44 protein-coding genes and 3 pseudogenes are annotated in these 51,280 nt (G+C 70.3%); 24 read left to right on the forward strand and 23 right to left on the reverse strand.

Going from position 1 to position 51,280, the window contains the following annotated elements; genetic code table 11:
• Nucleotides 1-158 precede the first annotated feature (158 nt).
• Complete coding sequence (locus ABT186_RS35365) at nucleotides 159-650, reverse strand: YcxB family protein (RefSeq protein ID WP_351928537.1); 492 nt, start codon at nucleotides 648-650, stop codon at nucleotides 159-161.
• Between the two features lie 219 nt (nucleotides 651-869).
• Nucleotides 870-3,833 carry a lectin gene (locus tag ABT186_RS35370; protein WP_351928539.1) on the reverse strand — a complete coding sequence of 988 codons (2,964 nt, stop codon included), beginning with the start codon at nucleotides 3,831-3,833 and terminating at the stop codon, nucleotides 870-872.
• Between the two features lie 488 nt (nucleotides 3,834-4,321).
• Here ABT186_RS35370 and ABT186_RS35375 point away from each other — a divergent pair.
• From ABT186_RS35375 to ABT186_RS35385, 3 genes and pseudogenes are all read left to right on the forward strand, one after another.
• Nucleotides 4,322-4,867: pseudogene (locus ABT186_RS35375) on the forward strand (RNA polymerase sigma factor); the annotation flags it as partial.
• Between the two features lie 200 nt (nucleotides 4,868-5,067).
• Entirely contained in the window at nucleotides 5,068-5,445 is a 378-nt protein-coding gene (locus ABT186_RS35380) for a hypothetical protein (protein WP_351928541.1), read from the forward strand.
• A gap of 17 nt (nucleotides 5,446-5,462) precedes the next feature.
• Nucleotides 5,463-6,200 carry a hypothetical protein gene (locus ABT186_RS35385; protein WP_351928543.1) on the forward strand — a complete coding sequence of 246 codons (738 nt, stop codon included), beginning with the start codon at nucleotides 5,463-5,465 and terminating at the stop codon, nucleotides 6,198-6,200.
• Between the two features lie 153 nt (nucleotides 6,201-6,353).
• Here ABT186_RS35385 and ABT186_RS35390 read toward each other — a convergent pair.
• Together ABT186_RS35390 and ABT186_RS35395 are read right to left on the reverse strand one after the other, a co-directional pair.
• A pseudogene (locus ABT186_RS35390) lies at nucleotides 6,354-6,419 on the reverse strand (hypothetical protein); the annotation flags it as partial.
• Nucleotides 6,420-6,448: 29 nt separating this feature from the next.
• Complete coding sequence (locus tag ABT186_RS35395) at nucleotides 6,449-7,222, reverse strand: hypothetical protein (protein WP_351928545.1); 774 nt, start codon at nucleotides 7,220-7,222, stop codon at nucleotides 6,449-6,451.
• A gap of 210 nt (nucleotides 7,223-7,432) precedes the next feature.
• On the opposite strand from ABT186_RS35395, the gene ABT186_RS35400 reads away from it, so the two are divergent.
• On the forward strand, nucleotides 7,433-7,684 hold the full coding sequence (locus ABT186_RS35400; protein ID WP_351235948.1) for an NfeD C-terminal domain-containing protein: 252 nt from the start codon (nucleotides 7,433-7,435) through the stop codon (nucleotides 7,682-7,684).
• A gap of 10 nt (nucleotides 7,685-7,694) precedes the next feature.
• Nucleotides 7,695-8,882: a flotillin family protein gene (locus ABT186_RS35405; protein ID WP_351235950.1), complete on the forward strand. Its 1,188-nt coding sequence runs from the start codon at nucleotides 7,695-7,697 to the stop codon at nucleotides 8,880-8,882.
• Between the two features lie 127 nt (nucleotides 8,883-9,009).
• Here ABT186_RS35405 and ABT186_RS35410 read toward each other — a convergent pair whose 3' ends face one another.
• The 3 genes from ABT186_RS35410 to ABT186_RS35420 are packed head-to-tail and all read right to left on the reverse strand — an operon-like array spanning nucleotide 9,010 to nucleotide 10,468.
• The gene (locus ABT186_RS35410; protein WP_351235952.1) at nucleotides 9,010-9,366 is read right to left on the reverse strand and encodes a hypothetical protein; all 357 of its coding nucleotides are present in this window, start codon (nucleotides 9,364-9,366) and stop codon (nucleotides 9,010-9,012) included.
• A 57-nt stretch (nucleotides 9,367-9,423) separates the two neighbouring features.
• Nucleotides 9,424-9,810, reverse strand: coding sequence for a peptidoglycan-binding domain-containing protein (locus tag ABT186_RS35415; RefSeq protein WP_351235954.1), 387 nt, complete (start codon nucleotides 9,808-9,810; stop codon nucleotides 9,424-9,426).
• 22 nt (nucleotides 9,811-9,832) lie between these two features.
• Entirely contained in the window at nucleotides 9,833-10,468 is a 636-nt protein-coding gene (locus ABT186_RS35420; RefSeq protein WP_351235956.1) for a hypothetical protein, read from the reverse strand.
• 286 nt (nucleotides 10,469-10,754) lie between these two features.
• Here ABT186_RS35420 and ABT186_RS35425 point away from each other — a divergent pair, with 286 nt between their 5' ends.
• Both ABT186_RS35425 and ABT186_RS35430 read left to right on the forward strand, forming a co-directional pair.
• Nucleotides 10,755-11,507 (forward strand): helix-turn-helix domain-containing protein, encoded by a 753-nt coding sequence (locus tag ABT186_RS35425; RefSeq protein WP_351928547.1) that lies wholly within the window; start codon nucleotides 10,755-10,757, stop codon nucleotides 11,505-11,507.
• Nucleotides 11,504-12,394 (forward strand): helix-turn-helix domain-containing protein, encoded by an 891-nt coding sequence (locus ABT186_RS35430; protein WP_351928549.1) that lies wholly within the window; start codon nucleotides 11,504-11,506, stop codon nucleotides 12,392-12,394. Before ABT186_RS35425 ends, ABT186_RS35430 begins: the two co-directional genes overlap by 4 nt.
• Nucleotides 12,395-12,441: 47 nt before the next feature.
• On the opposite strand, the gene ABT186_RS35435 is transcribed toward ABT186_RS35430, so the two are convergent.
• Nucleotides 12,442-13,677, reverse strand: a complete 1,236-nt coding sequence (locus ABT186_RS35435) for an MptA/MptB family glycosyltransferase (RefSeq protein WP_502973427.1) — start codon at nucleotides 13,675-13,677, stop codon at nucleotides 12,442-12,444.
• Here ABT186_RS35435 and ABT186_RS35440 point away from each other — a divergent pair.
• The 7 genes from ABT186_RS35440 (at nucleotide 13,565) to ABT186_RS35470 (ending at nucleotide 22,859) form a co-directional block, all read left to right on the forward strand.
• Nucleotides 13,565-13,987 carry a hypothetical protein gene (locus ABT186_RS35440; protein WP_351228835.1) on the forward strand — a complete coding sequence of 141 codons (423 nt, stop codon included), beginning with the start codon at nucleotides 13,565-13,567 and terminating at the stop codon, nucleotides 13,985-13,987. The genes ABT186_RS35435 and ABT186_RS35440 overlap by 113 nt on opposite strands.
• 141 nt (nucleotides 13,988-14,128) lie before the next feature.
• Nucleotides 14,129-15,130 (forward strand): 3-oxoacyl-ACP synthase III family protein, encoded by a 1,002-nt coding sequence (locus ABT186_RS35445; protein ID WP_351928551.1) that lies wholly within the window; start codon nucleotides 14,129-14,131, stop codon nucleotides 15,128-15,130.
• 3 nt (nucleotides 15,131-15,133) lie between these two features.
• Entirely contained in the window at nucleotides 15,134-16,051 is a 918-nt protein-coding gene (locus ABT186_RS35450) for a hypothetical protein (protein WP_351928553.1), read from the forward strand.
• Nucleotides 16,052-16,061: 10 nt separating this feature from the next.
• Entirely contained in the window at nucleotides 16,062-18,017 is a 1,956-nt protein-coding gene (locus ABT186_RS35455) for a fatty acid CoA ligase family protein (protein ID WP_351928555.1), read from the forward strand.
• Entirely contained in the window at nucleotides 18,014-19,069 is a 1,056-nt protein-coding gene (locus ABT186_RS35460) for an NAD-dependent epimerase/dehydratase family protein (RefSeq protein WP_351928557.1), read from the forward strand. Before ABT186_RS35455 ends, ABT186_RS35460 begins: the two co-directional genes overlap by 4 nt.
• A gap of 71 nt (nucleotides 19,070-19,140) precedes the next feature.
• The gene (locus ABT186_RS35465) at nucleotides 19,141-22,173 is read left to right on the forward strand and encodes a non-ribosomal peptide synthetase (protein ID WP_351928559.1); all 3,033 of its coding nucleotides are present in this window, start codon (nucleotides 19,141-19,143) and stop codon (nucleotides 22,171-22,173) included.
• Nucleotides 22,170-22,859: a formyltransferase family protein gene (locus tag ABT186_RS35470; RefSeq protein WP_351928561.1), complete on the forward strand. Its 690-nt coding sequence runs from the start codon at nucleotides 22,170-22,172 to the stop codon at nucleotides 22,857-22,859. Before ABT186_RS35465 ends, ABT186_RS35470 begins: the two co-directional genes overlap by 4 nt.
• Nucleotides 22,860-22,872: 13 nt before the next feature.
• On the opposite strand, the gene ABT186_RS35475 is transcribed toward ABT186_RS35470, so the two are convergent.
• From ABT186_RS35475 to ABT186_RS35485, 3 genes are all read right to left on the reverse strand, one after another.
• A complete protein-coding gene (locus ABT186_RS35475; RefSeq protein WP_351928563.1) occupies nucleotides 22,873-23,565 on the reverse strand; it encodes a Pr6Pr family membrane protein in 693 nt (230 codons plus the stop codon).
• A 5-nt stretch (nucleotides 23,566-23,570) separates the two neighbouring features.
• Nucleotides 23,571-23,936: a hypothetical protein gene (locus ABT186_RS35480; RefSeq protein WP_351228851.1), complete on the reverse strand. Its 366-nt coding sequence runs from the start codon at nucleotides 23,934-23,936 to the stop codon at nucleotides 23,571-23,573.
• Between the two features lie 158 nt (nucleotides 23,937-24,094).
• Nucleotides 24,095-25,072 carry a hypothetical protein gene (locus ABT186_RS35485; protein WP_351228853.1) on the reverse strand — a complete coding sequence of 326 codons (978 nt, stop codon included), beginning with the start codon at nucleotides 25,070-25,072 and terminating at the stop codon, nucleotides 24,095-24,097.
• 179 nt (nucleotides 25,073-25,251) lie between these two features.
• Here ABT186_RS35485 and ABT186_RS35490 point away from each other — a divergent pair, with 179 nt between their 5' ends.
• Complete coding sequence (locus ABT186_RS35490) at nucleotides 25,252-27,432, forward strand: DEAD/DEAH box helicase (RefSeq protein ID WP_351228855.1); 2,181 nt, start codon at nucleotides 25,252-25,254, stop codon at nucleotides 27,430-27,432.
• 107 nt (nucleotides 27,433-27,539) lie between these two features.
• Here the strand turns inward: ABT186_RS35490 and ABT186_RS35495 are convergent, their stop codons facing one another.
• The 4 genes from ABT186_RS35495 to ABT186_RS35510 form a co-directional block, all read right to left on the reverse strand.
• On the reverse strand, nucleotides 27,540-27,692 hold the full coding sequence (locus ABT186_RS35495) for a hypothetical protein (RefSeq protein ID WP_351928585.1): 153 nt from the start codon (nucleotides 27,690-27,692) through the stop codon (nucleotides 27,540-27,542).
• Nucleotides 27,638-28,006: a helix-turn-helix domain-containing protein gene (locus tag ABT186_RS35500; protein ID WP_351928565.1), complete on the reverse strand. Its 369-nt coding sequence runs from the start codon at nucleotides 28,004-28,006 to the stop codon at nucleotides 27,638-27,640. The genes ABT186_RS35495 and ABT186_RS35500 overlap by 55 nt, the downstream gene beginning before the upstream one ends.
• A 571-nt stretch (nucleotides 28,007-28,577) precedes the next feature.
• Nucleotides 28,578-31,211, reverse strand: coding sequence for a SpoIIE family protein phosphatase (locus tag ABT186_RS35505; protein WP_502973426.1), 2,634 nt, complete (start codon nucleotides 31,209-31,211; stop codon nucleotides 28,578-28,580).
• Nucleotides 31,212-31,507: 296 nt separating this feature from the next.
• Nucleotides 31,508-32,995, reverse strand: a complete 1,488-nt coding sequence (locus ABT186_RS35510) for an RICIN domain-containing protein (protein ID WP_351928567.1) — start codon at nucleotides 32,993-32,995, stop codon at nucleotides 31,508-31,510.
• A gap of 215 nt (nucleotides 32,996-33,210) precedes the next feature.
• Here ABT186_RS35510 and ABT186_RS35515 point away from each other — a divergent pair, with 215 nt between their 5' ends.
• Nucleotides 33,211-35,124, forward strand: a complete 1,914-nt coding sequence (locus ABT186_RS35515) for a glycoside hydrolase family 97 protein (protein WP_351228861.1) — start codon at nucleotides 33,211-33,213, stop codon at nucleotides 35,122-35,124.
• Between the two features lie 23 nt (nucleotides 35,125-35,147).
• Here ABT186_RS35515 and ABT186_RS35520 read toward each other — a convergent pair whose 3' ends face one another.
• The gene (locus ABT186_RS35520) at nucleotides 35,148-36,254 is read right to left on the reverse strand and encodes a pyridoxal-phosphate dependent enzyme (RefSeq protein ID WP_351928569.1); all 1,107 of its coding nucleotides are present in this window, start codon (nucleotides 36,252-36,254) and stop codon (nucleotides 35,148-35,150) included.
• A gap of 161 nt (nucleotides 36,255-36,415) precedes the next feature.
• Here ABT186_RS35520 and ABT186_RS35525 point away from each other — a divergent pair, with 161 nt between their 5' ends.
• Nucleotides 36,416-37,978: a S8 family peptidase gene (locus tag ABT186_RS35525; RefSeq protein WP_351228865.1), complete on the forward strand. Its 1,563-nt coding sequence runs from the start codon at nucleotides 36,416-36,418 to the stop codon at nucleotides 37,976-37,978.
• Here the strand turns inward: ABT186_RS35525 and ABT186_RS35530 are convergent, their stop codons facing one another.
• The gene (locus ABT186_RS35530) at nucleotides 37,979-39,235 is read right to left on the reverse strand and encodes a serpin family protein (protein ID WP_351928571.1); all 1,257 of its coding nucleotides are present in this window, start codon (nucleotides 39,233-39,235) and stop codon (nucleotides 37,979-37,981) included. It abuts the gene before it with no gap.
• Between the two features lie 78 nt (nucleotides 39,236-39,313).
• On the opposite strand from ABT186_RS35530, the gene ABT186_RS35535 reads away from it, so the two are divergent.
• From ABT186_RS35535 to ABT186_RS35560, 6 genes are all read left to right on the forward strand, one after another.
• The gene (locus ABT186_RS35535) at nucleotides 39,314-40,609 is read left to right on the forward strand and encodes a DUF4190 domain-containing protein (RefSeq protein WP_351928573.1); all 1,296 of its coding nucleotides are present in this window, start codon (nucleotides 39,314-39,316) and stop codon (nucleotides 40,607-40,609) included.
• A 147-nt stretch (nucleotides 40,610-40,756) separates the two neighbouring features.
• Nucleotides 40,757-41,509: a GntR family transcriptional regulator gene (locus ABT186_RS35540; RefSeq protein ID WP_351928575.1), complete on the forward strand. Its 753-nt coding sequence runs from the start codon at nucleotides 40,757-40,759 to the stop codon at nucleotides 41,507-41,509.
• Nucleotides 41,510-41,859: 350 nt separating this feature from the next.
• Nucleotides 41,860-42,042: an SPOR domain-containing protein gene (locus tag ABT186_RS35545; RefSeq protein WP_351228873.1), complete on the forward strand. Its 183-nt coding sequence runs from the start codon at nucleotides 41,860-41,862 to the stop codon at nucleotides 42,040-42,042.
• A gap of 73 nt (nucleotides 42,043-42,115) precedes the next feature.
• The gene (locus tag ABT186_RS35550; protein ID WP_351228875.1) at nucleotides 42,116-42,514 is read left to right on the forward strand and encodes a (deoxy)nucleoside triphosphate pyrophosphohydrolase; all 399 of its coding nucleotides are present in this window, start codon (nucleotides 42,116-42,118) and stop codon (nucleotides 42,512-42,514) included.
• Nucleotides 42,515-42,807: 293 nt separating this feature from the next.
• Complete coding sequence (locus ABT186_RS35555) at nucleotides 42,808-43,236, forward strand: ATP-binding protein (RefSeq protein ID WP_351228877.1); 429 nt, start codon at nucleotides 42,808-42,810, stop codon at nucleotides 43,234-43,236.
• A 284-nt stretch (nucleotides 43,237-43,520) separates the two neighbouring features.
• Nucleotides 43,521-46,130: a SpoIIE family protein phosphatase gene (locus ABT186_RS35560; RefSeq protein ID WP_351228879.1), complete on the forward strand. Its 2,610-nt coding sequence runs from the start codon at nucleotides 43,521-43,523 to the stop codon at nucleotides 46,128-46,130.
• On the opposite strand, the gene ABT186_RS35565 is transcribed toward ABT186_RS35560, so the two are convergent.
• Complete coding sequence (locus tag ABT186_RS35565) at nucleotides 46,117-46,323, reverse strand: DUF397 domain-containing protein (RefSeq protein WP_351928576.1); 207 nt, start codon at nucleotides 46,321-46,323, stop codon at nucleotides 46,117-46,119. The two genes, ABT186_RS35560 and ABT186_RS35565, sit on opposite strands and share 14 nt — an antisense overlap.
• Nucleotides 46,324-46,328: 5 nt before the next feature.
• Entirely contained in the window at nucleotides 46,329-47,159 is an 831-nt protein-coding gene (locus tag ABT186_RS35570; RefSeq protein ID WP_351928577.1) for a helix-turn-helix domain-containing protein, read from the reverse strand.
• Between the two features lie 237 nt (nucleotides 47,160-47,396).
• On the opposite strand from ABT186_RS35570, the gene ABT186_RS35575 reads away from it, so the two are divergent.
• A complete protein-coding gene (locus tag ABT186_RS35575; protein WP_351928579.1) occupies nucleotides 47,397-47,810 on the forward strand; it encodes an ATP-binding protein in 414 nt (137 codons plus the stop codon).
• Between the two features lie 27 nt (nucleotides 47,811-47,837).
• On the opposite strand, the gene ABT186_RS35580 is transcribed toward ABT186_RS35575, so the two are convergent.
• The 4 genes and pseudogenes from ABT186_RS35580 to ABT186_RS35595 form a co-directional block, all read right to left on the reverse strand.
• Nucleotides 47,838-48,077, reverse strand: a complete 240-nt coding sequence (locus ABT186_RS35580; RefSeq protein ID WP_351928581.1) for an Imm49 family immunity protein — start codon at nucleotides 48,075-48,077, stop codon at nucleotides 47,838-47,840.
• Complete coding sequence (locus ABT186_RS35585; protein ID WP_351928583.1) at nucleotides 48,077-48,949, reverse strand: immunity 49 family protein; 873 nt, start codon at nucleotides 48,947-48,949, stop codon at nucleotides 48,077-48,079. The genes ABT186_RS35580 and ABT186_RS35585 overlap by 1 nt, the downstream gene beginning before the upstream one ends.
• A 7-nt stretch (nucleotides 48,950-48,956) precedes the next feature.
• Nucleotides 48,957-49,808, reverse strand: a complete 852-nt coding sequence (locus ABT186_RS35590; RefSeq protein WP_351228883.1) for an immunity 49 family protein — start codon at nucleotides 49,806-49,808, stop codon at nucleotides 48,957-48,959.
• 11 nt (nucleotides 49,809-49,819) lie between these two features.
• Nucleotides 49,820-51,280 (reverse strand): annotated as a pseudogene (locus ABT186_RS35595) (hypothetical protein); the annotation flags it as partial.

Consider the following 51,280-nt stretch of genomic DNA (forward strand, 5'->3'; position numbering starts at 1 on the left):
GGCCTCCCCCCCCGCCCGCTCCCCCCCCCCCCCCACCCGCCCGCGGCGCCGTCCCGCCCCGCGGGGGGTGGGGGGGCGCGGCCCCCCCCCCCCCCCCCGACAAGGTGGGCGTCAGCTTTCGCGGTGCGTACGGTGGCCGTATGGCCGGGCCGTATGACCTACCGCCAGGATCGGGGGCTGTACCAGCGGATCTTCTGCGGAGGCAGCCGACGGGCGAAGAATTCGGCAAGCTCGACCTGCTGAGCGTCGTCGAGAGCCCGTTTCGGGACGAAGCTGGACGCTCCGCCGAGCTGCCGCAGGTACCAGAATCCAGAGCGCTGCCAGGCTTCGCGGTACGCGTTCCAGCCGATCTCGGCCTGGCTGACCGGTGTCCGCAAAGCGAAGGCCTCCTCGGTGACACGCACCGTCCACGGCTCAGTGAACAGTGCGGCGGATCTGCGAGCCGAGAGGCGGACGACCACCTCCAAGAACACGGGCAACCCCAGACCGACGTAGAAGAGCATCATCGCCGGACGGTCCGACAGCAGGCTGACCAGACCAGCCATGACCATCAGCGCACAGATGATCAACGTCCCTCGAACGGTGGGTGAGTTGCGTATCGCGCCGCGGTACTCACGGGTGGTCAGATGAAAGGTGGCGGAGATGTCCATGCGATGAGGCGCTTCCTTCGGAATCAGTCGAAAATGGCGCCAGGGTACCGGAGGTCGGCCAAGAAGCTGCACGGCATTCGCCGTCGGCCCTCATAGTCGTCGTGTGTCCTGACCCACGTCGCATGCAGCACGGGGCCGCGGGAAACCGCGGCCCCGTCCGCGTTCGGAAGCACACGCATCGGGATCCGCTCCAGAGCGATGGCCTCCGACCGGCTCGGGTCATCTCCGCATCGCCGCGGGGGCTCCGCCGGTGCCGAAGCCGATGGCGAAGACGTGCAGTCCTCCGGAGCCGACGTCCGAGGGCAGGCGCACACTGCTGACCGTCCTGCCCGCGGCCAGTGCCACCGGCGTCGTGGCGAACACGTACGTCTTGACGTTGTCGGACGAAGCACCGGCGTGGTTGCGGTAGGACGTGGTCACCGCGACTGTGTTGTCGGGGAGCGGCGCGGAGGCGCCGGCGTTCAGTGTCCAGTCGGAGAAGTGCACGGTGATCGACTGAGCTGTGCCGTCCGTGTAGGTGACGACGGCCGTACCGGAGGAGGGGCCGTTGTTGGCGGCACCCAGGAAGGAGATGCTGCCGGAGCCGGATGCCCGTGCGGTCTGGCCGTTCGCCTCGTAGTTGTCCGGTGTGGCAGGTGCCACGTCGGGCCAGGTGAACGAGGCCCCGTCAACGGTGATCCTCGATCCGCCAGTGACTCCCACGGCCGACAGGGCGTTCGCGGAGTAGCTGTTACCCGCGCCGTCGAAGTTGGCCGAGGAGGTCGCGGAGTCGCTGGACGTCCCGACGTCGGTGTAGGTGGGCGAACCCGGGTATGAGCGCGGTGCGGCGGAGGCGGCCGATGCCCAGGAAGTGTTGGCGGAGGTGCCGAGCGTGTAGGTGAGCGTGCCGCCGCCGAGGGCGTCGGCGGGGGCGTGTGCCTTGTTCCACGCCGTGCCGTTCCACGTGGCCGACTGGACGTACGGAGCGTCGTCCGCGGCGCCCGTGCCGTTGATCGTGAGGGTGCGGCCGGACGGGAGGGTGATCACCGCCTGGGTGAAGAGCGGGCTGCCCAGCGCCAGATCGGCGGTGCCGGGGGTCTCCGGATACATGCCGAGGGCGGACCACACGTACCACGAGCTCATCTCGCCCAGGTCGTCGTTGCCTGCCAGCCCGGACGGGCTGTCGGTCCAGATCTGGTCCTGGATCTGCCGGACGACCTTCTGCGTCCGGTACGGGCGGCCGATGTAGTCGTACTCCCAGGGGATGTTGAGGCTGGGCTCGTTGCCCAGGTCCGTGTAGCCGCTGCCGCCGGTCAGGGAGGACAGAACCGTGTCGAGATACCTGGCCATGGCCGTGTCGCCGCCCATGGCGGTGGCCAGTCCATGCAGGTTGAACGGCACCATCGGCGTGTACTGCCAGGAGTCCCCCTCGACGAAGTACTTGCCCGAGGTCGGCGAGAATCCCGAGGTCCACGTACCCGAGGCGTCGCGCGGCTGGATGAATCCGCTGCCGTAGTCGAACAGGTTCTGCCAGTCCTGCGCCCGGTCCGCGAACCGGTGCTGATCAGCGGTGTCGTGGAGGGCTCCGGCGAGAGCGGAGACGGCGAAGTCCGCCGAGTCGTACTCGAGCGTGGTGGAGGCCGCGCCGTAGAAGTTGCAGCAGCCGTACTTGCCGTTGCTGGGCAGCCGGCCCAGCTGCTCCAGATAGTTGAGCCCCGGTCGGTTGTTGTTGGTGTCGGTCGCCTCCGCGATCATGCCCTTGAGCGCGGTGGCGGTGTCGAAGTCCCTGGCGCCGAAGGCGTAGTAGTCGGCGATGATCTCGTCCGCGGGGTCGCCGACCATGACGTAGGTTTCGCCGTTGTTCTCCGACCACTTGGGGAACCGTCCGGTCTGGCGGTAGTCGTCGACCATCGACTGCGCGGTGTCGGAGGCGACACGCGGGGCGACGAGGGCTTCGAGCTGGGCCTGCGAGCGGTAGACGTCCCAGCCCGAGTAGTTGGCGTAGGCGGCGCCGTGACCCGGGTCGACGGTGTGCGCGGTGCCGTCGAAGCCGGGATACCGGCCGTTGCTGTCACTGATCACGTTCGGATGCAGCAGCGCGTGGTAGAGCGCTGTGTAGAAGACGGTCTGCCGGTCGGTCGTCCCGCCGGCGATCCGCACCCGGCCCAGCAGGGAGTTCCAGGTGCTGTACGCCGCGCCGCGTACCCCGGCGAAGTTCCAGTCTGCGTTCTCCGCCGTACGGTTGCCCACCGCGTCGGCGGCCGACACGTACGAGATACCGACCTTGGCCTGGACGACTCGGTGGCCGGTGGTGTCGAACGTGACATAGCCGTCGGAGCCGCTCGCCTGGGGCGTGAAGGTGTGTGCCGTACGGGGAACGGCACCGTGCAGCACCGGCTTGTTGGGCGCCTCGGGCGTGCTGGGCGGGACATTGGTCCTGGGCGTGGAGGGCGTGGCGGCGGCCGCTGCCGTACCGCTGTTGCTGAACGGCTGGTCGAAGACCATGTCGAAGTAGACGGTGTAGGCGTTGCCCTCGCCGCAGAAGTTGCCGCTGGTGACCTGGCCGCTCACTTCCCTGTCGTTCGCCACTTGGAACTGCGTGGCCGAGTCACCGTTCTGACTGGCTGCCAGTTTGAAGAGGAGATTCGCCTGGCTGGTGGACGGGAAGGTGAAGCGCGCCATGCCGCTGCGGGCGGTGACGGCCAACTCCGTCTTGACACCGTTGTCCAGCGACACCGTGTACGAACCGGGGGCGGCGGACTCGTTGGCGTGCGAGAAACCGACCGTGGCGCCCGTGTCGACCGCGCCGACGGTCGGCAGAACCGGGATGTCACCGGCGGCGCGGCAGCCCGGCCCGGCGATGTGGGTCAGGCCGAACCCTGTGATGGACGAGTCGTTGTACTCGTATCCACCGCCGTCCGGCCGGTGCGGGGTGGTGTCGGGGCTCCACTGGACCATCCCGAACGGCATGTCGGCGCCGGGGAAGTCGTCGGCGGCGTGCGAGGTGCCGATGAACGGGTTGACGAGTGAGGCGGGGTCGGTGACCAGTGCGGGCGCGGCGGTCCCGGCGAGCGCCGGGGCGGATGTGGCGGCCACCGCCAGGGCGGCGGCAGCCAGCATGGCCAGCGGGCGGAACTGCGGGCGGGCGCCGGGCAGGAACGAACCGAGTCCGTGCCGTCTGCTCAGTCTTGCCGGTCTTGCCATCGTGACCCTCCCCTTCGACGGGCAGGCTGATCGACCTGGACGAGGGAACTTCGCGCGTGCGCTTGACAACGTTGTCTCAACGTCCCTGCGCGCGTGGGGTCGTGCCCGGCCGCGGACGATGGCCGATGGTGCGAGGGGTGGTACGGAGCGAGCGGGGCGAGAGGCGACAGCGTGGTCAACAGTCCGTACTCCCAGGAACGTTGGACCCCCTACCCCCTGCTGTCAAGGACCCTGGGCAGTGTCACGCCACGTGCTGCAGGCGACCCCGGTTTCCTCGGACCTGTACCCGGGCGGAGCTCAAGTTGCCGCTCAGCCACCGCCGTTCGCCGTCGGAGAGCGCCTGCTGGGTCCGAGGCTCCCGACCGCACAGGGAAACCGTTTCGCTGATTTGTGTTTTCCGGGCGCACCGCAGGCCGTCTCCTGTGTATCGGAAAGGATGTGCGCCCGCGGAGGACGCGGATGCCGAGCAGGGAGCAGGGGAACGCGGAATGCGAGCTGCGGAGCGGGACGGGCGTGCCGACCGGGCGCTGGTGGCGGCGCAGAGCGGGGATCGACGAGCTCTCGACGAGTTGCTGGCCGGCTGTCTGCCACTGGTCTACAACATCGTCGGCCGCGCCCTGGACGGGCGCCAGGATGTGGACGATGCAGTTCAGGAGACGCTGATACGCGCGGTCGACCGCCTGGGCGATCTCCGTGATCCGTCCGCGTTCCGTGCGTGGCTGGTGGCGATCGCGATGCGGCAGGTGCGCGACCGGTGGCGGGTCCGTCAGGCTCAGCCGACGGCGTACGGTGAGGCCTTCGAGGCTTCGCTGGACGCCGCTGATCCGGGCGCCGACTTCGTCGATCTGACCATCCTGCAGCTTGAACTGTCCGGTCAGCGGCGGGAGACGGTGCCGGCCACACGATGGCTGGACGCGGACGACCGTGAGCTGCTGTCGCTGTGGTGGCTGGAGGCCGCAGGGGAGTTGAGCCGGGCGGAGCTGGTCGGGGCGCTGGGTCTGCAGGCCGGGCATGTCTCGGTGCGGGTGCAACGGCCGTTCGTTCTGCGGCATCCTCGCCGAGTGCGCGGCCGGCCTCACCGTCAGCTCGGGCAGGCGGCGGTGGCAGCTCGGCCGCGCGGGGGCTGACGATCTCGAAGATCAGCCTGCCCACCGCCTTCTCCTACCAGACTCCTGGCTACAACCAAGCCCCGGAGTGGACCCGTGTCGACACACAGGCCGCGCCGGACGGGTCGGTGCGGGTGGCCTGGCCGGCGGCCGACGGGGTCCATGTCACCACGCTGTCGGGTTCGTTGGAGCGTCACGGCCCCGACGTGGTGGTGCCCGGTGCCAAGGAGGTCGGCGGGCTGGTTGCGCATGACGACGGGTTCGCACTGCTGACCAGGGTTCCGGACAGCAACAAGTGGGGAGAGACGGCGGCCGCCCTGTTCCGCTACCGCAATGGCGCCCAGGCCTTCAGCACCAAGCTGACCGGTGCCGCGAGCAATGACACCGCACCGGTGCTGGACAGTCAGTTGAAGTGGAACGGGACCATGTACGGCGCGTACTTCGTCGTGCACGGTGCGGGCGGCTTCGCCGACGGGCACTACGGCGACAAGCTCGCCTATGTGTGAGCGCGTCCGGTGGGACCATGTCCGGCGGCTGGGGCTGGGGGTGCAGCCACAACGAGGGCATCGCCCTGTACCCGGAGGCATCCAGGCCCTTCACCTCGCTCTGCTTCGACGACTGGCGCTCCGGGCTGTTCGTCAGCACCGGGATCGGCGCGCCGGACGAGGCGCCGGTGGTGCAGCGGGAGCAGTGCTGGGCCGGTTACTGCGGCGGTACGTTCCCCGGGAACGCGGGCGATCTGGTGAAGTCCTCCTCGGGACGGTACGCGACGGCGTTCGCATCGCGCGGTGCCGCCTCGGCCGTCAAGAACAGCGCCGACAGCAGCGGGCGCGGCTGGTCGGTGACCGCGCGGACCGCCACTCACCAGGTGGCGGTCGCCTTCCTGAAGGACGGCTCGACCCCGGCGGGCAAACCGGTACTGCTGACCGACCAGCCGGGCACGGACCATGTGAACGTCCATATCGCCCCGTACGGGAAGGACCGACTGCTGGTCTCCTGGGAGAGCATCACCGGTGCGTCCTGCAAGGACGGCACCTGCACCGGACAGTTCTCCGGCACCCATCTGCGGGTGATCGACTGGTCCGGCAACACCGTGACTGCGGACCAGGTCGTGAACGCCCGGATCGCCGGCGACATCGCCGTCCTGCCTGACGGCAGCCTGGTGTGGGCCTTTGCCCGGGCCACCCCCGACTACAGCCGGCCGATGGGCGGGTCCTCGCCGACCACGACCACGCTGTCGATCGCCCGGCTGAGCCGCTGACGCGAGGCGAAGGCCGCCGGGAAGGTCCCTGGCCGGTGCCGGAGAAGGCAGCCGCGGGCCCTGCGGGGTAGGTGCCTGGTCGGTGGTCCACCAGGTGGCGACCTGGCTGCGGCAGACGAAGGCGAGCCTGGCCAGGATGTTCTGGACGTGGCCGTCGACCGTGCGCGCTGAGAGCGCGAGTGCGGAGGCGATCTGCCCGTTGCTCCTGCCCCGGGCCACCAGCGCGGCCGGCTCCCGCTCCCGGCGGGTCAGGGGGCTGGTGGGCAGGGCCGGGGCCGGGGCCGGTGCGGGGGCAGCCGGCGCAGCGGCGGTGTCGGTGCCGGTGCACGATGACCGCCTGCAGGCGCCCAGGGCACCTGCAGGCGGTCAGGGCGCAGGCGCCCGGGGCGCAGGCACTGGCCCGGGCGGGGGTGTCGTGGCGGGCACCCACGGCGAGCGCCTCGCGGTACCCGTCCGGCCCCAGGGGCGCGGGCAACTGCCTCCGCGCACCGCGTGTGGTCCGCGGCCAAATGCGGGCCGAACGCCGCGATGGTGGTGCCCGCGTCCCGCCGCAGGACGCCCACGGTTCCCAGCAGGCGCGCCGCCTGCCGCTGGTCGCCGTCGGCCGCGGTGGCCCAGGCCGGCAGTTCCACATTCGGCGCCACCCCGATGTGGCCGTTGACGCTTTGCCTGATCTCCGGTGCGGCCTGCGCGAGCGCCCACAGCACTTGTGCCTGCCCCCATCGGTCACCGTGCGCCTCCGTCATGGCGAGGGCCGACCTGCCGGTCTGTTCGGCGAGGTGGTCCCCCAGCCGGCTCTGGACAAGGGTCGGCTGGAAGAGCCCGAAGATCGCTTCGGGCTCCTGGCCCAGGCCCGTACGGGCATCGACGGCGGCCTCGTGGAGAGCACGGGCCTCTTCCAGCCGCCCCTGGAAGGCGGCGGACGTGCCCCGGAAGCTCCGGACGTGGGCGCGTACGGCCGGGAGGTCCAGGTGCTCGGCCGGCTGTCGGGCTTCGGTCTGCCAGGTGCCGGCGGCGGTCACTCGATGCAGCGCAGGCGTTGCACAGGGTGCGAGTGCCGGTGCGAGATGCCGCTGTGCCGGTGGAACACCGCGTGGAAGGCCGGGCTCGACCGCCGTGTAGGCGCCTGTCACGGGTGGGTCTATGGTCGGAATCACAGGACCAGAACGATCGGAATCACAGGACCAGAACGATCGGAATCACAGGACCAGAACGGTGGGAGGCAGTCGGCAATGGCACAGGACGAGGCCGTGATCGGCTGCACGGGGGAACTGCTCATCGGCACGCGTGGATCCGCCGGTCCCGGCGAGATCCTGGTGCGGGTCAGAGGCGGCTCCGAGACCTTCCTCGCCTGGTCGCAAGAGCCCCTGCCTACCGGGGCCACAGTGCTCGTGATCGATTCCCGTGGACGCCGTGAAGTGGACGTCATCGAGTGGAGCGATCCGTTGGACACGTTGCGCGGCGATGCCGCCGACGCCGGCTAAGGAGAAGAGGATGTTCGGTTACCGCGTTCCCGCCCCCGACGAGGCGATGCTGATCTCGGGAGGACGGCGGGGACTGGGGGGCGCGCCGTTCCGGGTGGTGACGGGGCACGGCAAGTTCGTGCTCCCCGTCTTCCGCAAGGTCCGCTTCCTCACCCTGTCGATGTGCGAGTCCGAGGTCACCGAGACCTGCGTGACCAGGCAGGGCATCGCGCTGCACGTCCGCGCCGTGATCGCGTTCAAGGTGGGCAACGACACCGAGAGCATCATCAACGCCGGGCAGCGGTTCCTCTCCGACCAGGAGCAGATGTCGGTCCTGACCGGCCGGATCTTCGCCGGCCATCTGCGCGCGATCATCGGCTCGATGACGGTCGAGGAGATCGTCACCGAGCGGCAGAAGCTCGCCGCCGAGGTGCTGGACACCTCGAAGACCGAGATGGCGAAGATCGGCCTGATCGTCGACTCGTTGCAGATCCAGTCGATCGACGACGGCGACACCGGCTACATCGACGCGATGTCCGCGCCGCACAAGGCGGCCATCCAGCGGCAGGCCCAGATCGCTCAGGCCCAGGCCAACCAGGCCGCGGCCGAGGCGGAGCAGGACGCGGCCCGCAAGCAGGCCGAGTACGCGCGGCAGACCGCGGTGGTGAAGGCCGAGTACTCGGCCGAGGTGGACCGCGCCCAGGCGCACGCCGCCCAGGCCGGACCGCTCGCCCAGGCGCACGCCCAGCAGGAGGTGCTCGCCGCCCAGACCGAGCTGGCGCAGCGCCAGGCCAAGCTGCGGCAGCAGCAGTTGGTGGCCGAGGTCGTCAAGCCCGCGGAGGCCGAGGCGGAGCGGGTCCGTATCCTCGCCATCGCCGAGGCGGAGCGCATGAAGATCCAGGCGGAGGCCGCGGCCTCGCACGACCGGGTCGCCCTCGACCGGATGCTGATCGACCAGCTCCCGCAGATCGTGAAGGAGGCCGCGGGGGGCCTCTCCGGTGCCAATGTCAACGTCCTGAACGGTGCGGACGGTCTCGGTGAGATCGCGGCCGGCCTGGTCGCCCAGGGCCTGACGATCCTGGACTCGGTCCGGCAGAACCTCAACGGCCAGAACAGCCAGGACGGCCAGAACACCGGCGGCCGACCCGAACAGGGCAACGGCCGGCTCGAACTGCAGAGTCGGCGTACGCCCAAGCAGGACACCGACGAGGAGAGGTAGTCGACGCCGGCTGCCGTGCGACGCTCCGCGAGCAGTGCGGAAGGTCAGGGCCTGAACAGGGGCCGGCCGTCTCGCGACGGCCGGCCCCTGTTTCCCCCCGTCCCCCCGGTCGTGAAGCGATGGGCTGTCAGCAGCTGGGGCTGTCCATGATCCGGATCTTGTCGACGGTGCCGATGGAGCGCAGATCGTTGCGCGAGTCACCCGGTCGCAGGCACCGCGTCTTGCCGTTGGTGAAGTGGAGCAGCACCCCGTCGTCGTTGCGCGTGTTCCAGGCCCCGGTGGCGTTCCTGCTGGAAGTCAGGGTCTGCCAGCCGGAGGTGATGTCGACGAAGGACCCGGTGCGTTCGTAGCCCTTGAAGAAGCACACCGCCGGGTAGGTGCACGCCCATTCGTCGGCGTGGGCGGCGGGGGCGGCCAGTGCGGCCAGTCCGACGGCCGTGAGCACGGCGGAGGTGGCCAGGCTCACGGATCGCTTGAGGTTCATCGTGTTCACGCCTTCCCTTGCCTGTCGTTCAGGGCACTGTCGGAGTGATGGCTGCCATCAGCAGCGGGCGTGGTAGTAGTAGGCGTCGTTCAGGCGGGCCCATGTCTTCTGGCCGATGACGCCGTCCCTGGCCAGCCCGCACTTCGCCTGGAACTTCTTGGTTGCGCTCTTCGTCGCGCTGCCGAAGGCTGCGTCGATCCTGAGGCCGGCGCCGATGACGTCGTTGAGTTCGCACTGGGCCTGTGCGACGGCTGGTCCCGAACTCCCGAACGAGATAGTCGGTCGGTCACCGTAGAAGTAGTCGCACGTGACGGTGGAACGGACGTCGGCCGCGGTGGCGGTGGCAGTGACAGCCCTCGACGGGGAAGCGGACAGAAGAGCACTGGCCAGTGCCAGTCCCACGGCGGCGGTGGTGGCTTTCGAGCGGTTGCTGATCACGTTCATGGCCTCCTTGGGGACACCGGGGTCAGTGCACGTAGAGCGTGCGGGGGTTGGGGTGGCCGGCCTGGAGATCCCGGAGTGCGCGGATGTCGGAGGGCTTGAGCTTTATGCAGCCGTTCGACTTGTAGTCGCTGTCGCCGTCCCACCGGTACGGCTCGGAGCTGCCGGCCCTGCCGTTGGGGAGCATCTCGCTGTGGACGAACAAATCGGTGCGCCACCGGCCGCTGTGGCATTTGTGGTCGCCGATGTACCAGGCGATGCCGTTGACACCATGGGGTCCCCCGTGGTGATGCGGGTCGAAGGCCTTGATGGTGTAGGTGCCGTTCGGCAGCCATCCGGCGTTGCTCGCGCAGGTGTCCTTGCTGCCGTTGCCCGAGCCCGCCCGCCAGCTGCCGAGGGTGTGGGTGCGGGGGTGGTCCGGGTCGGAGGCCTGCACATAGACGAAGTACAGACGTGAGTTCTGCGGATTCGACCCCTTCTTGAACTCCAGATAGCTGTAGTTGCCGGCCGCGGCCCGGGCCGTCGTGTGATCGGCGCTCGGCCGGGCCGCGGGAAGTTCCGTCGACCGGGCCTGCGCCTGCGCCTGTGGTACGGCCATCAGGCCGCCGCTCAACGCCGCTGCCGCCGCGTACAGCAGGAGGCGGCTCTTTCGTGTGGTCATGGATCTCCTGTCGAAGTGAACCCCGGACACGGCCGGCGGACGGACCGGTCGCGGGGTGGTGATCCGATCGTGCCGGGGGAGACGGGGCCGGAGACAGGACATGGGGGTACGACGGGCAAAGGCGGGACGCCAAGGCCCTGACCTGCGGTTCTTTGATGACCGCTGACGCATTTCTGGGACGCGGGTCGCCCGCTGATGACCGAAAACGGGCCCGGAAAAGCGCGTACCGGACCGGGGCTCGTGCGCCATCGTTGTGAAAGGGACCGCCGCATTCCAGGGGGACAGCATGGGACAGTGGAAGCCGTTGGCCGACGAACTCGAACCGGAAGTGCGCCGGTTGGTCGTCCGCCTACGGGAGCTCAAGGACCAGACGGGTGTCAGTACGGCGACTCTGGCGGCCAAGACCGCCTACAGCAGGTCGTCCTGGGAGCGGTATCTCAACGGCAGGGCGCTGCCACCGCGTCAGGCCGTCGAGGCCATGGGCAGGGTGTCCGGCGCCGACCCGGCACAGCTGCTGGCCCTGTGGGAACTGGCCGAGCACGCACGCTCGCAGGAACGGCCGGAAGTGAAACCGGAGGCCGAACCGCGGCACCAGGCCCCCGAACGCCTGGAAGACCAACGCCGTCCGAGCCGTTGGCGCCCGGTCGCGATCGCAGTCGTCACGGCCTCGACGCTGGCCGTGCTGGCCGTGGCAGGCTGGATGACCGCGCGTGACGACTCGGCATCCGCACCGTCCGGGCAGGAGCAGCAGACCCGCGCGGCCGTACGGCCCTCCGGCTTCGCCTGCCACTACACCCGGCAGAACGGCCGTCTCCTTGCGGGCCACAGTGCGTCCGATCCGCTCGTCGTGCTGAACAGCGGCGGCGAGCAGGTGGTCGAGGTGCAGTGTTTACTGGCCTACCACAGGCATTCCCCCGGCCGGATCGACGGTCTCTTCGGTGAGCACACGGAAAAGGCCGTCGAGGAACTCCAGCGCGTCGGTGGCGCTGCTGTCGACGGGAAGGTGGGCCCGCAGACCTGGGCCCTGCTGCGGGCGTGAGCGGCTCCGCCCGGCGGCCGCTCCCCTCGGACCTCGATCCGCAGACGGCCTATCTGGTGGGGGTGTTGAGGGAGCTCAAGGACCGTTCCGGACTCAGCCTGACCGCCCTGGCGGCCCGGACGCCGTACAGCAGGTCGTCATGGGACCGCTACCTGGGCGGGGCGAAATTGCCTCCCCGGGACGCGGTCGAAATGCTCGGTCGGCTCGCCGGCGAGCCGACCGAGAGGCTGGTGGCGCTGTGGGAGCAGGCCGAGGCCCGGTCGAGTGGGCGTGACGCCGAACCCGTGACCGGCGCGGGCACGCCGGCGAACCCCGCCCCGCAGGACACCGCCGCGCAGGCTCCTGTCTCCGGCCCCCGGGACCGTTCCGTGGCCACCCGCCGGATCCGTCTCGGGATGATCGTGGCGGCGGTCGTGGCCGCAGCGGTCTGGGCCTGCGTCCAGCTCTTCGGCCCGCCGCCGGACACCGCGCGGTCTGCCGGGACGGAGCCGTTCAAGCCGGTCCCGCTGACCGTCGGTTGCCGGGGTGCTCAGTGCGAGGGCCGGGAGGCGGGCGCGATGGCGTGTGACGTGGATGCGGCCTCGTACGCCGAACTGCGGATCGGCCCGAGCCAGGTGGAGCTCAGAATGAGCGCCAACTGCGCTGCCGCCTGGGCACGGATCACCCACTCCTCCGTCGGTGACCGAGTGAAGGTGCAGGATCGCGCCGACCGTGCCGAGACGGCCACCGTCATCGACGAGGCTTCAACCGATCGATTCGTCGTCACGCACATGCTCCCCGCCCGCTCACCCACCGAGGTGCGTGCCTGCTGGGAGCCCAGCGCGGGCGGCCACCACTGCACACCCTGGGGCCGGACGCCTCGTCCCACGGTGCGCAACGGGGGGTGAAAGGGACGTTCCTCGGTCCCCTGGCGGGGCCAGGGGACCGAGGGTTCTCACAACGTCCAGCCATGTCCCCCACTGTTGTGGGACAGGGCCAGCACGCCGGTGGTCACGGTGAGGTACTGGGTGAGGCGGCCCTGGTGGAACAAGGCTGCCAATGCCCAGGCCAGAGCCGTGTACCAGGGCATCGTCCACGGTGCTGTGAGGACCCAGGCGAAGGTGAGCGCGAACGGTACGGCGACGACGGCGGGAGTGTTCGCCGGGACGCGGCGGTGGAATGCCCACGCCAGCGCGAGCATCAGGACCGGCCACAGGACACTGGTGGCGGCCTCGGTCGTACGACGGCCCAGGTACTCCGTGCCGAACTGGTCGAACACCGCCCACAACGAGGGTGTGGAGACCAGTTGTGAGGCCGTGGAGAGCGGGACGAGGGCGTGCAGGCCGTAAACGCCGTAGAGGACGGCCAGTGTCAGCGTGGCCGCGCAGGTCACCCGGGCCGCCCGTTGCCAGGCGCCCGAACGCAGCAACGGCCAGGCCAGTCCGACGCCGAGCAGGGCGGTACTGATCTTTACACCGCAGGCCAGGCCGACGAGCCCTCCGGCGACCAGGTCGTGGTGCCGTCGGGCGGCCCGGCTGACGAGGTGGATGGCGCAGACGGCCAGGCACGCGACGAGGGTGTCCATATGCCCGCCCGCGACCAGCACGCCGATCAGGAGCGGGTTGGCGATCCACAGCAGGCCCGCCCGGACCGGATCGTCGGCGGTGCGTATCAGCAGGTAGCCGGTGCCCACGAACGCGGCCGCGTTGGCCAGCATCAGCGCCCATATCGTCAGCCACGGCCGGTCACCGCCGACGAACGCACCGGCGGCCTGCCACCACGTCGCGACCGGCCCGTACACGGACGGGGTGTTCCGCCACCCCTCGCTCACCAGATGGGCGTAGGCGCCTCCCAGCTCGGCGGGCGTCGTCACATACGGATCACCGCCGAGCGCTGCGATACGGCCGTACGCGGCGTAGCTGGCCATGTCGGAGGAGCCGACCGGGGTGAGATTGGCGACGACGAGCACCGCGAGCGCACCGGCGCGGAACAGCAGCCGCGAGTGGGGACTCCAGCCCCGCCTGTGTGCGTTGAGCATGAGGAGTGTTCCAAGACACGACAGCACGATGGCCGTGTAGGTGACCGCCGAGGAGACGGTGCCGGACATGGCCGGCAAGCGCAGCCAGGTGATCGGTGTCCTGAGCGTGTTGTGGTTGGGCGCGCTCGCGCCGACCAGCCCGAACAGCGCGATGCCCGCCCCGGATATCCAGACGGCTGTGAGGGGCCGCGGCTGCGTGACGACCATCGGCGCCCGCGAGAGAGCCGTCCGGATACGACTCGCTGAACGCAGAGCCCACTCTTCGTTTTCGGTCGTCAAGGTAACTCTCTGGGGTCGCTGTCGGGTCTCGTTCGTCCGGCGCCGAAGCCAGTCGAAGGTACCGCAGGCGCAAACCGGCACGGATCACCGTGCGCTGCAGCTGGCCCGACTCGATCACACCTGGCGCGTCGCGCACCACCCCTGGAAGCGGCTTGATTTCGCCCTTGGATTCCTCATTCAGTGATCGTCATCACCACTGGTTACGCAAGGTTACGTGCCGTGCCTCACCTATTGTCAGGTTCACGTACACGAAAGAGGAACGAAGATGACACCCCCCACCCGAAGCAGCCGTCTGGAAGCATTAGGCGCTTTCCTGCCCCCCACTGTGCTGTCCACCCCGGATCTCGTCGCCCGGGTCACCGGCGTCCCGGAGCTCGACCTTCAAGGGATCACCGGGGTGGCGGAACGCCGGGTCTACGACGCGCGGCCGGAGGCCCAGGAGGATTCGTTCGGGCTCGCGCTCAAGGCCGCCCGCGACTGCCTGGAGAAGTCCCGGTACGACGCGGCGGATCTGGACGTGATCATCAACGCGTCGATCACACGCTTCAAGGACGGGTCGGACTTCTGTTTCGAGCCGTCCTTCGCCGGGCAGCTGGCGGCCGAACTCGGCGCCCGCTCGGCCATTCACTTCGACATATCCAACGCCTGCGCCGGGATGATGACTGGGGTGTACCTGCTGGACCGCATGGTCCGGGCCGGGATCGTGCGCACCGGCATGGTGGTGAGCGGCGAGCAGAACACCCGGGTCGCCGAGACGGCGGCGGCGGAGATCACCGACTCCTACGACCCGCAGTTCGCGTCGCTCTCGGTGGGGGACGCCGCGGTCGCGGTGATCGTCGATGAGTCGCAGGACGAGGCGGACCGGATCCACTACGTGGACCTCATGACCTGCTCCGAGTACTCCCACCTGTGCCTGGGCATGCCGAGCGACAGGACCGAGGGCATAGCCCTCTACACGGACAACAAGCAGATGCACAAGCGGGACCGGCTGCGGCTGTGGCCCACGTTCCACGGAGATCTGCTGGCGAAGCACGGCCGCACCTTCGCGGACGAGGGTTTCGACTACATCGTCCAGCACCAGGTGGGCACGCGGTTCGTGGAGTACGTCAACGCCATGGGCGCGGCCGAGTTCGATGCGCCCATGCCGCAGTCGCTTTCCGTGGTCGAGGAGTTCGGCAACACATCCTCCAACTCGCACTTCCTGGTGCTGCGCGAGCATCTGAGGGCGGGAACAGCGCTCCAGGGCCGTAAGTACCTGCTGGTGCCCGCCGCTTCCGGCGTCGTCACCGGGGCCCTGTCCGCCACGATCTCCAACCTGGGTGTGTGACCGATGAGCATGGTTGTCAAGGCCGCCAGGACCGTCCGGCCGCTCCCGTCCGACGATGCCGCTTCCGCCGTCGAGCTGGCCTCCCGGGCGGCGCGGGACTGCCTGGCGGAAGCCGGGCTCTCGCCCGACTCGGTGGGCGTACTGATCAACGTCGGCGTCTACCGGGAGTCCAACACCTTCGAACCCGCCATCGCCGCGCTGGTCCAGAAGGAGGTGGGCATCAATCTCGACTACCTCGCGAGCCCGATGCCCGTCGCCGGGTTCTCCTTCGACCTGATGAACGGCGCCTGCGGAGTCCTGAACGCCGTTCAGGTCGCCCACGCGCTGCTGGAGACAGGCTCCACCGAGCGGGTGCTGATCACCGCGGCCGACGCACATCCCGGCGGACGTGCGGCGGACGACGACGCCTACCCCTACGCCGACCTCGGCGGGGCACTGCTGCTGGAACGCGCCGCCGAGCCCGGATGCGGGTTCGGTCCCGTCCATCTGCGGAGCGGGGACGGCCCGGTGGGCACCCGGGGCTATCTGAACACCGCGGCCATGGGGACCGGGGGCCGCGGCATGATCACCGTCGAGCGGGACACCGACCGGGTGGAGACGCTGCTCGGCCTGGCAGCCGACGCCGTGGACGAGTACGCCGCCACGGAGCGGCTCGATCTGGACCGCACCCTGCTGCTGTGCACCAGGGCCGCGCCCGACTTCGCCGACCGGCTCGCGAGCCGCCTGGGCCTGGACCCCGGGTCGGTTCTCGCGCCCGCGGCGGAGGGGGCGGACGGCGAACCGCACACCGCCGCCCCGATCGTCGGATACCTGCGAGCCCGGCACAGCAGTCTGCCCGAGGGCAAGGACCAGCTGCTGCTCGTCACTGCCGGAGCGGGGCCGAGCGCCGCCTGCGTGAGCTACCGGCCGCAGGACCGGTGACCCCGGCCCGATGACTGCTCTGAACGGTTCCACCGAGGGCCTCGCCACCCTGCTGGAGCGCAACGCTCGCCTCTTCCCCTCGAAGACGGCGATCATCCACCCGGACGGCAGTGAGCCGGACGGCAGGATCCGCTACCGGGAACTGACCTACGGCGTGCTCCAGGAGCAGGTCGAAGGCCTCGCGGCCGGGCTGGCGCACATCGGCATCACCAAGGGCACCCGTACGGTGCTGATGGCGGCGCCCGGCCCCGACCTGTTCGCGCTCGCCTTCGCGCTGTTCCGGCTCGGCGCGGTTCCGGTCGTGGTCGACCCGGGCATGGGCGTGCGACGGATGCTCCACTGCTACCGGGCGGTGGGCGCCGAAGCCTTCATAGGGCCGCCGGTCGCCCACGCGGTGCGGGTGCTCAGCCGCCGTACCTTCGCCCGTATCCGGATCAAAGTGACGCTGGGACGCCGCTGGTTCTGGGGCGGCCACACCCTGGAGAAGCTGCGCGGCACCGCGCCCGGAGGCGACAGCAACCACGTCGGCGGCGACGACCTGATGATGATCGGGTTCACCACCGGTTCCACCGGTCCGGCCAAGGGCGTGGAGTTCACCCACCGGATGGGCGTCGCCATGGCCCGAGAGCTGCAGTCCGCGCACGACCGTGGCCGCGACGACGTATCCCTGATCACCCTGCCGCTGTTCGGCATGTTCGATCTGGTCTTCGGCTCCACCCTGGTCCTCGCCCCGGTGGCGCCGTCCAGGGTCGCCGACGCCGAGCCGGGCCCGCTGGTGGACGCGCTGGCCCGCTTCGACGTCACCACCATGTTCGCCTCGCCCGCCCTGCTGCGCGCCCTCGGCGAACACCTGACGCAGCGGCCCGCCGAACTGCCCGCGCTCCGCTGCGTGGTCTCGGGAGGCGCGCCCGTACCTGCCGACGTGGTGGCCGCACTCCGCGCAGTGCTCGACGAGAAGGCCCAGGTTCATGTGACCTACGGGGCCACGGAGGTACTGCCCATCTCCTCCCTGGAGTCCGCCGAGATCCTCGAGGAGACGGCGGCCCGCAGCGCCCTCGGCCTGGGTACCTGTGTGGGTCGCCGGCTCGCCGGTCTCGACCTGCGGACCATCGCGGTGACCGACGATCCGCTGCCCGGTTTCGAGGCCGCCCGGGTTCTGCCGGCCGGGCAGGTCGGCGAGATCGTCGTGGCCGGGGACTCGGTGAGCCCGGGCTACCACCGCGACCCGGCCGCGGACGCACTGCACAAGATCCGCGAGCGCCGGGGAGACGGCGAGCCGGAGCGTGTCTGGCACCGCACCGGCGACCTCGGCTACCTGGACGCGGACGGGCGGCTGTGGTTCTGCGGGCGCAGGTCCCAGCGGGTGCGCACGGCGGACGAGGACCTGTACACCGTGTGCTGCGAGGGCGTGTTCAACGCCCACCCCCTGGTACGGCGCAGCGCACTGGTGGGCGTCGGGCAGCGGCCCGTGGTCTGTGTGGAGACCGAACCGGGCGTCGACGAGGATCAGTGGCGGGCGATGCAGGGCGAGTTGCACACCCTGGCCGACAGCAGCCGGGCGACGACAGGACTGCGGGACTTCCTGCGCCATCCCGGTTTCCCGGTCGACGTCCGTCACAACGCCAAGATCAACCGCGAGGAACTGGCCCGCTGGGCCGGACGCCGGCTCGCCCCGGGCCCGGGGCGGCACGGATGGCAGGCACGTGCCCTGCGCGCGATACCGCTGGCGGGCTGGGCCTATCTGCTCTACGGCACCGTCCGCCCGTTCGGCGCCGTACCGCTGGCGGCGGTGTGGTGGATCGACGCGTTCCTGAGCATCGTCGTGCATGCCGCCCAGATCCCCAAGGCCCTGCCCCGGGGCAGGGCGGCCGGCCGCTCCACCGCCATGACGGTCTGGCTCACCATGGTCTACGGGGCCACCTGGTGGCGGCAGTTGCCGGCGGTCCCGACGGGGGCGACGCCATGAAAGTCCTGGTCACCGGGGCGTCCGGCTTTCTCGGCGGCCACCTTGTGGACGCCTGCGTCCGCGAGGGCCACCACGTGAGAGCGCTCGTACGCCCCACCAGCGACGTGGCCCGGCTGCGCACCGTCCCGGGTGTGGAACTGGTCCACGGGGATCTGGGCGACGCCGAGGCCCTGCGACGGGCCTCCGAAGGGGTTGACGTCGTCTTCCACAGCGCGGCCAGGGCCGCCGACCACGGCACCCGCGCCCAGTTCTGGGACGCCAACGTCGCCGGAACCCAGCGGCTGCTCGACGCCGCCTCCGGGGCGGGCGTTGCACGGTTCGTGTTCGTCAGCAGCCCCAGCGCCCTGATGCGCAAGGACGAGGGCGACCGTCTCGGCATCGACGAGACCACCCCCTACCCGGACCGCTGGCTGAACCTGTACTCCGAGACCAAGGCCGTGGCCGAGCAACGCGTACGGGCCGCGAACCGGCCCGGGTTCACCACGTGCGCGCTGCGCCCGCGCGGCATCTGGGGGCCGCGCGACCACTCCGGCTTCCTGCCCAAGCTGCTCGCACGGATGCTGGACGGACGGCTGCCCGACCTCTCCGGCGGCAAGCGGGTGCTGGTGTCGCTGTGTCACTGCGACAACGCGGTGGACGCCTGTCTGCTCGCCGCCGCGGCCCCCGCGGAACGCGTCGGCGGCAACGCGTACTTCGTCGCGGACGCGGAGCGGACCGACCTGTGGGCCTTCCTCGCCCGCGTCGCCGGGATCTTCGGGGGCCGACCGCCCACTCGTCGTGTCCCCGTGCCGGTCAGGGACGCCCTCGTGGAGGTGGCAGAGCTGCTGTGGCGGCTGCCCCCGCTCGCGGCCAGAAGAGAGCCCCCGCTGAGCAGGTACTCGATGGCCCTGCTCACCCGTTCCGCGACCTACGACACCGGGGCGGCGGAGCGGGACTTCGGCTACGTACCGCGGATGAGCCAGGAGGCGGGACTGCGGCAGCTGGCCGACTGGGCCGCGTCGATCGGCGGGGTGGAGGAATTCGTGCGCTCGGTGCGCCGGGGGGCGACATGAGCACTGTCCGACGCGCGGAGCGCGAGATGCGAAGGGCTTCCGGAAGGGATATGCGAGAGCGGATCGATGAGGTGACCACGAGGCCCGAGGGCACGGACCACCGGGAGCGCTTCCGGCGTCCGGTGTCCCCCAACGAGTGGCTCTACCTGGCGTTCGAACGGCGCGAGGGGGCGCCGTTCGTCATCCAGCTGGTCGTCGAGGGCCGCGGCACCATCGAGCCCGGCACGTTGCGGCGAGCCGTCGCCGAGGCGTCCCGGGCGTGCCCCGGAGCGCGCCTGGCGCTGGCCGGCCGGACCTGGGTGGACAGCGGCCGGGCTCCGGCCGTCAGGGAGGTGACGGATCTCGGCCAGGGACTGCTCGCGCCGCTCGAACCCCGCACGGGCCGCAGCTGCGAGGTGGTTGTCGCGGCGGGGGAGCCGACCACGCTCGTGTTCCGCGCGCACCACGCGGTCATGGACGGCCGTGGCCTGCTCTGCTGGGCCCTCGACGTCTTCCGCGCCCTGCGCGGCGAGGAGCTCGTCGGCGCGGCCTCCCCCCTGTACGACCTCGCCCTCCTGGACGAGCTGACCGGCACCGGTGCCGCGCGCCGCAGACGGCGGCAGCAGGCCAACTGGCCCTCCCCGCTCGGCGGGATGCGCCGCACGGGCGCTCCTTCGCCGGCCTCCCCGCGCGCCGGAGCCCACTGGGCCCGGCGCACCCTCGACGGCGTCCATCACGACCTGGTGGCGAAGATCGCCGCGGCCGTCACCGATGCCTCAGGCGCCGCCGCGCGTGTGATGGTTCCGGTGGATCTGCGCAGGCACCGCCCCGGTCTGCGGGCGAGTGGCAATCTCACCCTGCCGGTCTTTCTGGAAGGCGGGCCGGGCCAGGGCTGGTCCGAGTGGCGGGAGAAGCTCCTCGGGGCACTCCTCGCCGACGAGGAACTGGCCGCCGGTGAGGAACGGCATGCGCTGCGGCTGCCGCGGGGCGCGCTGCACCTCCTCGGCAGCACCGCGGGCGCCGCCTTCTCCGCGCTCGGCCGCTTTCCCTGCACGGCTCTGGTCAGCCATCTCGGCCGCATCGAGCCGGAGGCCGTGCACGCACCGGGCTTCGAGGCGGACACGGTGTACTCCCTGCCGGTCCAGGTGCCGCTCGTCCCCGTCTCGTTCACGACGCTCGAATTCGGCCGCCACACACAGCTGGTGGTGTCGGCGGGAGAGGGCCAGGACACCGCCGACGCCGAGGCGCTGCTGGACGCGGTCTGCGAGACCCTGTCGCCCGCCCGGGACCGCCGGGTCGGCGGGGGCCGGGCACGACAGTCGCAGGCCCCCGCCACCCTGACCTCGATGCTGCGGGACCAGGTCGGGCGGACCCCGGACGCGGTGGCGCTGACAGGTCCGGAAGGCCCGGTGAGCTACCTCGGACTCGACCGGCGTTCCGACGCGGTCGCGGCAGAGCTGCGTGCCCGGGGTATCGGGCCCGGGGCAGTCGTCGGGCTGCTCACCGACCGCACCCCGGCGGCCATCGCCGGTCTGTGGGGGGTGCTCAAGGCAGGCGCGGCGTATCTGCCGCTGGATCCCGGGCACCCGCCGGCCCGGATCGCCGCCCTGCTGGCCGATTCGGGCGCTGCCATCTGCCTGGTGAGTGAGGCGCACGAGGCCCTGCCCGGTGACGGCATCCCGGTTCTCGCACTGGACGGGCTGCCGGTCGAAGGGGCCGAACCCGCGGGCGAGATCGCGGCGCCCGACTCCGTCGCCTACGTGATCTACACCTCCGGTTCCACCGGCGTGCCCAAGGGGGTGCAGGTCGAGCACCGCGCGCTGGTGGCGTACGCGAGGTGGGCGGGGGAGCGCTACGGGATCGACGCGACGTCCCGCTTCGCCCTCTTCACCTCACTCGCCTTCGACCTCACCGGCACGGCGATCTTCCTCCCGCTGCTGGCCGGGGGCAGCATCGCTCTCGTACCCGGGGAAGTCGGCCACCGCACCCTCACGGAGCTGCTGACCCGCTCCGGTGCGAACGCCCTCAAACTCACCCCGGCCCACCTCGATCTGCTCACGTCCCTCGGTGCCGAGCCCGATGGCTTCCGGTCCCTGGTGGTCGGCGGCGAGCAACTGCGCGGACCCGCGGCCGCGCGGGCACAGCGTCTGTTCGGACCCGGCTGCCGGATCTTCAACGAGTACGGCCCCACCGAGGCGACCATCGGCTGCGTCGTCCACACCTTCGACCCGGAGACGGACGGCGACCGGGCCGCCGTACCCATCGGTCTGCCGGTCGACGGCACCGAGGCCGTCCTGCTGGACGGGGACGGCCGGCCGGTCGGCCCCGGCGAGACCGGCGAACTCCATCTGACCGGTGCTCAGCTCGCTCGCGGCTACCTCGGCCGGCCCGAGCTCGACCACGAGCGGTTCGTCCGCCTCGCCGACGGCGCCCGTGCCTACCGCACCGGCGACCTCGCCACACTTGCCGGACACGGCGCCCTCGAGTTCCTCGGACGCACCGACGACCAGCTGTCCATCAGGGGGTTCCGGATCGAACCCGGGGAGGTCGAGGCCGTTCTGGAACGGCATCCCCAGGTGACCCGCGCGGTCGCCGCCGCGCGCCCCGGTCCCGCGGGCGAACCACTGCTCTGTGCCTGGGTGACGGTCACCGGCGGCAGCCGCCCCGAGCCGGAGGCGCTGCGCGATCAGGCGGCACGGCTGCTGCCGTCCCATCTCGTCCCCACGGCCGTCCGCGTCGTGGACACCTTCCCGCTGACCGTCAACGGCAAGATCGACCAGGCGGCCCTCCCGTCACCCTTCGAGGAGGACCGGCCGCCCCGGGAGCCCACCTCCCCGGCAGCGGACGGCGACCCGCTCACGACCGCCGTGGCGGCGGTCTGGTCGCGTGTCCTGGGCGCCGCGGACCGCTCCATCGGGCCCGGCGACGCGTTCCACCAACTGGGCGGCGACTCGCTGACGCTGCTGCTGATGCTGAGTGAGGTCGCTGCCGAACTGGTCCACGAGGAGGGGCAGCAGGCCTTCCAGACGGCGGTGCACGGCCTGCTGCGCAATGTCACCGTCGAGCGGGTGTGCGCCGCCGTCCGCACCGCCAACGCAGGACACAACCCCGGAGCCACCACATGATCTTCGTCGGCCGGGGCGCGCTCCTCCAGCGCGCCGTCGACTACACCCTCACCGTCGGCCACCGCGTCGATCTCGTGTGCTCGGACGATCCCGCCGACGCCACGACGGCACCCTTCCTGCACACCACCGACATCAATGCCCACGAGGAGCGTCTCCGCAAGGAGTGCACGGACGGGATCGTCTGGTCCATCAACAACCTGATGCTCTTCCGCGCACCGCTGCTGGAGTCCGGCCTGCGCATCTACAACATCCACAACGGCCTTCTGCCCCAGCACCGCGGACTGTCCTCCGTGGCCGTCCTCTTCGCGATCCTCCACGGCCACACCGAGTACGGCGCCACGCTGCACGAGGTCGACCACGGCATCGACACCGGACGGGTCCTGGCGGAGCAGCGGTTCACCATCGGCACGGACGCCCGGTACCACCAGGTGCTGCTGCGCGGGGTGCAGAACTGCCACCAACTCTTCGAACGCAGCCTTTCCGCAGTGGTCGCCGGATCGCTGCCGTCCACCGGCACCGCTCTTCCCGGCCCGGACTCCGACCCGCCTTCGGGCTACTACGGTCTGCGCGCGCTGGGCGATCTGGCTCGCTACACCGGCGACCCCGCCTACGCCCGTGCCACGGATCTGGGAGTCACCGCCGCGTTCGTCCCGGAGGTGGCGGCCGCGATCGCTCGGACCGGTTGAGCGAACGGCCTTCTCAGTCGGGCGTCTGCACCACCGCGACCGCGGGTGCGGCACTGCGCGCGTATCTGCGGTCGAGGGTGACGAGGCCGAGGCCCAGCAGATAGAAACCGCCCGCCAGGAAAAGACAGTTGACGCTCACCTGCCCGTATCCCGAACCGGCGACGTCCAGGAAGGGGTACGGGTAGCGCGTGCCGCGGGTCACGACGGCGCCCCGGGTCAGTGCGAAGACCAGATACGCCAGCGGATAGGCGAGCCACAGCACCGCGTGCCGCCGGCGCAGCGCGCCCTTCGGGCCGAAGAACAGCCAGTCCAGCAGGGCCATGAGCGGTGTGACCACGTGCAGCAGAACGCTGTGCCACGTGTAGTGCGATTCCTTCTGCTGCTGGTAGAAGGGGCTGGCGGGATTGGCGAGCAGCAGGTTGAAGACCGTGCCGGTGATCAGGATGTAGAGCGTCACCGCGCCCTTGGCCGCCACCAGGAAGGCCCCTTCGGGGCCCGCGCCCCGCAGCGTGCGCACGACCAGGGCCGCGAAGAACACCGTCAGAAGGAGATTGCTCTGGACCGTGAAGTAGATCCAGAACTCGGCGGGGCCGGGGCCGGCGAGGCTTTCGGCCGTGGTGCCGGCGAGCCCCGCCGCGCCGGCGAGACACAGCGCCGACCGGAAGACTGTGCGCCGCACACGGTCCGGTCCGAGGTCAGGTGCCATGACTGTCAGATCCGGTCCGTCAGTTCCTCGGCGTACACCTGTGACAGTGGCTGAGGTCCCACGTACTGCTGGCAGTTGCACTGTCCGGCCTCGTAGCGCACCGGCTTCTTGTTCTCGTCCCAGGCCGTCGGGACCTCCACGCGCTCGTGACAGCGGCCGTTCTTGTCATGCTTGGCCAGGTGGTGCGTACACCCGCACACCGGCTCCGGCGGCTTGTTCGCCGCCTCGACGGCCAGGCGTTCCTGCTTCGCCGCCTCCAGCAGTTCCATCTTCCGCTCGTGCCGGTTGCGCAGCGCGGTGCGGACATTGTCGGCCAGCCAGGCGAAGCCGCCTGTCCAGAAGATGATGAGCACCCACCAGAACCAGTCCATCAGTCAACCTTCCCCCGTGCGGCCGTGCGTGCCGCGAACGCCCCGTGGCATCGGTGCCGGTCACGTGTGCATCGACGCTTCCGGATCAGGATAGACACCGCCTGGTTCGACGGGCAGTGGAGGGCACATACCGACGTGACCGGTGTGCGGCGTTTATGTCACTGGATGTTGAGCCGGATGGTGTGCGACGCGTCCGTCGGGCAGACGAACACGCGCAGTTCCCCGAAGCGGCCCACGTTGATCCCCGGGCCCTCGTTGCTGCTGTCCATCGTCAGGAACAGCCGCATCCTGGTACCGCAGGAGGCGCAGTCGACCGGGACGAGGTCGGTCAGGTGCCAGCTGGGCCAGCCGCCCAGTTTCCACCCCGGCCGGCAGGCCAGGCCACGGTGGAACTCGATGCCGTGCGCCTCGGCCCAGTCGCTGCCCTGTTCCACGAGGTCATCGGGGAGTTCGTCCTGATCCGGCAGGTCGGTCACCCGGAGCGGGTCGAGTACGCAGGGATGCGGCAGATAGCCGTGGTCGGTACGGTCCGGCCGGGGCGGATCCAGGACCGCGCCCACTGCCGACGAGGCGCGGTGGCGCATCTCGACCGCCGGTCCGTAGTAGCCGGGTTGGCCCGGGAGTTCGTCGTGGTCGTTGGGACACCACAGCACTTGCAGGACGTCGGCCCCGTCCGGCCAGTGATCCCCGGGGACGTCACGCTCGTAGAGCTGCACGACGGGGACCATCGGAACGCCCGGACCCGATGTGTCCGGCGCCATGCGGATCGTCTCCCAGGTGATCATGTCGAGCGCGCCCGCGCCGTTCATGATCCGGAGCTGGATCTCGGCCTCCTCCTCGGTGACCTCGTAGGCCCGGTGCGGCTGTTCAAGGTGCCTGGCGTGCATGGCACGGTCCATCCGCTGCCAGGTCTCCCGGTCCTCGTCCGACAGTTTCTCGCGGACCTCCACCAGGTGCGGGGCCCGGCACACCGGCCACGGCTCGTCGACGGGCCACAGCAGGGGGCCGCCGACCGAACTGTCCCCGACGCCCGGTGCGCCGGACGAGGGCCGGAGCAGGGTCGCCGTACGGATGTGGCCGGCGAAGGCGGGCAGTTCGGATATGAGCGCTTCCACGGTGGGGCTCTGCGATGTCACCGGCGGTCTCTCCAGCGGGAGGTGGGACGGGTTCGACGGCACCAACCTAAGGGGAGGCCCGGAGGACCTCGTCCCTGCGGTTCCCCGTCCGCCGGTTCCCCGTCCGCCGGTTCCCCGTCCGCCGGTTCCCGGCCGGCCGGTGGGTGGGAGGATGCGGGGGCGCGAGGAGAGGGGGCCGGATGGGGCGCAGTGAGCGGGAAGCGGTCGCGAGGGGAGCGCGACTGCAAGAGGCGGCACAGGCGGTGGTCGGGGACCACAACAGGGCGGTCGAGGCGGCACGGGCGGCACTGAAGCCGATCCATGACGCGGCGGTGGAGCAGGCTCTCGACGCCATGCCCGTGGCCCGGCTCCAGGACGCCACCGGCGGACGGCTGCGGCTGGGGCACGTCGAGAAGAGCGGACTGCGCACGGTCCGGAAGGTGCTCGAAGCCGGCCCCTATCGATTGCGGCAGATCCCCGGAGTGGGGCAGCGGACCGCCGACCAGATCATCGCCGCCGCCAACCGGCTGTCCGAGGCCGTTCACGAGACCGTCGCCGTGCACATCGATGTGGACAGGCCTCAGCCGCGAACGACCGCGCTCGTCATGGCTCTGCACGTACTGGTGGAAGCGGGCCCGGACGCACGGCGCGCGGTCGACACCGCTGCCGCCCTGTCGAAACGGCTCGGCCCGCTGCTGGCCGATGCCAGGCCCGCCGCCGGGCGGCTGCGCATGCTGCTGGCCGGACGGGCCAGGAGAACCCGCGCGCTGGAGGCCGTCGAGGAGATTCGTGCACTCGCCGACGAGGCGGCGCAGGCAGGCACGCCGGAGCTGCTCGCCCAGGCGTCGGTGGACCTGTTGCGAGGGCCTTCGACCGACATCGCGGCCTGGGTCGACTTCGAGCTGCGCTCCGCCGAGTACTACAGCCTGCTCGCCGAGATCTCCGGTCACGCTCCCGACGCGGCCGCCGCCGAGGGCTTCCTGCCGGACGACATCGCCGAGCGGGTACGGGGACAGCGGCTCGACGACTCCCACCGCCGGGTGTCACTCCGCGGTTATCAGGCGTTCGGCGCCCGCTTCGCCCTTGCGCAGCGCAGGGTGATCCTCGGCGACGAGATGGGGCTCGGCAAAACCATCCAGGCCATTGCCGCGCTGACGCATCTGGCCGCCGAGGGGCAGAGCCACTTCATGGTCGTCTGCCCGGCGAGCGTCCTGGTGAACTGGACGCGGGAGATCGAGGCCCGCAGCACACTGCGCGTCATGCCTCTGCACGGCCCGGACCGGCAGGACGCGTTCGCCGACTGGAAGGGCCGGGGCGGGGTCGGCGTGACGACCTTCGACGCCCTGCGGGGATTCCCGCCCCCGGGTGGGGGAGAGGTCGGCATGCTGGTCGTCGACGAGGCCCACTCCGTGAAGAATCCCAAGGCCCTGCGCTCCCAGGCCGTCGCCCAGTGGACCGAGAGCTGCGAACGCGTCCTCTTCATGACCGGTACGCCGATGGAGAACCGTGTCGCCGAGTTCCGCAGCCTGGTCCGGATGCTCGATCCCGGCTTGGGCGAACGCCTCGGCGACCGGGACGGACTGGCCGGGTCCGTGGCCTTCCGGAAGAAGGTCGCCCCGGTGTATCTGCGCCGCAACCAGGTGGACGTGCTGACCGAACTGCCCAGCCTCCAGCACACGGACGAGTGGGAGGAGCTGAGCGCCTCGGACGAGGCCGCCTACCGTGAGGCTGTGTACGCCGGCAATTTCATGGCGATGCGCAGGGCGGCGTACGCACGTCCCGAGAAGTCCGCCAAGCTCGGCCGGCTCCGCGAGGTGGTCCAGGAGGCCGGGGAGAACGGGCTGAAGGTGGTGGTGTTCTCGAACTTCCGGGATGTCCTGGGCGTGGTGAAGGACGCCGTGGACACCGGGGCGCAGGTCGGTGGCCCGGTGTTCGGTCCGCTCACCGGGAGCGTGCCGCCCGCGCGCCGCCAACTGGTCGTCGACGAGTTCGCGGCCGTGTCCGGTCCCGCAGTGCTGCTGGCGCAGATCCAGGCGGCGGGCGTCGGCCTGAACATCCAGGCGGCCTCCGTCGTGATCATCTGCGAGCCCCAGATCAAGCCGACCATCGAACACCAGGCGGTGGCGCGGGCCCATCGCATGGGGCAGGTCCGGTCGGTCCGGGTGCACCGCCTCCTCGCCACGGGCGGCGTGGACGAGCAGATGGTGACGATGCTCGAGAAGAAGGCCCGCCTGTTCGACGCCTACGCGCGCCGCAGTGTGGTGGCGGAGACGACCCCGGACGCCGTCGACGTGTCGGACGCGGAGTTGGCGCGCCGGATCGTCGAGGACGAGCAGGCCCGTCTGGGCATGGCCGACGGCCGGACCGCGGAGATGTCGTAGGACGCGGTCCCCGTACGGCCGTTGTCAGAACGGGACGGGCGGGAGCGCGGGCGGGGGCCGCTCGTAAAACCAGGCGTGCAGGATGAAACTGCGACGGCTGCAGTGGGTCATGCCGCCTCACCGTCCCCTGCATGGCGCGGCCTTGGGCGTACGGCAGGTTCGCCCGCGATGGGACTGCCGGCCAGGCGGTCGACGAGGGTGCGGATCAGCTCCTCACGGCCGAAGAACCAGTCGGCGTCCTCGGACCGGAAAGAAGCCAGGCCCCGGTAGGGCGCGACGCCCGGACCGCGCCCCGCCCGGCGCCGTAATCGCCCCAACGCGGCGGACAGGCCTGGTGTTCGCGTTCGTCGACGACTCCGCACGCGCGCAGCAGCGCGGGAAGCAGCTCCGGTTGCCGCACCGGCGGCAGATGACGCCCCGCGTAGTAGTCCCCCAGCGTGCTGGTCGGCACCCCGACCGCCTTCGCCAGGTCCCGGATCGTCAGCCCCGCACCTTCCCGCAGGGCGGTGAGCCGTTCGGCGAACTCCCTGACAGTGCCGATCTCCTCCGGAGCCCACTGGCCACCATCCTCCATGCGCCTGCCTCCCCCCACACTGCCTGGCCCGCCCCCCACCCGGCGGCCCCGGCTTCCCGGGACACTTCCCGCACAATCCCGCCCTCAAGCGGATAAGTGGGAACAGCGGCTCGCCCGGGGATCACCGACCCCGGACGCATCCGTGCACCGGCAGCGGCCGGACGACGCGCAGGCCGACCCCGTCACAGGGCGGCGGCGCACCGGGGAGGGGCCGTCGGCCTCGGTCCGTGTCCAGCGGCGCACCCGTTGTCGTGCCCGAGACCGTTGTCGTGCCCGCGACCGGGCAGGTGTGGTCCTACGACGAGTGGTGGACGCGGAGGGCGAATGGAGCGCGGTGGCGTCGGTGGACGAGGTCGCGGAGCGGCCGGCGGCCGGTGAGGTTCCGTCGTCCGAGGTGCCGCCGCCGGCTTTCAGGGAGGCGGTGCGGGACGTCGGCCCTTTCGCGGGCGTTACGTCGATCGCGGCCGATCCCGGGTGGACCGGGCGCGCAGGTCCGCCGCGAGGCGTTGGAACGGTTACTGGCGCCCCTGAAGATCGCCGACCGGCGTGGCGGGGTGGGGCGTACGGAGCTTCAGTGGTCCGTGGGCAGGGCCTGCTCGGTCCAGATGGTCTTGCCGGTGGGCGTGTAGCGCGTCCCCCAGTGCTGAGTCATCTGGGCGATGATGAACAGGCCCCGGCCCCCTTCGTCGTCGCTCGCGGCATGGCGCAGATTCGGGGCGGTGTGCCCGGTGTCGGAGACCTCGCAGATCAGGGTGGTGTCACGGATCAGGCGTACCTGGATCGGTCCGCCGACGTAGCGGACGGCGTTGGTGACCAGCTCGGAGACGATGAGTTCGGTGGTGAACGACAGGTCGTCCAGCCCCCAGTCGCCGAGCTGCTTGCCGGCGGTGGTGCGGACGGCGCCGACCACCGCCGGGTCCGCTTCCAGTTCCCACTGGGCGAACCGGTTCGGGTCGAGCATGCGGGTGCGGACCAGGAGCAGCGTCGCGTCCTCGTCCACCGGCCCGGGCAGCAGCGTGGCAACCGCCCGGTCGCACAGCCCCTCCAGGGGCTGCCTGTGATCGGCGAGGACCTGGGCGAGCAGGGCGAGCCCGGCGTCATGGCCGTCGGCCGCCTGGAGGAGACCGTCCGTGAAGAAGGCGATGACACTCCCCGGCGGGAGCTGCAGTTCCGTGCTCTCGTAGGGCGGGCCACCGATACCCAGCGGCGGCCCGGGCGGCAGCTGAGGACGGTGGGCGACGCCCGTGTACGGGTCCACGATCGTCAGCAGCGACTGCCCCGCCCGCGCCAGGCTGCACTGTCCCGAGACAGGGTCGTACACCGCGTAGACGCAGGTCACCCCCATGGCGTCGTCGGCGTGCGGCCTGATGTGGCCCGGGACGTGGTCGGCTTCTTGCTCGTGCGCGGTCTGCTCGACCAGGTCGTCCAGGCGGGAGAGGAGTTCGTCCGGGGCGAGGTCCAGCCGGGCCAGGACGCGTACGCCCGTGCGCAGGCGCCCCATGGTGGCGGCGGCGTGCAGACCGTGGCCGAGCACATCGCCCGCGACCAGGCCGACCCGGGTGCCCGACAGCGGGATGACGTCGAACCAGTCACCGCCCACGCCGGACCCGCTGTCGGCGGGCAGGTAGCGGGCCGCCGACTCGTCGAGGGCGGTCTGCGGCGGCAGGTGGTGCGGAAGCAGGCTCCGCTGGAGTCTGAGCGCCTCCGAGTGCCCACGGCTGATCACCAGCATCAGCATGAAGCCGAGCAGCAGGGCGCCCAGCCCCACGACCGTGACCCCGCCCGTCGGCCCGATCAGCGGCAGGTCGACGACGGTCGCGCCGTACCCGGGGTCCGCGTAGACGTCGAAGGTGGCGTAGAGGAACAGGGAGAGCATCGCCAGCCCGCCCAGCCCCGGCAGCACGCCCTTGAAGATCAGGTCCCGGGTGCTGCGGGTGAGGACCTTGCGGTGGTACCAGACGCAGGCGAAGCCGGTCAGCCCGTAGTAGAACGTGATCGCGAGGCCGACCGAGCTGACCGAGTCGGCCAGGATGTTCCCGCTGAACGTGGTCAGCAGGACCAGGACGCCGATCGAGACCGCGCCCATGCCGACGGTCGACCAGGTCGGGGTGAGGAACCTGCGGTGGACCCGGGCGAACCGGGCGGGGACGGCCTTGTGGACCGCCATGGAGAAGACGGTCCGGGCCAGGGGCAGGATCGTGGTCTGCGTGGAGGCCAGCGCCGACGTCAGCACCATCAGGATCAGCAGTCTGGACAGGAAAATCCCCGGCCCGTGGCTGCCGAAGACGGCGTCGCCCAGTCCGGAGAGCACGTCGCCCGAGTTGCCGGCGTTGCCCAGCCCGATGCCCGAGCTGCCGACTCCGGCGAACGCCTGCGCCGACGTGGCCACCAGCGCATAGGTGATCAGTAGCAGCACGGTGGAGATGACGGCGGCGCGCCCGGGGATGCGGGAGCTGTCGACGGTCTCCTCGTTGACCGTGACGGCGGTGTCCCAGCCCCAGTAGATGAAGACCGCCGCCAGGAGGCCCGAGGTCAGCGACCTCGTCGAGGACACCTCGAAGGGGTTGAACCAGGAGGCGGACACATGGATCGCCGTCGGGGGAGCGCCGGTGTAGACCCTGACCAGCGCGGTGACGGCGAACAGGATCAGCACCCCCACCTCCAGGCACAGCAGCCAGCGCTGGACGGTGACCGAGAGTTCGATGCCGATGTAGCAGACCGTGGTCATCACGGCGATCCAGACGATGCCCGCCACGGTGGTCCACAACCGGTTCTCCGCCAGTGCGTCGAAGCCCAGCAACCGGAATCCGTAGATGCCGGCGATCTCGGCGAGGTTCGTCATGACGAGGAGATCGGCGACGATGATGCCCCAGCCGCCCATCCAGCCGGTGCGTGGGCCGAAGGCACGGGTTGCCCAGGTGAAGGTGGTACCGCAGTCGGCGTTGCTCGCGTTGAGCTCCCGGTAGGCGTACGCGATCAGCAGCACCGGGACGAACGCCATCATGGTGACGATCGGGGCCTGCAGTCCGACACCCGCCACGATGAGGCCGAGCGTGGCGGCGATGCTGTAGGCCGGGGCGGTGGAGGCCAGGCCGATGACGACCGAGGAGAACATGCCGAGGGCGCCGCTCTTGAGCCCCTTCCGGCCGGGCCCGGTGCCGGGAGCGGGGTGGCCGGGGGGCGCGGCGACGCCGTTGAGCCTCACGCCTGATTCCACCCCCGGACCTGGCCCGTCCGCCACATCACCGGGCAGCCGGAAAGCCGGCCCCTTCCGCTGCCGGCCGTATGGGCCCGGACCCGGTGGATCCGGCCGCGCGTTTGTGCACTGGGCATGATCCCTCCTGCGGTGACCGCCATCGGCAATTCGGGGCAAGTCGGGTTTGCGGCACTGTCAACCAATGTGAGCCTTATGTCAAGAATCAGGCAAGAGTGCGGGGACCGCGGGGCCGGCCCGGCGAAGGTCCGGCCCCGCGTACTGACACCGGGGTCACCGGCTCACGGTCAGGACAGACCCCACTGCTGGTCGGTCGCGCCGGTGCCGGTCTCCTGGTCCACCGCCGCGCCCTGCGTGGTCGAGCCCGCGACGCCGATGTCCAGGTCGCTGCCGACGCCGGCGAGCAGGTAGGCGCTGCCGGTGTAGCTGCCGACCAGGTCGAGGAACCACTGCTGGTTGGCCCCGCCGTTGCAGGTCCACTGCTGCAGTTGCACACCGGTGGCGGTCGACTGGTTCGGTACGTCCAGGCACAGTCCGCTCTTGACGCTCTTGAGCGTGTAGACGTTGTCCGCCACCCGCGTCAGGGTCCACTGCTGGTTGGTGCCGCCGTTGGACGGCCACTGGATGATCTTGGCGCCGCTTGCCGTGGAGCCGCTCGCCACGTCCATCAGCAGGGAGCTGTTGCCGTTGGTCAGGGTGTGGACCCCCGCGGAGGGAATCCCGCTGCCGGGCGACCAGGTACCGGCGGCGGTGTCGAGGGACCAGGTGGGGTACTGGCCGAGGTTCACCGTGGTCCCCCGGATGGTCAGCGGCAGCCAGATCAGCTTGGAGGAGCCCAGGTTGGAGGTGTCCCATCGGTCGCCGGCGTAGATGTACGTGGTTCCGGAGGAGCCCTGGACGGTGATGACGTTCGCCGTCTGGCTGCCGTAGGTGTGGGTGCCGGGAGCGGCGAAGTTCCGGAACGCCGACCAGGGGCCGCTCAGGGACGTGGCGGTCGCGTAGATGTTGTCGTTCAGGCTCCAGCCCGTCAGATGGGAGCCGAAGACGTAGTAGGTGCCGCCCACCTTCACCATGGCGGGCGCCTCGACGCTGTTGCTGCCACTGCCGCCCAGCACCGCCACCGCACTGTCCACGGACAGGTAGTCGGCGGACAGCTTGTCGATGCGCAGGCCGTTGTTGCGGTCCTCGCTCAGCAGGTACGCGGTGCCGTCGGTGTCCTGGAACAGGCCCAGGTCACGGCTGAGGTTGCCCAGCGGCCGGAAGCTTCCCCGGTAGGTGTAGGGGCCGCACGGGGTGCTGCTGGTCGCCACCCCGACCTTGGCCTCGGAGTAGTCCTTGCTGTCGATGTGCATGTACATCACGTACGTGCTGGTCGAGGCGTTGAAGATGACCTTGGGCCGTTCCACGATGCGGTTGGGCCCCAGGTCACCGCTGCTCTGTTTTGCCAGGGCGACGCCCTGGTAGGACCAGTTGGCCAGGTCGGTCGAGGTGTAGCACGGTATGTCCTGGAACGACGTGTCCGACGAGGTCTCGCCGGTCTTGTCCTCCCCGAAGCCGTACCAGGTGCTGCCCACCTTGATGATGCCGAGGCCGTGCAGCTGAAGTGCGTTGCCGTTCTGGTCGGTTCGTGCCGCGCCCGTCGTGAACGACACCGTGGCCGCGTGTGCCTCGGTCGCCGGAAGCAGGAGTGCCGCGAGGCCTCCGAGCAGTGTCAGAAAGGCGATGGCGGCTCTGCGCCACCGGCCGGCCGGTGTATGGGGTGCTCTCTCGGGCATGCGCTTCCCTCTCCTGGGCGATTTGGGGGTCCATGAGAGGGGAGGGCGAACACCGCGTCAAGGATTGCGATCGATTTTGTTGATGTTTTTTGACTGATCGGGTGGAGTTTTGCTGCGCGACCCGTTGACCCCTCATCAATCCGGCACTAGAAACGTCGTGGCCGTGAGGCTCTGTTACTTCCTGGTCGGATTTGTTGAGACAGGCGGTGTGCTTCGTGAACGTGTCCCGTCGCGGCGTCCTCAAGGGAGCGGCCGTCACCGCATCGGTGGCCGCACTGGGGGTGGCCACCACCCGTCCGGCCGAGGCCGCCGACGCCTCGGTCACCGCGACCTCGCTCGACGGCACCACCACCATCACGATGTCGCTGACCGGCGGTGCGCTTCGGTGGTCGGCCAGGCGCAACGGCGCGACGGTGATCGACAGTTCGGCCATGGGCCTGCGGCTGAGCGACGGAACCACTCTCGGCACCGACGCCGTGCTGACGAACTACCAGCACTGGCACGTCGACACCACCTGGGCTCCGGTCTACGGACGCAACGCGACCGTCGCCGACACCTATCAGGAGATGCGCTGGAACCTGCGGGACACCCGCACCTCCGTCAACTTCGGCGTGCAGATACGGGCGTACGCGTCCGGCGTCGCGTTCCGCTACGTCCTGCTCGACACAGACACCGCCACCATCGCGGGCGAGCTGACGACGTTCGTCTTCCCCGACAACACCCTCGTCTACAGCGCGCGGGACGAGGACGCCTACACGCCGGTCGCCCCGGGCTCCATCCCCTCCACGGGAACCTCCTCCACGGACACCGGCCCCCTGACCGACCTGCCGCTGACAGCCACCTACGCCAACGGGCTCATCGCCTGCGTCTGTGAGTCGGCGCGCCTGAACTACCCGCGGCTGAGCCTGAGTTCCGTTTCGGGAGCACCCGACACCCTCGCGGCCCACCTGATGCAGCACACGGCACGCGGCTCCGGAACGGTCCAGACGGTCTCCACCGTCACCACGCCGTTCGCCACGCCATGGCGCGCAGTGGTGATCGGCTCCACGCACGCCGAACTGGTGGACAACGCCGAACTGGTGCTCAACCTGGCCCCGGCGAACGCCCTCGCCGACACGTCGTGGATCAAGCCGGGCAAGGTCTTCCGCTGCCAGCTGACCACCGCCGCCGGCATGGCGGGCGTCGACTTCGCCGTCGCCCGCGGCCTGCAGTACATCGAGTACGACTCCGGCTGGTACGGACCCGAGTCCAGCACCACCGACGCCACGAAGCCGATCCCCGCCATCGATTTGCCCTCGGTGATCTCCTACGCCACCGGAAAGGGCATCGGCGTCATCCTCTACGTCGACCGCATCGCCCTGACCGACACCGACGCGCTCTTCTCCCTCTACCGCAGCTGGGGCGTCGCCGGCGTCAAGCTGGGCTTCATCAACGACGGCACCCAGGCGATGACGAACCAGATCATCGCCTGGGCCAGGACGGCGGCGACGTACAAGCTGCTGATCGACATGCACGACGACGTGCGGCCGTTCGGCTACGAGCGGACCTGCCCCAACTGGGTCAGCCTGGAGGGCGTGCGGGGCAACGAGCACTTCCCGACCGCCACGCACAACGTGACGCTGCCCTTCGCCCGCAACATCGGCGGGCCGATGGACTACACGATCTGCTACGGGCAGTCGCGCGACCAGACGACCAACGCCCATCAGATGGCGATGGCGGCCGTGTACTACCAGCCGCTCAACTTCCTCTACTGGTACGACCAGCCCTCCAAGTACGCGAACACCGCCAACTGGCCGGGACTGCCCTGGTTCGACGCCATCCCCACCACCTGGGACCAGAGCCGGACCCTGGCCGGCTCGATCGGCCAGTACATCGCGGTCGCCCGGCGCAGCGGCACCACCTGGTACCTCGGGGCGATGACGAACGAGAGCGCCCGAACCCTGTCGATCCCGTTGTCCTTCCTCGGCGGCGGTACCTACACCGCCACGGTCTACGCCGACGGAACACCGGGAAGCAGTCCCTACCAGACTCCAGTGGTGGTGAGCACGCGGACCGTCACCTCGGCGACCACGCTGAGCGTGGCGATGGCCCCTGCGGGCGGCCAGGCGGTCATCCTGAGACCGAGCTGAACCTGGAGCGGGGGCCGCGGGCGTCAGCCCCCGGCCAGCCCCGTCTTCAGACCCGCCCCGCACAGCGGCACCACCGCGCTACGCGCTCCCAGCACCCCGTCCCGTACCGCCGCCCAGCACGCCACGCCCGTCGACTCCACGTACAGGCCCTGGGACGCCAGGTCCAGCTGGGCGTGCCGGATCTGGTCCTCCGTCACCGTCAGGAAGGTGCCGCCCGACTGGCGTACCGCGCGCAGGATCTGGCGGGCGCGGGGCGGGCCGGTGATCGCGATGCCCTCGGCGAACGTGGGGGCCACGGGGGTGACGCCCACCAGGTCGTCCGCGCCCTCCTCCCATGCGTGAGCCAGCGGCGCGACCGCCGCCGCCTGTACCGCGTACAGCGCCGGGCGGCGGCCGATCAGACCCGCCGTGAACAGCTCGGCGACGGCGAGGGCCGCGCCCAGCAGCAGTGTGCCGTTGCCGACGGGCAGGACGAGCACCTTCGGGAGCCGTCCGCCGAGGTCCTCCCACAGTTCGTGGACGTATGTCTTCGTGCCGTGCAGGAAGTACGGGTTGAACACGTGCGAGGCGTAGAACACCTCGGGTTCGTCCGCCGCCTCGCGTGCCGCCCGCGCCGCCGCCTCGCGGTCGCCGTCGACCACGCGGATGCGCGCCCCGTGCGCCCCGATCTGCTCCAGCTTCTTGGGTGACGTGCCCTCCGGGACGTAGACCGTGCACGGCAGCGCGGCCCGGGCGCAGTACGCGGCGATCGACGTGCCCGCGTTCCCGCTGCTGTCGGCGACGACCTGCCGGGGTCGCAGCCGCAGGGCCAGCTCGGCCAGCAGCACCGCGCCCCGGTCCTTGAAGGAGAGCGTCGGCATCAGGAAGTCGAGCTTGCCCGAGATGCCGTCCGTCAGCTCCACGAGCGGCGTACGGCCCTCCCCGAGGCTCACGGAGGGGCCGGCCAGCGGCAGCGTCTCCGCGTAGCGCCACAGCGAATTCACCCGTCCGCCAAGGGACTTGAGTGGAGCTGGAGTGGGCGCGAAGTCCAGGTCCAGCGGGCCGCGGCAGACGGGGCAGCACCAGGCGAGCGACTGCGCGGTCACACGCGTGCCGTCCGCCGGGCAGAAACAGTCCGGCAAAGGTGTCATGGAGGCAGGGTAGTTGTTGTCCCAGTATTGACGTTATGTCATGATTGCGTCGCTTTGCCCGTGTTGCACCCATGCCCCCCGCGCGTGCATCGTCGTACGCCTCGCGCACCCGCCCACCCCCAACCGGAACACCCGGAGCACCCCCAAGAGGAGGACCTCGGATGGCAGTGATGCGTCAGGTTCGGCGAAGACTGGCCGGGATCGGCGCGGCGGCCCTGGCCGTCGGCCTGGTCTCCGCCCTCCCCACGCACGCGGCACCCGGCCCCGACGGCCGGATCCTGTACGCGGACGCGGCCAATGCCGTGCCCAACAGCTACATCGTCGTCCTCAAGCCGGAGGCGGCGAAGGCCGACTCCCCCTGGGGCCGCGCCCTCGCCGCCAGGTACAGCGCTTCCGTCGGGCACACCTACGTCAAGGCGCTCAACGGGTACGCGGTCCAGGCCACCCCGGCCGACGCGAAGCGGTTCGCCGCCGATCCCTCCGTCGCCTCCGTCGTCCAGAACCGCACCCTCCACATCGACACGACCCAGACCAACCCGCCCTCCTGGGGTCTGGACCGCATCGACCAGAAGACCCTGCCGCTCAATGGCAGGTACACCTACCCCGACTCGGCGGGCCAGGGCGTGACCGCGTACATCGTCGACACGGGCGTACGCATCTCCCACACCGACTTCGGCGGCCGTGCCTCGTACGGCTACGACTTCGTCGACAACGACAACATCGCGCAGGACGGCAACGGCCACGGCACGCACGTGGCGGGCACGGTCGCCGGCTCCTCGTACGGTGTCGCCAAGAAGGCCAAGATCGTCGCCATCCGTGTCCTCGACAACAACGGGACCGGCACCACCGACAAGGTCATCGCGGGTATCGACTGGGTGGCCCAGCACCGCAGCGGCCCGTCCGTGGTCAACATGTCGCTCGGCGGCGGCGCCGACAACGCGCTCGACACGGCCGTCCGCAACACCATCGCCTCCGGGGTGCCCTTCGCGGTCGCCGCGGGCAACAGCAACACCGACGCCTCCACCGTCACGCCCGCCCATGTGACCGAGGCGATCACGGTCGGTGCGACGACGTCGCAGGACATGCGGGCCGGCTACTCCAACTACGGCTCGGTTCTGGACCTCTTCGCGCCGGGCTCCGGGATCACGTCCACGTGGAACACCAGCGACACGGCCACGAACGTCCTGTCCGGTACGTCGATGGCGACACCGCACGTGACAGGGGCGGTGGCCCTCTATCTGGCGGACCATCCGACGGCCACGCCCGCGCAGGTCGCCTCCGCGCTGACGGGCGCCGCGTCCGCCAACGTCGTCTTCGACCCGGGCCCCGGCTCACCCAACCGGCTGCTCAACGTCGTCGGCGGTACGACGGCCCCGCCCGGGCCGCGCTTCGTGAACAACACCCAGTACCCGATCAACGACTTCACCACGGTCAACTCGCCGATCACGGTCACCGGGGTCCCCGGCAACGCACCCTCGGCCCTCGCAGTCGAGGTGCACATCCAGCACACCTACATCGGTGACCTCCGGGTCCAGCTGATCGCGCCGGACGGTTCGCCCTTCCTGCTCAAGCCCTTCGGAAGCGGCGGCAGCACCCACGACATCAACACCACGTACACCGTGAACGCCTCGGCGAAGACGGCGAACGGCACGTGGAAACTGAGGGTCACCGACAACGCGGCCCAGGACACCGGGAAGATCGTCTCCTGGGCGCTGCAGTTCTGATCACCAGGCGCCGTCCTCGTCCTCGTCCTCGTCCTCGTCCTCGTCCTCGTATTCGTCTTCGTCTTCGTCTTCGTCTTCGGGAAAGGGCAGCGGGTCGGTGATCCAGCCCGCCGCGAGGACGAGGCGGGAGGTGCGGTGCACCGCGAGGAAGCCGAAGGGGCGGTCGAAGGTGGCCTCGACGGTGGTCGTCACCTGGCGGAGGTCGGGCATGGCTCCACTGGTCACGGCTCCGAAGGCGGTCACCGAGGCGGCGCGGAAGCCCAGCGCGCCGAACCGCGCGGTCGTGGACTGCCCGGCGGATCCGATGGCCAGGGGGAAGCCGCTGATCCCGGGAAAGTGCCCTCGCGTGATGTCCCGCGCCGTCGACAGGCCGAACAATTCGTGCCGCTCCAGCAGATCGTGGCGCGCCGTCACGTCGAACGCCGCGGTCGTCACGTCGAGCGTCGGCGGCTGCGGCCTCATACAGCGCACTTTCCGCACCCGCAGGCCCGGCCCCACGTCCCCGTACGGCAGCCCGGTGCCCGGCACGACCGGGTGCCGGCGCAGCAGAACGTCCACCCCGGCCCGCACCACCTGAGCCGCGGTCATCCGCTCCTCGCCGAGCAGCAGATGCACATCGATCCCGCTCGTGCCCAGCACCTTCAGCTCGGTGACGCACCCGTCGGGCGTGTCCGCGACACCCACCCGGTCCAGCAGCACGCTCTCGCGTCTCAGCCCCAGCAGTGACCGCTCCCGCCACGGCCCCGACTCCGGCAACAGCGGCCACTCCTCGAAGGGCCGCAGCCACTTGGTGCGCAGGACGAGAGCGCTCGCCAGCACCAGCTCGGTGTCCTCCGTCAGCGCGACCGGCATACGGTCGACCAGGCCTTCGGTGCGCTTCACCGCCCATGCGTCCAGCGCCGCGCGGTCGGCCTCCGCATCCCCCGTGAGCACCCCGTGCGTCTCGGCAGGCAGCCCCGCCGCCCACTCCGCGCGCAGTTCCAGGGTCCGCTTGGTCCACAGGCCGAGCGCCACGTCGAGCCCGCGTATCGCGTCCAGGGCGGCCGGCAACTCCCGTGCCGCGGCCGCCGCCTGTTCCGCGGGCAGCCCGACCGCGTCGGCCAGCTCCGCCCGCGCGGCTCCCGCGGCGCCGTCCGCGAGGAAGGCGAGCAACGGCCAGACTCCGACGGCGGAGAACACGGTGCCGTCCTCGACCGTCCCGGCCCAGCGAGCCGTCAGCCTGCCCACGGCCTCCGTCGTCGCCCTCGTGACCCGCATTCCGCCCCTCCCCGCCCCACGCCTACGATGCGCCCCGTACATCAGTTCTGCGCACTCCGGACGAGGAGCACGGTACCCGTGGCCACACCTCCGCCCCCCGGGCCCCAGCAGCCCGGGGGTCCGTACCAGCAAGGCCCGTACCAGCAAGGCCCGTACCCGCAAGGTCCGTCTCCGCAGGGGCCGTTCTCGCAGGGCCCGTACCCGCAGGGCCCGTACCAGCAGCCGTATGGGCTTCCGTACCAGCCCTGGGGGCAGGGGTACACCCCGTACAACCGGCCGGCGCCCGTCAACGGGCTCTCGATCGCCGCGCTGGTCCTCGGGATCCTGTGCTGTCTGCCCGGTGTCGGGCTGGTGCTCGGTGTGATTGCGCTCGGGCAGATCGGGCGGCGCGGCGAGCGCGGCCGGGGGCTTGCGATCGGCGGCATCGTGATGTCGTCGATCGGGCTCGCCGTGCTGGTGACCGCCTTCGCGACAGGGGGCGCGCACGACTTCTGGGAGGGCTTCAGGGACGGGGCGCGCAACACTCGCGGCAACGGCGTGACGTTCTCCGTGCAGAAGGGGGAGTGCTTCAACGCGCCGGGCGGTTCCCTGGAGGGTGAGGCCTCCGACGTCGACAAGGTGCCGTGCTCCGGCAGTCACCAGGCCGAGGTCTTCGCCGACTTCAGCCTTCCGGGCGGTGGTTACCCCGGCGACGAGGCGGTCGGCAGGACCGCCGACGACAAGTGCTACGCGCTCCAGGACGCCTACACCATGGACTTCTGGGCGGTCCCGGAAAGCGTCGGCGTGTACTACTTCACGCCCACCCGCGAGAGCTGGAGTTACGGAGACCGCGAGGTCACCTGCATGTTCGGCAGCGCCGACAAGAAAGGCACCCTCACCGGCTCGCTGCGCCGCGACGCCACGACCCTCACCGACGACCAACTGGCCTATCTGCAAGCGGACGCCGTCCTGTACGAGGCGCTGGACACCGCCCCCGACGCCGCGTACGTCGAGGACGATCTGCCGGGCCATAAGATGGGGGTCCCCCCTGCTCGAGCGAAGCCGAGAGCTTGGGGGAGGGCGACGCGAGTCGTCGCGGCGCTGGCCGACCAGACCCGGAAGTTGCGCGCCCACCCGTGGCGGAACGGTGCGGGGCGGTACGTCGCCGGGCAGACCACGGCCCTGGAGCAGGCCCGCGAGGAGTGGCAGAAGGCGGCGGGTGCCGCCGACGCCGACACCTTCTCCACCCACTACGACCGGGGCAGTGCGCTTCTGGAGGGCCGCGCTGCGGTCACCGCCCGCAAGGCTCTGGGCCTGGCCACGACCCCACCGTCACGCGACGCGGAGAGCGGTGGGGGCTCCGGCCGGGGAACGGGCGGCGGCAAGCAGGTGTGACGGCCGCCATAACGGGGAGAAAGTGCCTGCGTAAAGCCCTCGGCAAGCACAAGTCATCACATCGAGTGATTCTCTGGCCCGCGCTTGCACGACACAACCCAGGGTTGCCACGCTGTTGCTGTCTGTACAACCTGATGGGAGCGGCCAGTGACTTTCGGTGAGCAGCCGGCGTATCTGCGTGTCGCGGGTGATCTCCGCAAGAAGATCGTCGACGGTCTGCTGCCACCGCACACCCGCCTCCCGTCCCAGGCCCGCATCCGCGAGGAGTACGGCGTCTCGGACACGGTCGCCCTGGAGGCGCGCAAGGTACTGATGGCCGAGGGGCTGGTGGAGGGCCGCTCCGGATCGGGGACTTATGTCCGGGAGCAGCCGGTGCCCCGGCGCATCGCCCGCTCCGGGTTCCGGCCTCAGAGCGGTGCCACCCCGTTCCGTCAGGAGCAGGCGGAGGCCTCCGCGCGCGGCACCTGGGAGTCGCGCAGCGAGCAGACGGTGGCGAGCGGCGCCATCGCCGAGCGGCTCGCCATCCAGCCGGGCGACCGTGTGATGTGCACGAAGTACCTGTTCCGGGACGCGGGCGAGGCGATGATGCTCTCCACGTCGTGGGAACCGCTCGCCGTGACCGGCCGTACTCCCGTGATGCTCCCCGAGGAGGGGCCGCTCGGCGGCATGGGCGTCGTGGAGCGCATGGCGGCCATCGACGTGATCGTGGACAACGTCACGGAGGAGGTCGGCGCCCGCCCCGGCCTCGCCGAGGAACTGCTGGTGCTGGGCGGTGTCCCCGGCCATGTGGTGCTGGTCGTCCGACGGACGTACTACGCCTCGGGCCGCCCGGTGGAGACCGCGGACGTGGTCGTGCCGGCGGACCGGTACCGGGTGGCGTATCACCTGCCGGTGAAATAGCGACGAAGGCCGTCCGCGGGGTGCAGGGGGAAGGCGTGCAAGTCGCCTTCTTTTTCCGTGAGTTGCGTCACCCCGTTCCCAACAGCAGGTCATCCGGCCTGTAGTTGCAATCCGGTCGTTCTCACGGCCGTGACAGGCGTGCGCTTCGCGCCGCTCTCCGTGCGCCGGGGGCGTACTCGGCGGCGCGTTCGACGGCGTGCGCCCCTTCCGGCATGGCTGGTTGCGTACCTCTTTGTGAAAAGGCGTATTCGGTGCGTGAAGGTAAGGCGTAGGCTCGGGCATATGCGCAGTGCGGTTTCCTGGGTGGGCGGGGCGCGGCGAGGGCCGGGGACGGGAAGTGGAGGGGTGCGATGAACGACGACACGGTCACTCTCCCCTGGCTCGTCATACGGCAGGACGACAACGGCAACCGCTACCGCGTGGGCAGGTACGCGACACGCGCCGAGGCCCAGAAGATCGTGGACAGCCTCGACGACCGCGGCCACAAGCAGCTCTACTGGGTCGAGCGCATCGGGCAGAACGGGAGCAAGTGAAGGGGCGCGGAAGCAGGTGAGGGCGATCGCCCCCGGCATGTGATCCGTCGCGTGCTCCCGTAGGCTCCGGCGCATGGTGCAACCGATCGTGGTGGCCGGAGCCGCCCTGCTGAGCGGCGGCCGTCTGCTGGCCGCCCGCCGCAGCGCGCCCCCCGAGCTCGCCGGACGCTGGGAGCTGCCCGGCGGCAAGGTCGAGCCCGGCGAGAGCCCCGAGCAGGCACTCGTGCGCGAGCTGCGCGAGGAGCTGGGCGTGACGGCGGAGCCGGTCGACCGGGTACCGGGGGAGTGGCAGCTGAAGCCGGGATACGTCCTGCGGGTCTGGACTGCACGCCTCCTCGCCGGCACCCCCGAGCCCCTGGAGGATCACGACGAGCTGCGCTGGCTGACCCCCGACGAGATCTGGGACGTGGACTGGCTCGATCAGGACGTGGTGGCGGTCAAGGCCGTGCTGGCCGTGTGGAAGCGGCTCTGAAAACCGGCCGGGCCCGGTGCCGAATGCATGGAATCGGTAAAACCTGTGGCCGTGTTGTGAGCGGAAAGCGGTAGGGCGCTGTTCGGTATCCATCGTTCTGACGTGCGGAAGACTGCGATCCGGCTCCGCGGTCACGAGGTCCCCGGGTAAGTAAGTCCTGGGGTTGTCGAGGCGCATGAGGTTTCAGGGGGCTGGCGCCCCATACGCCGTTCGTGCCACAGTGCGCCCTAGTGCGCGGTAAGGCGCTATGGATATCGGGTATGTGCCCATTAACCCCATGAAACCGGACATGGGTGGGCTTGTGGGCCTGGGAAGTGATCGGCGTGCTCGACACCCAAGGCGAAAGCGCCGAGTGGACGTTCCCCGCGGACCCGGGTGCGGTACGGACCGCTCGCGCCGTTGTCCGGGGCCAGCTGCGCTCCTGGAGGCTCGAGGAGCTTGCCGACGTCGCCGCGCTGCTGGTCAGCGAGCTGGTGACCAATTCGCTGAGGCATGCCACGGGCCCCATCGGCGTCCGTCTCGTCCGCCCCGCCGGTCCCGCTCCCACTCTGCTCGTCGAGGTTTCCGACCCGCTTCCCGACCCGCCCCGTGAGCGCTCCGCCCGCTCCGACGACGAAAACGGCCGCGGACTCCAGCTGGTCGCCCACTCCTCGCGCCGTTGGGGCACCCGTCCGGGAAACACCGGCAAGACGGTCTGGTTCGAGCTCGCGGTCCCCGGCTGAGTACGAGGGCTTGGTACGCGGCGGGATTCCACCGGCGCGGGGCCGGGGTTTCCGGGGTGCGGAGCGACCGGGTGGACAACACCGGGAAGCGTGTCGGAACTCTTTGATTCGATGGGGCACCACCTGGTTAGAAGACTGGGAGTATTGCCCGGCCGGTCCAAAAACCATCGGGACCGTGCTGTGATCGTGAACACCGTGTTGTGCGGCACCGTAGTGCTGGATACTGCGGGCAGCCGCCCCCGGTGACCGGTGCCGGACGCGGTGAGCTGGAGGGGACGGTTCGCGTGAGCGAGATACCAGCGAAGGCCACGGAGTCCGAGGACCCGTCGGACGGCGCGAGGGCTGAGGCCGCGGTCGATTCCGCCGCGGCCGTCGATCCGCGCGACACGGCGAGCGGCGCGATGTGGCAGAGCAGTCCGCCCGGCTCCATCTACGACTACATCAAGGTCGCTTCGTTCTCCATCGGCCCCGACGGGCACGTCGACCAGTGGAGCCTGCGGGCCGAGCATCTCTTCGGCATCCCCGCCGAGCGGGCCGTCGGCATGGACCCCATCGCGGCGTTCGTCACGCCCCAACTGCGCGAGCGCGGCCAGCGCAAGATGGCCGAGATCCTCGACGGCCGGGAGTGGACCGGCGTCATCCCCTTCCGGAAGCCCGACACGGACGGGACCGAGGGGCTTGCCGAGGTCTATGTGATGCCCACGACCACGGAGGAGGGCGAACGTGCCGCCGTGTGCATCATCGTCGACGTCCGCACCCTCCGTAGCATCGAGACCGACCTCGCCGCCTCGCAGGCGATTTTCGGTCAATCTCCTTTCGGATTCCTGTTGATCGACGCCGACTTGCGGGTACGGCGCGCCAACCAGCGGTTCGCGTCCACCTTCGGCGGCACCCCCGACGACCACCGCGGCCGCTCGGTCCACGACTATCTGCAGTCCCCGGAGGCCGAACGCGTCTCCGCGACCCTGCGCCGCGTTCTGGAGACCGGCGAGTCGATCACGGACATGCACATCACGGGGCACATCCCCGGCTCCGACGAGCGCAAGCACTGGTCCATCAACCTCTATCGCGTGCACAGCGGCAGCGGCCGGCCCATCGGCATCGCCTGGCTCGGAACCGACATCACCGCCCGTCGCGCCGCCGCCCGCGAGGCCGCCGCCGCCCGCCGCAACCTCGCCCTCCTGAACGAGGCCGGCGCCCGCATAGGCAACTCCCTCGACCTGGAGACCACAGCGCGCGAACTCCTCGACGTGGTCGTCCCCGGCTTCTGCGACCTGGCCACCGTGGACCTCTACCAGGGCCTCCTCGTCGGCGACGAGACCCCGCCGGGACTGGCCGACGGCAGCGCCGAACTGCGGCGCGTCGCGTTCGCCAGCGCGGTCTCCGACGCGCCCTTCGCGGGCGGGCCCGCGCCCGTCGCGGTCGGCGCCGTCCACCACTTCGCCTTCAACTCGCCCTGCGCGGACGCCCTGCGCACCGCCCGCCCCCGGCACATCCCCCCCGAGGACGGCGGCCTGATCCAGTCCACGCTCGCGGTGCCGATGGTCGCGCACGACACCGTGGTCGGCCTCGCCCAGTTCTCCCGTACGAAGGGCAGCGAGCCGTTCGGGGAACGCGACCGCGCGCTCGCCGTGGAACTGGCCGCGCGCGCCGCGGTCTGCATCGACAACGCGCGCCTTTACCGTCGCGAGCACGAACGGGCGTTGATACTGCAACGGTCTCTGCTGCCCCCCGGTGACCCGGAGGCGTCCGGCCTGGACATCGCCTGCCGCTATCTGCCGGGCAACGCGGCCACCGGGCGGCCGAGCGAGGTGGGCGGCGACTGGTTCGACGTCATCGAACTCCCCGGCCACCGCACCGCGTTGGTGGTCGGGGACGTCATGGGCCGGGGCCTGCGCGCCGCCGTGGCCATGGGCGAACTGCGCACCGCCGTAAGAACCTTGGCGCAGCTCGACCTCGAACCGGCCGAAGTCCTCGCGCAACTCGACGAGATCGCGCGCAACCTCGGCGCCCCCGGCGGCGTCCAGCAGGCCACCCGCGCCGCCCGCAGACCCCGCGAGGCGGACCTGTCCGAGGTGTACCTCGCCACGTGCGTCTACGCCGTCTACGACTCGGTGACACGCCGCTGCACCTTCGCCAACGCGGGCCATCTGCCGCCGGTGCTCGTCGAGCCGGGCGAGACCGCGCTGATGCTGGACGTGCCGCCCGGGATGCCGCTAGGCGTGGGCGGCGAGCCGTTCGAGGAGGTGGAGGTCGAACTGCCGGAGGGCGCGCTGCTGGCGCTGTACACGGACGGCCTGGTGGAATCCCGCGACCACCCGCTGGACGAGGGACTGCAGGCGTTCGTGGGAGCGCTCACCGACCCCTCCCAGCCGCTGGAGGACGTCTGCGACCATGTCCTCAACACCCTCGACACGCATCATGGCGAGGACGACATCGCGCTGCTGATGGCACGTGTGCAAGGGCTGCCGGCCGATTCCGTCGGCGACTGGACGCTGCCGCGCGAGCCGCGCAGCGTGGGCCGGGCCCGCGAGTACGCACGCGGCCGGCTGCTCACCTGGGACCTGGAGCCGTTGGTGGACACGACGGAGCTGCTGGTGAGCGAACTGGTGACCAATGCCCTGCGGTACGGCGAGGGTGAGATAAGACTCCGTCTGCTCCTGGACCGGACGCTGGTGTGCGAGGTGTGGGACTCGGGCCTGGTCCAGCCGCGCCGCCGCCGCGCCCGGGACACGGACGAGGGGGGCCGCGGCCTGCAGCTGGTCGGCCTGCTCTCCGCGGCCTGGGGCTCCCGCCGTACGCCGCGCGGCAAGACGGTGTGGTTCGAACTCCCGCTCCCGGACGGCGAAAACGGCCTCACGGATCCGGCGGAGGCGCTGCTCAGTCTTTTCTGACGTCCGGATGAGAGTCCTTGAGGGTGTCGACGAAGGCGGCGAAGACCCCGGCCGGGAAGGTGAGGGTGGCTCCGGCCGGGGCTTTGGAGTCGCGGACGGATATGTGGGTGGGGGAGCCCGCGACTTCGACACAGTTGTTGCCGTCGCCCTCGCCGGAGTAGGACGCCTTCCGCCAATTGTGGGGAGTGGTCATGGGCCTCACAGCTCTTTCGTCAGCCTGTGGATGAAATCGCGCGACCGAACAGGATCGAGTGACACGGCCTCCACTTTACGGAAGCGTGTTCGGTAGGCGTTCAGTTGAGCTTCCGAATCGATGAAGACTGAGCCGTGGGGCGCGTCACGTACCACTGTGTCCAGCTTGGGCACGGGGCCACCCGCATACGTCATGGTGCTTGAGGCTCTTGAGAAGCCGTCCAGGTCGAAGGGGATGACACGCAGGGTGATGTGGGCCGCTTCGGAAAGCTCGACAAGACGGACGAGCTGAGCCTGCCAGGTGGCACGGTCGCTGACCCTGATGCGCAGAGCCGCCTCATGGATCAGTGCCTCGTACGGGACGCTGATCTTCTGGCGGGCCATTCGGTGCCGGACGCGCAGCTCAAGCTCGTCGGGTGTGAGCTCGGGCACCCTGGACGAAAAGACCGCGCGAGCATAGTTCTCCGTCTGCAGAAGGCCTGGGACGAACACGATGGACACCTCATGCAGAAACGAGCTGTGGTGATCCAGCTCCGAGAGGTCCAGGAACGAGCCGGGTAGCAGGTCGCGGTATTCCTCCCACCAACCACGTGCCCGGTCGGTTGCCATCGCGACCAGGGCGTCAGTGAACTCCGCATCCGTGCAGGCGTAGTGGGACGTGAGGCGACGGAGCCTCTTCTCACTCACGCCCGCGAGCCCGGACTCGATATGGGTGATCTGGGCGGGGCTCACTTCGAGCAGCGCTGCCGCCTCGCGGGCGTTGAGCCCTGCCGCTTCGCGGAGTCTGCGCAGTTCAGTCGCCAGACGCAACTGGCGTGCCGTTGGTTCGCGCCTCAAGGTTTTCGTCCGCTCCTAGGTTCAACGCGCCGACGGGCGCGACTCCTTCGGCGTCAGATTACGGGATTGGCTTGCTTCGTCTCTAGATTTAGATCTACCGTCGGTGACGCGACGCATACGCTGCGGAACACCGGGATCCCGGAAGCGCACCGCTCCGTCCTGCCATGACGGCTGCGGCAGGCCACCACCCGCTGCACGCAGCGCACTTTCACCCCACCAGCCGAACGGAGCTGACCCATGCCCGAAAACGTCAACGACCCCTGGGAGTACTGCCTGTACATCCCCAACGACACCCGCGCCGTCACCGTCAGCCGCCGCACCCTCCGCCTGATCCTCACCGTGCACGGCCTGATCCGCCTGGTCGACGTGGCCGAACTCCTCGCCACCGAGCTGATCTCCAACGCCGTGCGCCGCACCAAGGGACCCGCCGCACTCCGGGTCCGCTGGTCTGCCGGCACCCTGCGGATCGGCGCGTGGGACGCCGACCCCGCTCCGCCGGAGCCGCCCGTCCCCTTGGAGCAGGTTGCCGACCTGGAGGAAGGCCACGGACTGGCCCTGGTCAAGGCCTGCGCCGACCTGTGGGGCTGGCAGCCGCTAGCAAGGGAGGGCGACCGAGGGAAGGTTGTCTGGTGCGAGTTGGCTCCAGCGTGAGACCGCTGCCGGGCCGACATCAGCGACTCAGATCGCGAACTCGCTGAGCCGGCCGCACTGGAGCAGGTGCTTGGGCGGATAGTCCGACTCTACTGCGATCGGCATGCCGCCGTCGTAAGCGAGGCAGGCGATCGCGAGCGGTCCCAGGGCGATTCGACCCTCGGCATCCTTGGCCAGGTCCTCGTCGGCCGTCCAATACTCCTTGTGGAGTTCCGGGGCTTCTACGAGCGCCGCTGAAGCCGTCGTGGTCCTCGTTACCGCGACCATCAGGTGTCGTACTCGCCCACCCAGGATCGCCGCAGGAGCGCCCGTGGGATGTACTCGGATTCGACTTCGACGGGCATGTCGGCGTCGTATGCCATGCAGGCGATGGCGAGCGGGCCGAGGGCGACCAGGCCCTCGCCGCTGAGGGAGCGTGCCTCGTTCGCGGTCCAGAACTCCTTGTGCCAGGTGAGGGCGTCGACCAGGGCCGCGTTGAACTGCTCTGTCTCCCGGCGCAGATAGCGGTGGAAGAGTTCGAGCGGCGGATACAGGATCTTCAGCATGAGCTCCGGGTCGGCGATCCCGGCGGCCTCGGGGGCTGTGCCGTTGATGGCGGTGACCAGTGTGTCCCAGGTCTCCTGTCGCCCGAACCAGAAGTTCTGCAGGGTCTCCACCCAGGCGTAGATGTACTCGTCGAATTCCGCTCCGGACGCGCGCAGGAAGGAGACGGGTACCTGGGCCAGTTGGTCGACCCGGTCGTTCTCGCGGCAGATCACCGCCAGGTAGAAGGAGGTGAGCCAGTTACCCGCGTGGAGATGGTCCTGGGGACCGGTGGCGGGGAGGCGCTTCACCTCGCCATTGCTGCCGATACGGCACGGCACGGGCCCCTCGGCGGCCGTACCGGCGGCGAAGAGCCCGCAGCCGACCTGCATGGCGCTGACCCATGCCTCCCAGGCCGGAAACTCACCTGCCGTCGGGTTGGTCAGGCAGCGCCACTTCGCGAGGGTGAGCGTGGTCGACAGAGCGTCGTATCGGTCGTCCTCCGAGGTCTCGACGTGGTCGAGTACGTCCTTCGTGTACTTGATGATCGGCGCCATGAGGTCGGCCGCGTTGTCTGTGCGGAACTCATGGCGGGGGATGCGGGTGACCGCTGTCATGCGTGCCTTACGTGGGGAATTCGCCGCACCAGTTGCGTCCGATGAGGACGGCAGGCAGGTACTCGGACTCGACCTCGACGGGGAAGCCGGCGTCGTGGGCGAAGCAGGTGATGGCGAGCGGCGCGAGGGCGACGAGGCCCGAGGCCTGGAGAGCCCGGCTCTCCTCGCTCCAGTACTCCTTGTGCCATTGGAGGGCGTTGGCGAGCGCCTGGTTGAAGCCGGCGTGGTCCTTGCGGATGAAGCGGTGGAACATCTCCATCGGCGGATACAGCAGCTTGCCCACCGTCTCCGGATCGGCGACGACTTCCGGGTCGGTGCCGTCGACCGCGGCCACCAGCTTCGGGACGAGGTCCTGGCCTCCGAGCCAGTAGGTCTGGAGGGTGTCGATCCAGGCGTAGTGGTACTCGTGGAAGTGCGAACCGTTCTCCCGCAGCAGGGACATGGGCACCTGGCACAGGGCGGTGATCCGGTCCCGTTCCCGGCAAATCACGGCCAGGTAGAAGGCGGTGATCCAGGAGCCCGGGGTCACGTACCACTGCGGGCCGGTGGCCTGAAGTGTGCGGTCCTTGTGCGCGATGCGGCACTGCACGTGGTCCTCGGTCGTGGTCGCGGCCGCGAACACGGCGGAGCCGACCTGCATCGCAGTGACCCAGGCGTCCCACGTGGGGAAGATCGATGCCCGCGGGTCCAACAGGCAGCGCGACTGGGCCAGGGTGAGCGCGATCTGCAGGGTGTCGCCCAGATCGGTGGAGTCCGCCTCCAGACCGTCGATCAGCTCCTGCGTGTTCTCCTGGAGCACGGCGATGCCCTCTTCCGCGTTCCCCGTGGGAAGAGGGGGGCGGGGGATGATCGAGACCAACGCGTCTCTCCTTAGAAGATCTTGAAGTGCTTGAGCTCAGCCCCAGCATAGTGACCGGTGTTTTCGACAGCCTGGACGAGGACGTAACGCAGGGTCTTGTTCTTGATAGCCGCTCGGATTTCCTTGGCGTACTTTGCGTCGTTCGGTGAGAAGGCGGCGCGCTCGTTCATGTCGGCCAGGATCGTACGGACATACTCGATGGTTCCCTGTTTCACCATGGTGCTGCGGTCCTGTGCGCCGTTGCCCTGGCGCCAGTCAAGTGTCCCGTTGGGGCCCTTTGCCTCGACGATGATGAGGTTGCCGTCCTTGTCACGCCAGAGCTGGTCGAACCTCCTCGAGCCGTTGGGCGTCTCGGGAAGGTCGGTGATCTCGTGGGCCCCTTCGAACTCCTTCTGCAGGAGCATGTGGTGGCGTGCGGCCTCCTCGCCGAGGGCCTCGCCGAGTTTGCTGTTGTTGGAGACGCCCTCGCCGACCGTCTTGTCGAAGTGCTCCTGCGCGTCGGCGAGCGCCTGCGCTGTCTCGTGGGTCGGGGTGGCGTCGAAGACCTTTTGGGCGTGGGTAAGGTCCATGCCTGCCACGCGCTTGGCCGAAACCTCATCAAGGTGCGTGAGGCCGTGCGGATGAACCGTGTCCCGGCCCCGTACGAGGTCTTCGAGGTGGTATCTCTCCGGGTTCGCGTACGGCAAATCGTGGGCGGCCATCCAGCCGCCGCCCGGCTTCTCGACAAGCTTCGGCAAGAGCTGGCCGTCAACCATATCTTCGGCACTGTTGCGCTTGCCGGGCCCCCACTTGTCGTAGTGCTCCGCGCGCCAGGCCGGGTCCTCGTTTGCGAGTCGGACGTGCTCGCGGGTGATCGCCGCACGTTCTGCGGGCGTGCGCTGGTCGGCCGGCTTCTCGCGGGCAGCCTCGTACTCCGCCCGGTGTGCCGCGTCGTCCGCATGGTGTGCCGGGTTGTCCGCATGGTGTGCCGCGTCGTCCGTGCCGCGGGCCGTATCGTCAAGGCCGCCGGGGTGGGCGCCGCCCGTCGACGGGGGCTCGTGGTGGCCACCCGTGGCCGGGCCGTCGGTGTGTCCGTGGCCCGTGCCGGGCCCCTCGGTGTGGGTGCCGCCCGTGCCCGGGCCGTCCGAATGGCCGGTGCCGTGGGCGTGGTCGGCGGTTGACGGGGTGTCCGGGTGGCTGCCGCCCGTGTGGGGCGTGCCGCCGCGGCCGCCGCGGAGCGGGTCGTTCAGGTCGTTCGTGGGCATGTGGTCGCCGGCGTGGCCGCCGGGTGTGTGGCCTGCCGTGCCGCCCGGGGTGGTGTCCGGGTGGCCCGTAGGCGCGTTGATGGGCGTGCGGCCGACGTCGCCCAGGTCGTGGCCCACGCTGCTGCCCAGGTGCACCGACTGGCCCGCGTGCTCGACGGTCGGTGTGGCCGCGCCCACCAGGGCCGGTTCCTTCACCGGCGAAGGTGTGTGGGGTACGTCCGAGCCCGC

This window comes from Streptomyces sp. NPDC001634 (genome assembly GCF_040298185.1).
Taxonomy (GTDB): Bacteria; Actinomycetota; Actinomycetes; order Streptomycetales; family Streptomycetaceae; genus Streptomyces.

Coding starts and splice junctions, on each gene's coding strand:
- ABT186_RS35400 (WP_351235948.1), top strand. CDS start 7,433: ATGGCACAGGACGAGGCCGTGATCGGCTGCACGGGGGAACTGCTCATC.
- ABT186_RS35525 (WP_351228865.1), top strand. CDS start 36,416: ATGGCAGTGATGCGTCAGGTTCGGCGAAGACTGGCCGGGATCGGCGCG.
- ABT186_RS35565 (WP_351928576.1), bottom strand. CDS start 46,323: ATGACCACTCCCCACAATTGGCGGAAGGCGTCCTACTCCGGCGAGGGC.
- ABT186_RS35520 (WP_351928569.1), bottom strand. CDS start 36,254: ATGACACCTTTGCCGGACTGTTTCTGCCCGGCGGACGGCACGCGTGTG.
- ABT186_RS35385 (WP_351928543.1), top strand. CDS start 5,463: ATGTCCGGCGGCTGGGGCTGGGGGTGCAGCCACAACGAGGGCATCGCC.
- ABT186_RS35365 (WP_351928537.1), bottom strand. CDS start 650: ATGGACATCTCCGCCACCTTTCATCTGACCACCCGTGAGTACCGCGGC.
- ABT186_RS35545 (WP_351228873.1), top strand. CDS start 41,860: ATGAACGACGACACGGTCACTCTCCCCTGGCTCGTCATACGGCAGGAC.
- ABT186_RS35455 (WP_351928555.1), top strand. CDS start 16,062: ATGACTGCTCTGAACGGTTCCACCGAGGGCCTCGCCACCCTGCTGGAG.
- ABT186_RS35450 (WP_351928553.1), top strand. CDS start 15,134: ATGAGCATGGTTGTCAAGGCCGCCAGGACCGTCCGGCCGCTCCCGTCC.
- ABT186_RS35475 (WP_351928563.1), bottom strand. CDS start 23,565: ATGGCACCTGACCTCGGACCGGACCGTGTGCGGCGCACAGTCTTCCGG.
- ABT186_RS35490 (WP_351228855.1), top strand. CDS start 25,252: ATGGGGCGCAGTGAGCGGGAAGCGGTCGCGAGGGGAGCGCGACTGCAA.
- ABT186_RS35425 (WP_351928547.1), top strand. CDS start 10,755: ATGGGACAGTGGAAGCCGTTGGCCGACGAACTCGAACCGGAAGTGCGC.
- ABT186_RS35415 (WP_351235954.1), bottom strand. CDS start 9,810: ATGAACGTGATCAGCAACCGCTCGAAAGCCACCACCGCCGCCGTGGGA.
- ABT186_RS35480 (WP_351228851.1), bottom strand. CDS start 23,936: ATGGACTGGTTCTGGTGGGTGCTCATCATCTTCTGGACAGGCGGCTTC.
- ABT186_RS35580 (WP_351928581.1), bottom strand. CDS start 48,077: ATGGTCGCGGTAACGAGGACCACGACGGCTTCAGCGGCGCTCGTAGAA.
- ABT186_RS35405 (WP_351235950.1), top strand. CDS start 7,695: ATGTTCGGTTACCGCGTTCCCGCCCCCGACGAGGCGATGCTGATCTCG.
- ABT186_RS35500 (WP_351928565.1), bottom strand. CDS start 28,006: ATGGAGGATGGTGGCCAGTGGGCTCCGGAGGAGATCGGCACTGTCAGG.
- ABT186_RS35370 (WP_351928539.1), bottom strand. CDS start 3,833: ATGGCAAGACCGGCAAGACTGAGCAGACGGCACGGACTCGGTTCGTTC.
- ABT186_RS35460 (WP_351928557.1), top strand. CDS start 18,014: ATGAAAGTCCTGGTCACCGGGGCGTCCGGCTTTCTCGGCGGCCACCTT.
- ABT186_RS35585 (WP_351928583.1), bottom strand. CDS start 48,949: ATGACAGCGGTCACCCGCATCCCCCGCCATGAGTTCCGCACAGACAAC.
- ABT186_RS35510 (WP_351928567.1), bottom strand. CDS start 32,995: ATGCCCGAGAGAGCACCCCATACACCGGCCGGCCGGTGGCGCAGAGCC.
- ABT186_RS35575 (WP_351928579.1), top strand. CDS start 47,397: ATGCCCGAAAACGTCAACGACCCCTGGGAGTACTGCCTGTACATCCCC.
- ABT186_RS35550 (WP_351228875.1), top strand. CDS start 42,116: ATGGTGCAACCGATCGTGGTGGCCGGAGCCGCCCTGCTGAGCGGCGGC.
- ABT186_RS35420 (WP_351235956.1), bottom strand. CDS start 10,468: ATGACCACACGAAAGAGCCGCCTCCTGCTGTACGCGGCGGCAGCGGCG.
- ABT186_RS35470 (WP_351928561.1), top strand. CDS start 22,170: ATGATCTTCGTCGGCCGGGGCGCGCTCCTCCAGCGCGCCGTCGACTAC.
- ABT186_RS35410 (WP_351235952.1), bottom strand. CDS start 9,366: ATGAACCTCAAGCGATCCGTGAGCCTGGCCACCTCCGCCGTGCTCACG.
- ABT186_RS35530 (WP_351928571.1), bottom strand. CDS start 39,235: ATGCGGGTCACGAGGGCGACGACGGAGGCCGTGGGCAGGCTGACGGCT.